Raw genomic sequence first — 57,671 nt, forward strand, 5'->3', positions numbered from 1 at the left:
CGAGCACGTCAGCCCGATCATCATGTCGGAGGTAAATGTAAAGGCCGTTGAGTTTGTCGACGATGCCAGCGGTATCCTCAAGAAAAAAGTGAAGCCGAATTTTAAGGCCCTCGGCCCTAAATTTGGCAAGCAGATGAAAGACGTGGCGGCAGCTATTACGGCCATGAGTGCGGAGGAATTGAAGGGGTTGGAACAAACCGGTGAGTTCATCATCCCGGCGCTCAACCAGTCCATCACCCCGGCCGATGTCGAGATCATCACCGAAGACATTCCGGGTTGGCTGGTTGCCAGCGAAAACGGCATTACGGTTGCGCTGGACGTCACCCTGAGCGACGAACTGCGGGGCGAAGGCATTGCCCGCGACTTTGTGAACCGGATTCAGAATCTGCGTAAAGACCGGGATTTCTCCGTGACCGATAAAATCAGGATCACGCTGGAAAACAACCACGATGTACTCGCGAAAGCTGTTGAAAGCAACAGCGACTATATCCGGCAGGAAGTTCAGGCTGTTTCGCTCGATCTGGTGAACGATCTGAACGGATCACCTGCCGTTGCCGAGATAGAAATGGACGAGTTTCAATTGCGCGTTCTTGTCGATAAGGCGTAACAAATAAAAGTAGTACCATAGGATAAAAAGTCACTCCATCACCGGGGTGACTTTTTTGTTTTCAGCCAAACAAAAGTGAATTATGTATATCGGTGTAAAGGGTTAATAACTTGGAATTTACAACGGCACGAATGTTGTATATACGATTTGGTTACTGGTCCTAAATCAATCACAGACAATCCGGTTCTGAAGGCAACACTCACCAAAACGCTTACTACTTTGATAGACTATTTACGCACGACATTACACACCTTCGTTAACAATTACCAGGCCGTTATGTGGCGGTTGCGAGAGTGTCCTTTAAATGATGAGCAGTTGGGCATTGCCGTCGGGTTGAGTGGCAATGCGATTCGCAACCGGCGTTCCAAACCCGATTTATGGAAATTATCGGATGTTGAACGGCTGGCTAACTATTTTACCTTACCGGTTACCGCCTGTGTTCAACTTAATCAGGTACTTCATGAATTACCTGTTGGCCTTAAAAGTCTTTCTCCTGAAGAACGGAGAAGTGCTGAACGAAAGTTACTATTTAAAATAAATCAACTGGAGTCCTACAACCAGAGCGATTGGCCCGTCCGTTATTTACTCCGCATGCATCAGTCGCTGCTAAATAATAACTAGTTAACCCACTGATTACCAAACCATAGCAGCCTGATAGGATATTCTTTCGGTTGTCCTTACTTTTGCGGTGTATTTATACCCACCGTATGAGATTGGTTTACTATTTACCCATAACTTTCCTTTTACTGGTTACAAGGATTTCGTTTGCTCAGGCGCCTAAACTTATTCGGGGGCCTTATCTGCAAGTTGTAACGCCTACCTCGGTTATTGTTCGCTGGCGGACAGACCAGCCAACCACGGGTCGGGTATGGTTTGGCCGGTCAACTAATCAACTCACCGAAAATGTCCGGGAAACCCAGCCCGCTCTGGAGCACAGCCTTACGCTGACGGGCCTTCAGGCGGCTACCCAGTATGCCTATTCTATTGGCTATGACGATACGCAGCTGGCCAGCGGGCCTGATTATTACGTCAGGACAGCCCCGGCTGCCGGCGAAGCGCGCTCGGCTCGCTTCTGGGTATTGGGTGATTTTGGCAGTGGAAGCGACAACCAGCGGAACGTATATCAAGCGTACCGGAATGCCACAGCCAACCGCCCGGCCGACCTCTGGCTCTGGTTGGGCGATAACGCCTACTCATTTGGCTTTGAAGACGAATACCAGCAGCTTGTCTTCCCGATCTACGCGCCAACCCTGCGCAACACCCCACTCTTCATAACGCCCGGCAACCACGATTATGCCGACAGCGAAACCAATTTTAATGTCGCTTATTACAAACTGTTCGCTTTCCCCGAAAAAGGTGAAGCGGGTGGGGTACCATCCAACTCAAAATCCTACTACTCCTCCAACTACGGCAATGTCCATCTCATTTCCCTCGACTCACAAGGCCGTTCGGACGGGCAATACCGCCTTTATGACACCACGTCGGTTCAGGTTCAGTGGCTAAAACGGGATCTGGCAGCGAACAAACTCCCCTGGACAATTGTCATTTTCCACCACCCACCCTATAGCAAAGGCGGTCACAACTCCGATACTGAGCTATCCATGAAGCTCCTTCGGGAGAACCTCACTCCCATTCTGGAACGGTATAGCGTAGATTTAGTCCTCAACGGACACAGCCACGGCTACGAGCGCACCTACCGACTCAAAGGGCTGCGGGGCCTGGCGAACACGTTTGATAAAAAAACGCATATTACCGAGACGACAACGGGGCGGTACGATGGGTCGCCGAACTCCTGTCCCATCCTGCCGAAAGGAGAAGGGACCATTTACATTGTCAATGGGTCGGGGGGCCAGTTGGGTGGTCGATCCATTGACTTTCCGCACCCGGCAACGGTGTACAACAATACCACGGTGGGTGGGTCAATGCTGCTGGATCTCAATGATAACCGGCTGGATGCGCAGTTTGTCATGGCTGATGGCTCCGTTCAGGACAAGTTCACCATTATGAAAGACGTGAACAAGACCGTTTCCCTGGCCGCCGAATATGGCGATACACTTCAGTTGAAAGCCTCCTGGACCGGTGACTATCGCTGGGCAGGCGGGCAAACCAGCCGGAGTATCCGCTACCTCGCTGACCAGTCCGGTACCATTCCGGTAACCGTAACGGATGGACGCCAATGTCTGACTGACCTGTTTACCGTATCGGTTCAGCAGCCCCCCAAACTGATAACCCGAATAGGCACTTCAACCGCGGTCTGCATTGGCGGCACCATAGCGGTTACGGCTACAGCTGAAAACACGACAAAAGCCGCTGGCTGGCAATACGATCTCCTGTTATCTGATGCCGCTGGTAATTTTGTAACGGAACAGATCGTGGGTTCTGGTTCACTGAACGCTCTGACAGCCAGCCTGCCAAAGACATTGGCTTCCGGAGCAGGGTATAAACTCCAGGTACGCCCCAGAGGTGTTCCTTACGCACAGCTTGTTTCGAGTGAGGCTTTTGCCGTAAAACCGCTTCCCACGGCCACCCTGTCTGGCTCCACAACGGTGTTACAAGGTCAGCCCGTTTCACTCACGCTGTCTTTTACAGGAGAAGGTCCCTGGCGAGGTAGTTTGTCGGATGGAACCCCTTTTGCAGGCACTGTCAACCCAACGGTTCTCACGCTTCAGCCAGCGAAATCCACGCTTTACACGGTATCGAGTGTCGAAAACAGTTGTGGTGTTGGCAGCACATCGGGGCAGGCTTCGATAACTGTACTGCTGCCAACTGCCGAAGAAGAGTTTGTTGGTGGACAGTTAAACGTTTACCCAAACCCGGCTCACGAACTCTTGTTTGTCGAGTTAACGACGACGCAAAAGAAAGACGTTAGTATACTGCTCCACGACGCACAGGGGCGTTCTGTATTCCAAAAGCAATTCGGCCCGGTTACATCTATTTCAGAATCCATTCGGATGCCAGCCGCTACGGGAACGTACTTACTAACGGTTCAAGCCGGGCAGACTAAAGTAACTCGGAAAGTAGTGAAGCAATAGAAAGAACGCTGGCGCAGGTCGGTCCGCGCCAGCGTGCCTACAGTCTACTTTTTACAATATCTGCCCTATCCCGAACAGGATTACGAACAGAAGGGTGGTGAGGGCCAGTTGCCCAAGCCGGGCGTTTAGCTCTACTGGGCGCTTGTGCGTCGCTACAGCGCGGCCATTCAGAAAAAATAACGGGAAGGACAATACGTAGAGATACCCCTGAGCAGGGGCTTCGATCAGAAACGAGTACGCCACCGCACAGGCCATACCGGCGATTAGTAACCCCCAGTGATACCGAATAGCCAGCGGCAGGCCAAGCCGGGCCGGAATCGAGCGTTTACCCGTCATGGTATCGGTTTCAATGTCCCGGATGTTGTTGATGTTTAGAACGCCCGTTGCAAACAGACCAACACTCGTAGCGGGGAGGAATAACAATGGCGAAAAAGACAGTGTGTACAGAAAATAAGTACCCAATACACCGACCCAGCCAAAGAAAATAAGCACGGCGATGTCGCCGAAACCAGCATAGCCATAGGGTCGTTTGCCGTTTGTGTAGCCAATGGCAGCGGCAATGCTGAGTAACCCCAACACAAAGAAAAACCAGAAGATTTTGGGTTCTACGGTATAAAAAGCCACCATCAGCAGCCCGATCCCGCAAACCAGCGAAAGCACCGCCATCAGGATAATCCCCTTCAGCATGGCCTCTTTGGTAATGTCGCCGGTCGCTACTGCCCGACGGGGGCCGACCCGAAGCTCCGTATCTTTCCCCGACACGGCATCGCCGTAGTCGTTGGCAAAGTTGGAAAGGATTTGCAGGAAAATGGTCGTAAGCGCGGCCAGCACGGCAATTTGCCAGTTAAAATGCTGATTGGCCAGCGCCAGAAAGCTACCCAGGATAATACTGGCCAGGGCCAGCGGCAACGTACGCGGCCGGGCAGCCGCAATCCAACTTTTCATCATTTTGAAAAGCAAAAGAGTGAAAGAGTGAAAGAATGAAAGAGCGAACGGCCAGATTTAGGCTTCACTCTTTCGCTCTTTCACTCTTTCACTCTTTCACTATTAAATTCCTACTGCTTTCTTAAACTCTTCATCCGTTGGCTTCACTTTCGAGGCAAAGAAATTCGTCAGTTCGCCTTTTTCGTTGATGACGTATTTGCAGAAGTTCCAGGTTGGCGCTTTGTCGTTCCAGCCGTTCATCGACTTGTCGGTCAGCCATTTGTACAGGGGAGCCTGATCGTCGCCCAAAACCGATACTTTCTCGAACATGGGGAAGGTTACACCGTAGTTCTTTTGGCAGAACGTAGCAATTTCATCGCTGCTGCCGGGCTCCTGGCTACCAAAGTTATTGGCGGGAAAGCCAAGTACAACGATTTTGCTGCCGTGCTCTTTGTAAAATTTCTCCCAGTCAGCATACTGGGGCGTAAAGCCACACTTGGAGGCTACGTTCAGGATAACAACTTTCTTGCCTTTAAAACCGCTCAGGGCTACTGGCTTACCATCCAGCGACTTAACGGTGAAATCGTACAAACTCTTTGTGGGAGCCGTTGCATTGGCCGGAGCGGCAATGGCTTCTTTCTTGTTGCTGAAGATGCCTTTAACGAGGGTAGAGAAGGACATAAAACTGGACAGGCTCGCCACCAGGGCTACGCCGATTAAGGTAAAAACTACATTCTTTTTCATGGTTAGTTTAACGTTTTGGTAGAATTTGGAAATAGCAATTTAAACGTACTGAATTTGAACGGACTAACTACATTTTCTCTGGTACTTCTATGCCCAATAAACCCATTGCCTTACGAATAGTTTCACCAACGGCTTTTGCCAAAATAAGTCGGGTATGCATCTTCACCGCATCGGCCTCTTTCAGGATCGACAGCTTGTCGTAAAACTGGTTAAATGTCTTCGCCAGCTCATAGGCATACTGGGCAATATACGAAGGCGCAAAGGCCGCCCCGGCCTCACCAATTCGCTGCGGGTACTGGCTTAGCAACAACACTAACTGCTGCTCAAGCTCATCTAACTGATTGGTAGCAACAGCACCCTCGGTCACGGCGTTCATCTCAGACGCTTTTCGCAGAATCGACTGGATTCGGGCGTGAACATACTGGATATAGGGACCGGTGTTTCCATGTAGATCGACCGACTCCTCCGGGTTGAACTGCATGCGCTTTTGCGGGTCAACTTTCAACAGATAATATTTTAACGCCCCCAGACCCAGCATCCGGAACAACGTTTTTTTCTCCTCGTCGCTAAACTCGTCAAGCTTTCCCTTGGCGGCTTCGTCGGCGGCTGTCGAGGCTGCATCGGTCGTTTCCTGAATCAGGTCATCAGCGTCGACAACGGTACCTTCCCGCGATTTCATCTTACCCGTTGGCAAATCGACCATGCCGTACGACAAGTGGTACAACTCGTTGGCATAACGTCGACCTAACCGGCGCAGAATGGCGAACAGTACATTAAAATGATAGTCCTGCTCATTGCCGACAACCCAGATCTGGCGGTCGCTGTTGAAGTCCTGCTCTTTCAGTTCGGTCGTGCCCAGGTCCTGGGTGATGTACACCGAGGTACCATCGGCCCGCAACACGAGTTTCTGATCCAGCCCTTCTTCCGTTAAATCAATCCAGACGGAGCCATCCTCTTTACGGTAAAAGACGCCCTTCTGGATTCCTTCTTCGACGATTTCTTTCCCGAGCAGATAGGTATTCGATTCGTAGTAGATCTTGTCGAAGCTAACGCCGATGGTTTTGTAGGTAACATCGAAACCGGCATATACCCAGTTATTCAGTTTCTGCCAGAGCGCAACCGTTTCGGTATCGCCCTGCTCCCACAGACGCAGCATCTGCTGCACCTCCTGCATGAGGGGGGCTGTTTTTTCAGCTTCTTCCTTCGGCGTTCCCTTCGCCACCATCTCCTCCACCTGCGCTTTGTAGGCTTTGTCGAAGAGGACGTAATATTTTCCGATCAGGTGATCGCCTTTCATGCCCGATGACTCCGGCGTTTCCCACTGACCCGATGCATCGGTACCGAACATGCGGTAAGCCAGCATGGACTTACAGATGTGTACACCCCGATCGTTGACAATACAGGTTTTGACAACGTCGTACCCACTGGCGGCTAAAATCCGGCTTACCGAATCGCCCAGAAAGTTATTTCGCAAATGCCCAAGGTGCAGGGGTTTGTTGGTGTTCGGCGAGGAAAACTCAACCATCACCGACTGCCCTTTCGACGGCAGGCTACCAAAGGATGAATCGGCCGCAATGTCATTTAACACCTCCACCCAGGCCGAATCGGCAATACTGATGTTCAGGAACCCCTGTACGACGTTGAAGTTGCTGACAATCGAACTGTTGTCCAGCAGCCAGCCGCCAATTGCCTGGCCAATCTGGGCCGGTGCCTGCCGGAGCGCTTTGGTCAGTGAAAACGTAACGAAGGTGTATTGTCCTTCGAATTCTTTTTTTGTCGGCGAAAGTTGCACATCGCCGGAATTGCCCGGATAGAGTTCGGCAATTGCCCGTGTAATGTCGGCTTGTAAGGTAGACTGAATATCCATTACCCACAAAAGTACGAAATGTAGCGCAAGTAGCGCGGGCAGTGCGCCGTTTCGATGGAAACCCGCGTAGCCGAAGGCAAAACCAGACCATGCCTGTTGGCTTCGGCTACGCAGCTTACCGTCCGGGCTCCATCAAGGCGTCAGTACGGTCGTCCCTTCCGCAACAGTCTTAATTTTTTCTTTCGTGAAGAAGACAGGAAAATAGCTGTTTTCGGCCCAGATCGGGAACAGATCGCCATAGTGCGGACTTTCGGGATCACCCGACTGGCCGGGCGTATTGATGCCCAGCGTTTTATCCCAGTCTTCGGTATCGACCAGAATTCGGAACGATGCCCCGTGCGTTTGATTCAGCTCGTTCGACGTAGCGTTGACAGTCTCGGCATAACCACCCCGCGCCACCGGCCCAAGGTTTATTTTCTGACGCATCGCTTTATCGACCATATTGCTGAGCGGGTGCGTCAGGGTGATGTGTTTGTTTTTTCGTTGCCCATACACCCAGTCGTCCATGTCGGAGCCGAGCCGGGTGGTGAGTTCAGCCACGGCTTTATCCAGGCAGGTTAAGAGCAGACTGTCGCGGCCGGGCGTTGGGATGAGCAAGGCGTCAAAAACACGTTTGGTCGGCAAACTTTTAAAATAGGGCCGGGCGACTTTTGGCACTTTTTCCAGATAAACCGCCTGCTTCAGCTGCCCTTCCCAGGCGACATAAATAGACGCGGCTACGGCATTGGGCGTCAATTTATAGTCCCACTTGCGGAGGTAACTCAGTGCCTGTTCGGTACGGTCTTTCGGGGAGGCCAGATTTTGCAGTAGCGGCACCAGCGTCCGGGCCGGAATGGACAGATAATCGGATTGAAGGGCCATGAAATCGACCAGCGTTTTTCGGGTGCCATCGTTCAGCACCTCTTCAATACGGTGCGCCCGCGACGGACTCGACCACGTCCAGCCAACGGCATTTCGATGCGGGTAATCCGTTGCCGTCAGGTTATTATTGGCGGTGGCTACATAGCCTTCGGGCGGGTTAAGTTTGTTCGGCAACTGGTCGATGGGCAGAAAGCCATTCCACTCAAACCGGCCATCGCCCGGTACGGGTACCAGGCCCGTAAAGTTTTTCCCCGAACTGGCTTGCCGAAGGGGTGCCAGCCCTACCGACTGCCACCCAATTGTGCCGGTCTTATCGGCCCAGATCATGTTCTCGCCTGGCACCCGGCTATACAGGCAAGCCTTCCGAAATTCGGCCCAGTTTCGCGCCTGATTCATTCGCAGGCTGGCCAGATAGGGTGCCGAACCGATCTCCAACCCGCCCGACCGAACCGCATAGGCTTTGTGATGCTGCGCATCTTCAAAAACCACCGGCCCATGACGGGTATATTTGAGCGTAGCCGTAACGGGCTGACCGCCCTTCACCGAAATGGTTTCGGTAGCGGTTTTCATGGTTTCCCAGCGGTAGGCGGATCCCTTGCCTCTGTATCGGTACTGGTTTGGATTGGCTGGGTTGGTTTCGTAAACGTACAGGTCTTCATTGTCCGTCTCAAAAATGGTCAACCCCCAGGCACCATAGTCGTTGTGTCCGATGGATACCCCCGGCAATGTGGGTTCGCCAGCGCCAACCACATTCCAATTCGGGGCATTCAGGTGAACCCAATACCGTAGCGACGGTGTCGACTGTGCCCGGTGCGGGTCGTTGGCCAGCATGGGATACCCGCTTGCCGATTTAGCACCCGAAATAACCCAGTTATTGGAGCCGACATATTTCTTGTCACCGTCGAAACCGGGCATAACATGCGCTTCATCCGCATCCTCATCGGCTCTAGCAGCCCGGTTATTAAATTTTAACGGCAGGCGAAAAGCCTCATACAGCTCCAGAATCGGCTGAAAAAGTTCGTCGCCGTTTACGTGAAGTGTCAGATCGGGTTGGGCGGTTTTGGTTGGCGAGGACTCCGGGAGAGGATGAAACCATTGCAGTTCCCGGAGTTTGTCGGCTCCAATCAGTTTCACCAACCGACCGTAATTGAGTTCCTCCCGAACGTTGTACATCAGTCCCTGATGACGGCTGATGACTACAGCGGGCGTCCACAAACCGGGTTTGGTATCGAGCGTTCGAAATTCGAACGGTAACTTTTCGGGGGTCTTCAGGATGTCGGTGATGTAAGCATTGATTCCCGCCACAAACGCGCGAACAATCTGCGGTCCGTGCGGATGATAATGCAGCAACTCCTTGTCCAACTCGGCCGGTGTCGCATTCGGCTTAAACCGAAATAGACGGGTGCCAATATCCCGTTTTACTTCCTGCGGCCCCAATAGTTCGGCAACGGTTCCGGTGGCCTGCCGTCGCCAGATTTCCAGCTGAAACAAACGGTCCTGCGCAGCGGAATACCCTTGCGCGAAGAAAAGATCATGCTCGTTTTTGGCATAAATATGATTGACACCCCAACGATCGCGGATGATTTCGACGGGCTGCTGCAAGCCAGCCATGCGTATGGTCTGGCTGGACTGCGAATGACAAAACGTAGTAAGAAAGCTAGTAAGCAGAAGAAGTAGTAAGCGCATGTGTTCGGATTTGAACCTGAACATACTAACTTTTTCCGGTCAATCTAACGTTAAGCCCGATTATGGTATAACGTACAATCCTCCTAGTGCGGTTCGGGGTGCTCCAGCAGTAACGGAACCGCTGCCAGACGCCCACCGCTCAGCTGACGGGCCGTTGTGTAAGCCCGAAACACAAACGGAACAATATCGACCCCGTTATCGCTGGGGAACAAACCCGTCTGCCGGTTCAGTGCATTCACGAACAGGGCTACAGTGATGTTGTTAGGCAGCTTCATCCAGATCGTTCGCAGCCCGACATAGGGAACCTGGCTGCTATAATACCACCAGCCGTCGTGATAGGCTATATCGCCCAGGTTCGTAGCGGCCCGGAAACACCCAAGATTATTCAACAGCAGGGTATCTTTATAAGCCGTTGGAAGGACCGACTGATCGGTCGATGACAGAACCGTAGCGTACAATTTACCGGCTTCGCGGGGCGTAAGATACCAGCCATAGGCGCCCAGTGTGTTCGTAAAATCGCCCGGATTCCAGCCCTTCTGGCCTGCGGTGTAGGTGTAGCTGTAGGAGTAGGTTGGCTCACCGGCCGGGTAGGTAGGAACAGCATTCGGGATGCCGGCTTTGTCCAGAACATTCGTCTGGACGTAGGCCTTATACAGTTGCTGCGTCTGCTGGTCATCAGTAGCTTCATTTCCGGTAAACACATAGCCGGTCATGGCAGGAATCAACACCCGCATCAAACCAATATTGGCATTTTGATAGCAGTACTGACCCCGATTGGCAGCTTTCACGCCGTTGGCAATCAGTTGTTTCAGACCAGTATAAATATTCTCATTGTATGATCCGTTCTGGCAGTTGTTGCCCAGTCCAATAATACCGCTGCGGTGGTTGAACAGGTCATAAAAGGTAAGCTGATCAATGTTCGGCCCTTTTGCCCAGGAAGGTGGCAGGTAAGGGCTGATCTTGTCCGTTGTTCGAATACCTTTTTGAGCGGCCAATTGTGTGAAGGCCATCGCTGCAATCGTTTTGCTCATGCTGGCAATGTGCATTTTCGTGTCGATGGTGTAGGGCTTCTCCCCTTCCGGGTCAATTGCCCTCGACTTCAAACCACCTGCCCCCGAAGCTTTCAGTTGGTTGTTTTCGTAAATGACAAAGCCGTAGCCAATATCACGATTTTGCAGCAGTCCGGTCAAAGTCCGGGCGAAGGCATCGGTCAACCTGAACTGAACCTGAAACGTGACCACTTCGCTGTATACGGTTCCGGCAGCTGTCGTCAGGTAGGCCCTGGCAAAATAGGTCGCTTTACTCTCCAGCCCCGTCAGCGAATCGCTGAACGTATAAGGTAGGGTCGCCAATGTCAGTAATCGGGCCGTTTTGCTGTCAGAAAGAGTAGGTAACGCATTTGTTTTCGACCACACAAATCCGGCGGTAGTTGCCCGACCCGTTGGTGCTGCGATGAGTGTTGCAGACAACATAGCGGAGGTACTACTTTGTATGGATATCCCAGGCGTTTGACCGAACGTTACGACGTCCGGAGTCGGCATGGTGGGGTCTGGCGTATGCTTGCAGCCTGACAGGAAGGCGACAATAAGCACGCACAGACTGATGAATAGAGACCTTCGCATTTCATTAATCCAGTAAACAGGCTTACTGTCATAAGCCCTGCCCAAAGAACGCATCATTTAATTAACATATCTCTTATTGATTTATTCATTGGTAAGCCATAAAGCTATTAAAACTTTAACTAGCGTTTAACTACCTGATATAAAGTATGTTGTTACTTTGTTTCACACCAAAAGCAACGAGAAAAAATGAGCCTTTCAACCTATAAATTTCTGACCATTGTCCTACTGGCCAGCCTTACGGGTTGCGTAACGATCCAATCAAACATCAAATCGGATGCTGTACCGACCTTTCAGCGGGTTCTGATCGTAACCAAGATGCGGAATGCGCCCGACAGCTACGTGCGGACCTATGCGAGTTCATTTCCTGCTGGCTATGAGGTTTGTACCCTGGCGATTAGTCCATTATCCTTTGACAACCCCGATGACGCCATTCGGAAGCAGACAGAAGCCTGTCATAGCGACGTTATATTAACCCTTGAGTTAGTTAAATCCGGGCATTACGTGTACAGAGGGGCGAGCCGTCCATACGAGTTCAATGCGGAAATGACATCGGTAGCTACTGGCCAGCCTTTCTGGAAAGCTATTATCGCATCGGATCAAAATTATGGGGAGCAGGTACCAGCCCGCAGTGTCATTAAACGCCTGCTGAGTGATCACATCATCGAAGGGAAACTACCGCAGGCCGTCAATTGAGGCCTCAACAGGCCTACACGAAAAAGGGTCAGGCTTCAGCGCCCGACCCTTCCCTCATTGACAAAAAGTCAACACCTGTTACTTCAAACTGCTCAGGTACGTCTTATTGCCGTTCTTGTTGATATAATACTTGCCACCACGAGGGCCGGTCATTACTTTCTCACCATTGGGGCCTTTCTGAGATGGATCAACCGGGGCTTTATAATCGGCGGGGGTCGCTTTTTCTTCTTTCGCCATTGTCCCTTTGCTCCCTTTACTCATTTTATCGTCTTTCAGGCCCGAGTTGTTAGCCAGTTTATCGGCTTTCCGGTCGGCCTTTTCCGTTGCTTTTGCAGCGTCGGCAGTACCCTCAGCAGCCGATTTTTTAGCGGCTTTGGCGGCTCTGGCAGCGGCCATCCGGTCGTTCATAGCCGCTTTTTTGTCAGCATCATCAGCCTTAGCCTCTTTTGCCCCTTCTTTGGCGGCATCCTTAGCGGCTTTTTTCTCAGCCTTGGCGGCTGCCTTAGCCGACGCATCGGCTTCGTTCATCTCTTTTTTAGCCTTGCCTTTCGATCCTTTGGCATCTTGAGCAGTGCCGTTGAAGGCGACAAGCATACACAGCGAGAGGCAGAGCGCCAGTAAGTTCTTTTTCATAGTGATTAGATTGGGGTTTTGGACAATTAAGCCGTTTAGTATTCTTGAGACGGAAAGATGAGGATAAATTCACTAATCTGTCATCGGAAACGACTTAAATTTTTCTTAAATTTGAAATAAAGACTCGAGGCTGGCCGTCCATCTTAACAGACGTTTTGTATAAATCATGCGGTCTATGGCTGGCTTACTTTCTGCTCATTAACTTATCGATGACCGTTTCAACGCCCAACACCCAGCAACCCGCCGATTACCTCAAACGCTATTATGGGTACGACCGATTCCGGCCCATGCAGGAGGCTATTATCCAGTCTATTCTGAGCGGGCGGGATACGGTTGTGCTGATGCCAACGGGTGGTGGCAAGTCCGTTTGCTTTCAGATTCCGGCGCTCATGCTGCCTGGTCTGACCGTCGTGGTTTCGCCCCTGATTGCCCTGATGAAAGATCAGGTAAACGCCCTGCACATGAATGGTATCCAGGCCGCTTACTACAACAGCACACAAACCGGCCGGGAGCAGCGCGAGATTGAAGATGACTGCATCAGCGGCAAACTCAAGCTTCTGTACGTTTCGCCGGAGAAATTGCTGACCGAATCGTTTTTTCAATTTTTGAGTTTAACCAACCTCTCCCTGTTTGCCATCGACGAAGCGCACTGCATCTCGTCATGGGGACACGATTTCCGCCCGGAATATACCCAGCTGCATGTGCTGAAAGAGCAGTTTCCGAAGGTGCCAACCATTGCCCTGACGGCTACCGCCGACAAGCTGACCCGGCACGATATTGCTACCCGGCTCGGTATGAACGACCCGGCCATCTTTGTCGATTCGTTTAACCGCAAAAACCTGAGCTTGCAGGTATTGCCGGGTCAGAATCGCATTCAGCAAATTATCCGGCTGCTGCAGCAGAAACCCGATACGTCGGGCATTATTTACTGCCTGAGCCGTAAGTCGACCGAATCGTTGGCGGCCAAGTTGCAGGAGAAAGGCTTCAATGCCGCATTTTACCACGCCAAGATGGACCCCGCCGACCGCTCGAAAACGCAGGAGGCTTTTCTGCGCGACGATGTCCGGATCATGTGTGCCACGATTGCCTTTGGCATGGGAATTGATAAGTCGAACGTTCGCTGGGTGATTCACTACAACATGCCCAAAAATATCGAGAGCTTTTACCAGGAAATTGGGCGGGCAGGCCGCGATGGCGCATCCGCTCAAACCGTCCTGTTCTACAGCTTCGCCGATGTGGCTACGTATAAAGAAATGCTGGCCGAGAATAATCCGGCCAACCTGGGTTTACAGTTAGCCAAGCTGGAGCGGATGCAGCAGTATGCCGATGCGCACACCTGCCGCCGGCAAATTCTCCTCTCTTACTTCTCGGAAGAGCTTCCCGAGCCCTGCGGCAACTGCGACGTTTGCCGCGACCCGCGTGTTACTTTCGACGGCACCATTCTGGCCCAGAAAGCACTGTCGGCCATCATTCGTACCGGCGAGCGGGTGCCCATGAACCTGCTCATCGACATATTACGAGGCTCCCGCAGCCAGCAGGTGCTGCAGGGCGGCTACGATCAGGTGAAAACCTACGGGGCAGGCCGCGACATTCGCTTTGAAGACTGGCGGAATTATATCCATCAGCTCATTAACATCGGGGTTATTGAAATCGCCTACGACCAGCACTACGCCTTACGGCGGGGCATCCTGGCCGATCAGGTATTGTATAATGGCCGAAAAATCGACCTTGTCCGGCCCGATGATGCACCGAAACCGGTGGTCGAAAAAACCAAAACCAAATCCGAGACCAATCGCGACGACCTGTTCGAGCGGTTACGCGTACTTCGCAAGCAACTCGCCGACGAGCAGAACGTGCCGGCCTATGTTATTTTCACAGACACCACCCTCGAAGATATGGCTCGTCAGCGGCCTGTAACACCCGATGCCCTGCGCAACGTGAGTGGTGTTGGCGAGCGCAAGCTGCAGCTGTTTGGCAAGCGTTTCCTGGACGAAATTGTCGGTTACGTTCGGGGACGGGTGCAGGCGGGCGAAAAGCCAAAGGGGTCGACCCAGTTGGTTACCCTGGACCTCTACAACAATGGTCTCTCCATTCAGGAAATTGCCGCCGAGCGTCAACTCACAACGGGCTCCGTCGCGAGCCATCTGGTCCAGTTGGCCAAATCGGGTTACGACATTGATCTGGTATCGCTGATCGACCCTATCGAACGTCGAGAAATTGAAAAAGCCATTGCTACCGTAGGTATGGAAGAAGGCCGTTTAAAGGCGGTTTTCGATCACCTGGACGGTCGCTATGATTATGGCAAACTCACACTCGTGGCCGGGCTTTTATGAAAATAAAATCCTGTTTTCAGGCGAACCGTTGGATAATTCTTAGAAGATAATTTGGTATGTAGCTGAATATCTGTTAAGTTCGTATTCTATAGTTAGACAGGCCCGTTACTTCGGTACGGGTTTTACTGTCTATATGTATCACAACAACTAATGCAATTTTGATAAAAGAAGTAAGTTTTTCACTGCTCATGGCCGCGATGAAACCAGGTATTGGTTCATCTATACCGGCCCTCGCACTGCCCCATTTCGGGGCTGATACGAGCCGATCGTTTTTGCCAGCGAACGGGCTGAACAACCCACAACTTTTAGTCATCGACTCAACGAACCGTCCCTTTCCAATTTATTTTTGTGGTGAAGAGGTCCCAGTAGACCAACCCCACGTCTCTCGTCGATGGCTACAAACGCTCCGGATATACGGTGCTCAACAGGAGTTTCTGCTCGATTTACGCTCGCGTGCTTCTACCTTTTTTCCGATCATTGATCCTATTCTTCGGAAATACAAGATCCCCCGCGATTTTCGCTTTATGCCGCTTGCCGAAAGTGCCCTCGATAACAGCAGTGTATCGTATAAAGGCGCATCAGGTTACTGGCAACTAATGCCTGCTACGGCGCGTGAACTCGGACTAAGAGTCGATGGTGAAGTGGATGAACGCTACAATCTGCAGAAAGCAACCGTTGCCGTATGCCGGCATCTTCACCAGTTGTACGGGCAGTTAGGCTCCTGGACATTGGTAGCGGCTGCCTATAATGGCGGCATCACGCACGTGCGGAACAAAATGGAGCAGCAAGGCCAATCGAACTATTACCGGCTTCGGCTTCACCGCGAAACAAGCCACTACCTGTTCCGCATTCTGGCCTTTAAGGAGTTACTCAGTAATCCGCGCCAATATGCGGTTATACTCCGCAGCTCAACCATGGCCGAGCTCATGAAACCACTACCCAGCTGGCATAAACCACTGGCCCTTCCCAAGAAGATCAAGGACTCCCCTACTATCGAACTGGTTGACGAAGATAACTCGCTTCTGGCCTGGGGACCCCGCCCGAATACGACACTGACCCGGACCTTATCGGAAGCCGAACAATTAATTGCCAGCGCGGCATCCGGCCCCCCTCTCTCTGATCTGGAAAAACAAGGTCAACATCTGCCTATCAAAAAATTGATGATGGGGCTAATGGTACTTCGGTTTCGCAGACCCCGTTTCCTTCAGTGGAAAAAAGGAGAAGGTATAAGACCACTACATTTTTGGGATTGGTTATAATTAACATTTTTAATATACTAAAAAAGAGCCACTTATACTAAGTGGCTCTTTTTGTTTACTATATTTTCATATAACTAATTAATAATATATTAATTCTCATTTAAACATATAAAATTAGCCATTGATACGGTTACATGGCATAGCTTTTGCGGCATAAAAGGTATTATCTGACAGTACCCACCATCTCAATATAGTTACCATTTTTTTTATAGTAGTCTACATTACGAGATAGCCTATATGCTAAAACCTGTACTTACCTGTTTGACAAACTTGTTGATTTCTTTTGTGTGGATAGCCGTGTTTATTATAGGAAGTGCTTTTTCCCTTAATGAAACCTCACACAAATTTACCGTACCCACGGCTTTTACAAAGTCAGCATCACTAGGCTTTGATCCGCGACTAACAACGGCTTTACCACCCGTTTACTTCTGTGGTGAGTCGGTACCTGTACACGAAGAGGTTGTTGCACGTCGCCTGGTATCGGCACTGGTACGTAACACCAACCAAAATGAGGCTGTACTGCGCATTCGGCAACGGGCAGCCGTCTTTTTCCCCATTATTGAACCCATTCTGGCTCACCATGGTATCCCTTTGGATTTCAAATATCTGCCTTTGGTAGAAAGTGCCCTTCAGGGGTTTGCCGTTTCGCCGAGAGGAGCTGCCGGCTACTGGCAGTTTATGCCGGCTACGGCTCGCGAATTAGGGCTGACGATTGGCAACGGCGTGGATGAACGACGCCATTTGACCAAATCGACAAATGCGGCCTGCCGCTATCTACGCTATTTATACAACCGGCTGGGGTCCTGGACACTGGCGGCAGCGGCCTACAACAACGGTATTGGTGCTATACTGAGCAACATTAGACGGCAGCAACAGCGCGACTACTATTATTTACGGCTGAATGCCGAAACGGGTAAATACCTATATCGAATTTTGGCCTTCAAAGAGTTATTCGCCAATTACCGGCTCTACAAAAATCTCATTCCGGAGCGAATGATGGCCAACCTGGTGGAACCCCTTGGCAACATGGGTGAAGCCGACTTGTCCAACGACGAGGTACTCATTCCAGAAATTGTCATGAATGATGCGACAAAAGAAGCGGTGGACACACCCATACTTGAAGGATTGCCTACGGTCAAGGGTCAAACAAATGACATTCCGCTACCAAACGCAGCAGCTGTATTTCGGGGCGGTATAAAGGCTAAACTGGTAGAGCCATCGGGCTTGCAACGCGGTCAGGTCTGGGTATTTCACCTAACTCGGGACGGCATAGCAGGTGGTCGTGAAGTAGAAGAGGGCGATATTTTATATGCCGTTGTTGAAGACATTGATGTAAAGATCAACAAAGTTTACCTGCGATCTGATAAGCTGTATTCACCTGCGGAAAAAGAAACGTATGGCCTTGCTCTATCAGCCGTGGATGCCTCCACCGGGCGAATCGGTATCAAGCTGTCAGAATTATCACGGCTGCAATCGGGCTGGATATTAACCTGGAAAGCACTTTAACGGTTGTGTGTAGCGAATGGGGCGGATAGTAATGGCCGTTCGCTACACATCCCCCCATTCCTTGTTGAACTAAACAACGAACGGCGATCGTTTATCAGGGGATACCATCGTCTGTTTGCTTTGACTCAACTCGCCCGACAGCTTACCATCCTGATTTTTATCGGCTTATGCGTCCCTTCAACCATTTTGGCGCAGCCCAGAAAGAAGGGTCTACCGAAACCTACTCCGGCTCGCGTTCATGTTCTTACGAAACAAACGGCGCTGAGCCCGGCCCGGTTGCACTTCAGCGGTGAGATTGTACCCACTGAGCAAGCCGACGTGTCGGCCAAGCTGGCGTTTGCGCTGGCGGGTAGTTCTGGCTATGTGAATCATTTAAATGCACTCAAGGCACGCTCTGCCCCTTTTTTCGCTACGATCGAACCCATTCTGGGAAAATATAACATTCCAAACGACTTTAAGTACCTGCCTCTGATTGAGAGTGCCTGGCAGTCGAATGCCGTTTCATCGGCCGGAGCGGTTGGCTACTGGCAGTTCATGGACGATACGGCGCAGGATATGGGGCTTTCCATTACGCCCGGAAACGATGAGCGTACCGATCTCGTCAAGTCAACAGTAGCGGCCTGTAAGTACCTGAAGTTTTTGTATGGCAAACTAGGTTCCTGGACATTGGTAGCGGCTGCCTACAACGGGGGCGTTGGCATGGTACAGCGAAAAATCACCAAAGTGGGCCACCGCAATTACTACTCCATGACCATGAATCCCGAAACGGGCTATTACCTGTACCGGATTCTGGCCATGAAAGAACTATTTACCAATCCATCTTACGGCATTGGTTCGGTGGGCCTTATGCTGGCATCGGCGGGTGGTGATGCCTACGAACAGGAACGGGCACAGGCCCGCCGGATGGGCTGGCTTCAGGATCAGGAACCGGAGCTGACGGGCGTGCCTGTTGAGACACAGTTCGATCCATTCGATCAGCAAAGTAAGTCTGCCACGGGGCGGAAAGAAGCCGTTGTCATGGATAGTTTATTGACCCAACTCCTTAAGACCCGATCAACCACACCCGCTGTTTTTATTGGCGATGTAACGGCTCGGTTGGTAAAGGCCGGTCAACCCAAAATAGGCCAGAGCTGGGCTTTCGCCCTGACTGACGATGTACAAATTGAGGAAAACGACCTCAAAACCGGCGACATGCTCTATGCGGTCATCGATGATATTGATACGCGCGGAAATCTGTTCTTTCGCGCCACCAAGGCTATCTCGGCCACGACAAACACAGCCATTCCCCTTACCCTGATAGCCATAAATCCGGCTACCGGCCTGGCTGGTCTTCCGCGCCCCAGGGTTATACCGCCTGGCTGGGTCGTGCAGTGGAAACTATGAGGAGCTTCTATCACCAGCCATCCGGCTCGATTAGCGGCACTGGCCCGTATGTATTTCGACAGTCGCCGGGGGGAATGATCTGGCTGCTGATAAAACTGACCAAAGCCGGGTAAAAAACAACTTGTGGGTATTCCTGCTGCCGAAGCCGCCGTCGGGCAACAGACGTAACGGCAAAATAGCCCCTCGCTAAATCGGTCGGTTCAGTGGCATTCACCAGATTGCCCGTTACAGGCGCTGGCAACGGATCGAAAATGCTGCCGGTGCGGGCGTTTTGCTGTTGGTAGAGTTTCCAGAACTGGTAATTGGCCTGCGTAAGTGCGTACTGCTGCACTTCCACCAATTGGGGTGCAACGGTATAAATAGGTACCTGGAGTACAAATTTTCCCCTCAACGGATTACCGTTAATGGCTTCATCACTAAATATATTCAGGACATTATTCGATACCGTTGTCCAGCACCGGTTGTTGCATAAGTTGGGACTACCCAAACTACAGGGCACCCCTACCGACAGCCGATTTGTGTAGCCATAGGCCGTCCAGCGGTAATAATTCTGCTCAGTACCCGGATCATTCGTATTAACACCATACGAAAAGGCATAAGGAACGGCCAGGTTGCCCGTTTTAACCAATGTCGCTGAAATGCTGTCAATAGAAGGCACGGCAGGCATTCGTTCTGGCTGGGTCACGTAGCGTCTGCCGTCGGTCAGTGTCACCGTCAGACTATAGGCGCGGCCCACCTGCCCCCGAAAGGTGGCATCCGTCGTTTGATACATGCCCAATCCTAAGGAGGCAAATTGGATGGAACGACCCTGATCATCGGCAAGTGTGAGCTGAGCGTCTTTTACATATTGATCATTCACATTCTGCCCATTTTCGCCACCATATTTACCCGTGTAGGTTAGTCGGACAGTATAGGGCGGTGCTTCGTTGGTAATCTGGCCTTCCACCACCAAACGGGGTGCTTCGGTCCGAATAGGCAGTTGAACCTGATCGATGCAGGCCGCCAATACCGTCAGTGTAAGAATAAAGAGGATAAACTGACGCATGGCTAAAAGAAGAAGTTGTAGGCAATGGAGGGAATCATTGTACCAAAGACCGACAGTCGGTACGATTCTGTCCGCTGGTTAAAGCGCGTAAAATAAATGGAGTACGGGTTTTTGTGGGCATACACGTTATAGATACCCAGCGTCCAGATGCCATAGCGTTTCTGCGCTTTGTTGAAACGGGTATCTTTAGAGAAAGCCACATCCAGCCGATGATAGTCGGGAATACGGTCGGCGTTCCGGCGCGAGTAGTCCAGTACCGGTTCATTGTTGTAGGTGTACAGCCCATCGGGATACGTAGCGGGCACTCCGGTATAATAAACGAAATTGCTCGAAAAAGACCAGTTGTGCGACATCGACAAGCGGGCCTGCACATTGAACGTGTGTGGGCGATCAATGTAGGAAGGGTAGTAATCCCCCCCATTGATGCGGAGTGCATCGAATCGGGTCTGTACGGCAATCAGCGAGCGGGCGTACGTATAATTCAGCTGGCCCGTCAGCCGTCCACTATTTTTGCTCAGGCCAACCTCAACCCCGTAGGCTTTCCCGGCGGCCGGTACTAAGGCCGTTTCGAGCTTCGGGTTTAGAATCAGGTTAGCCCCGTACCGGTATTCGATCTGGTTCTGAAGCCGTTTGTAATACCCTTCTACGCTGACCTCGATACCATTGTCGAGAAAATTCTGAAACAGTCCCAGCGATACCTGATCGGCTATCTGGGGAGGCAGGTACCGATCGCTCAGTTTCCAGAAATCGAGGGGCGTAATGGCCGTTGTGTTCGAGATCAGATTAAGGTATTGGCGGGTTCGGCCGGCACTGGCTTTGATAGCTGTATTTTTAGCCAGCTGCACACGTAAGGCCAACCGGGGCTCAAAACCACCATATGTCTGCGCGGCCTGACCAGACCGGTACCGTACCGAGTCGGTGACCGTTTCGGGAGAGCTTGGCACATTCTCCGCGTAACCATAAACGGTTTGCGGACCCAGCAAGGCAAAGGCCGAATACCGCAACCCAGCCATCAGGGTAACGCTTGGCATCAGCTCCCATTCGGTGTTGATATACGCGCCCAGTTCACGCCCCCGTTCGGGGTTTGTTTGTTTTGGATTGATGCTTGACTGGTCGCCGGTTGGTCGAATGGCACCGGTCTGAATACCGTACAGAATGGCGTTCAGACCGGCCTGTATTTTGTGTTTCTTCTGTATCGTATAAAAGACATCCGCTTTTCCCTCCCGCTGCTCAATGTATGAGGTGAAGCGAAAACCCAGATTGGGCGTTACCCCGTCGACATTCAGGTGGTAGCCGCTGTACAAAGCCGCCAGGTTGACCTGCACATTGGGCCGGACAAGATAGCTCCAGCGGCCGGTCAATACGGTCGAGTGCCAGCCGTAGAGCGTATCGCCCGGAAACTGAAAATTATCCTGACTCCGGTAGGCCGACAGCGAAATCGTATTTCGTTCGTCGGGTGTATACGTTAGTTTGAGGTTACTGTCGTAGAAGAAAGCCCGGCTGTTTTTAACACTGGCCGTCGGAAATAATTGCAGCAGGTAATTCGGAAAGGCAATGCGCCCCCCCGCCAGTAAGGTTAGCTTTTTCGAGATCGGTCCATCGACCACCGCCCGTACACTTACCGGACTTAGCCCGCCCGACACGCGCCAGCCATCCTTGTTCCCGTTTCGGGTACTCATCAGCAGCAACGACGATACGCGTCCGCCATATTGTGCCGAAAAAGCCCCTTTGTTCAGGCTCACATCCTGCACCATGTCGGGATTGATGTTCGTATAAAAACCCAGAAGGTGCGAGGTATTGAACAGCGGTGCCCCATCCACCAGCACCAGATTCTGATCAGCGCGCCCGCCCCGCACATTAAACCCGCCTGCTCCTTCACCCGCCGTTGTCACCCCCGCCTGAAGAGACAGCGCTTTGAGAATGTCGGGTTCTCCCAGTACGACCGGCATTCGTTTCAATTCAGGGATACTGAGTTGAATCTGGCCCATCTGCACATCCTTGATGTTTTTATCCTTACGAACCGCCCGAACATCCACTTCCTCCAGGTCGGTAGAACGGGGCTGGAGATAGTACTCGACGCGTTTGTTGAAGTCCAGCACAATGGTCTCGCGCCCCCGGAAGTAGCCTACAGCCGAGACATAAGCGGTAATAACGCCCGGTGGATGACTGATCGAGATAACACCCACACTATCGGCCTTTGCCCCGGCTTTGGTTTCGGCAATGAATAAGCTTGCCCCGGGAATCGGTTTTTTTGTGACGCCGTCCCGAACAACAATACTCAGCCGAAGCCGCTGCTGAGCCACGGCAGACGAGCAAAACCCAATAAGACATAAGACACATAACAGGAGTAGCCGTACCCTCATAAGGTTGAGTCGTGGAATAGTCTATAAAAAGAGCCGTAATCTACAAAAACATGGGCATACGGACATTAGCTGGCGTGGGTATTAATCCGGCAGGCGCGCTTGCTGGCGCGGGTATTTACCCGTGCCTTTTCATAAAGTCAGTATTCACTGATGCAAGCGAATGCTTGCTATATAAGAAGGCACGGGTAAATACCCGAGCCAGCAAACGCGCCTGCCCGCGCCAGCAAAGCCCTCTACTTCACTTTTGCCAGTGCTTTTCGATAGGTATCAATGGCACGTTGCCGGGCCATAACATGATCGACTATGGGTTTTGGATACGATGGTTTATCGACCTCGGGCACCCACTGCCGAATGTAAACGCTTTTCGGATCGAACCGCTGGGCCTGAGCGGTGGGGTTAAAGACCCGGAAATAAGGAGCCGCATCGGTCCCGGAACCGGCGGCCCACTGCCAGCCGCCGTTGTTGGCCGACAGGTCGTAATCGCGGAGTTTCTTACCGAAATAAGCTTCACCCCACCGCCAGTCGATGAGCAGGTGCTTGCACAGAAAACTGGCGGTGATCATTCGAACACGGTTGTGCATCCAGCCAATGGTATTCAGCTGACGCATCCCCGCATCGACAATCGGATAGCCCGTTTCGCCCCGGCACCATTTGTCAAACTCGTCTTCGTTGTTGCGCCACTCGATCTGATCATACTCCCGCCGAAAAGAGTATTTCTCGACATGCGGGAAATGATCGAGCACCTGAAAATAAAAATCCCGCCAGCAGAGTTCACTCAGAAACGTTTGGTCATCTGCTTCCTTTGCCTGCCGGACCAGTTCACGGATACTGATCGTACCAAAGCGTAAGTGAATACTCAGTTGGCTGGTACTATGCGGCAAAGCCGGGAAGTCACGGGTTTTGTTATACGTATCGAGAAGTTTATCGGATACTGTCTGGGCCGGAAAGGGCTCACCAACGGGCTGAAAGTTCATGTCGTTCAGTGTTGGGACGGGTAAAGGGTTCGTTTGCCAGAACTGCTTAGTATACGTCTCTATGGGATACGACTTCAGGTAAAAATCGGTTAGTGTATCCTTCCACTTTCGACTGTAGGGCGTAAAAACCGTATACGGCGTCTTCTTGCCACTGAGCACCTCATCGCGCTCAAAAATGGCCTGGTCTTTACTGGTGTGAAAGCCGATGCTGTTTTCTGCCAGCAACTCGCCAATGGCCTTGTCGCGTTCTTTGGCGTACACTTCGTAATCGTGATTGGCAAATACATCGCCAATGGTATACTCTTCAATCAGCGTCTTCCAGACGTCAACCGGTTTCCCGTAGCGCACAATGATCGTTAACCCTAGTTTGGCCAGTTCATCGCGCAGACGGTTTATTTCCTGAACCAAAAACTCGACCCGACGGTCGAGCCGATCTTCGAGAGCGTCGAGGATGACTCGGTCGAAAATGAAAACAGGAAGAACAGGACGGCCACTTTTGAGGGCATGATACAAAGCAGCGTTATCGTGCAGACGCAGATCGCGCCGAAGCCAGACCAGCGAGAGCGGTTCAGACATATCGTTTGGTGGGTTTGTTTATCGGCTAACCCTTCGTGAACCAAAAAAGTTAAAGCACAAAAAAAACCGGACGATATAACGTGTTTTGATACACGCTATGTCGTCCGGCCAAGGTATGCTGTCTTTTTTATTCTGGCTGGAAGCGAAGCCGAACGGTATGCAGTTCGCCCGTTTCGGTACCATACCCATTTATTTTCTTACCCGTCAGCTGACGAATCAATGTATTATTGAGTTGTTCGTTCTTGCTGAACACTTCCAATTGGCAAAGTTCATTGGCGGCATTCACCTTGAATTGAATCACGACAACACCCGCCTGTTGGGTTGGCTTGAGTGCATCGGGATATGTAACATATTTCGCCAGTTGGTTTTCCAGCGTTGCCTTGGCGGCCTTGGGTTTACTTGTGGTTATAGGCGCAGCGTAGGCTTGCGTTGCCAGGAAGCCTACCAGCATGAGAAGAGCAAAATTCTTTTTCATGACTTCTAAGTGATTAAATGATTGAATGATAGCGTACCTCGCAATAACCTGACAGGCAGCAGCCCCTTATGTTATCTTAATGTTACGTCAATGTTATGCAAATATTAACAAATTGATACTAAAAGCAATATTATCTTTTTAGGCGAGCTTCATATTATTTGGCCATATCAGCTGTTTGTATTGATTACGAAACATTAATACAAATAAAATTTTACTTGACACGGCAATTTTGCACAAATAACAAAATTATATATAAGTACCTTTTATTAACTCAATGTTAAGTTTTACAATTTATAGTATTAAATCTACTGTTATTTACCGCGAAGACCATCGTTTACGATAGAGTTACAGGCTATAAACGCTTAAAAACACAAATAGCCCGGATGGTACATCCGGGCTATTTGTGTTTTTAAGCGTATTATTTTCAGGCCGTTTCTAACTCACGGTTTGTCCGACGCAGGCGCTCTGTTGGACTGATACGCATCAGAATACGATTTTTAATGCGCATCCATCGTTCATATAGTTTCGACTCTTTCAGGAAATTCCACTTTTCGTCTTTCTGTTCTTTCTTATGCTCTTCGGGGTCGTACTGCATACCCGTACACAGGCAGTGTTTGCGATTGGTACGCGTCAGAATGTCGAAGTTCGTGCAGGTCTGGCACCCTTTCCAAAAGGCATCATCGGCGGGTAATTCGCTCAGAGTCACGGGCTGGTAGCCGAGATCGGAATTAATTTTCATCACCGCCAGACTCGTGGTAATGCCAATGATCTTAGCCGTTGGGAACATCTTCCGCGACAGTTCAAAAGCTTTGGCTTTGATGCGCGTGGCAATACCGCTTTTGCGGAAGTCCGGATGCACGATCAAACCGGAGTTAGCCACGAACTTACCGTGTTCCCAGGTTTCGATGTAGCAGAAGCCAACCCACTCGCCAGTTAATGTCATAGCGACAATGGCTTTGCCTTCCAGCATTTTTTCCATCACATAAATGGGCGAGCGCTTGGCAATACCGGTTCCCCGGGCTTTAGCACTCTCTTCCATTTCATGGCAGATGGTTTCGGCTAACCGCAAATGATTTTCATTCGCGACTTGAACGATATAAAGATCGTTGACTATTTCGGGTGTGATCATTGTCGTTTATTGGGCGGTGGTGAAGCCGCAAAACGGAGACAGCGTAATCCGTGCTGGTTTGTTAAGTGAATAAAACGGGAAAAACGGCGGAAATAGTTTACCACATAGGCAAACAAAATGATATAGTCCTTTCGGACCTAAACCGAAATGGCGTAGTATGGAAGAAAGTAGGTAGATAAACTAGCTTTGCCATTGGTCTTGCGCTGAAAACGCGGACAATGTTAGAGAGATTATCCGGGTCTTGCAATAAAATAACGGTTTTTTTACAGGATAGTTCGGGAATTAGAAAAACATATTTATTAATCGTTATGTACTACATGTCTGTATAATCCTAATTTAATCTATAAGACGATAGATTAACCCGAACTGTGATCAGTAGTAGCCTATCTCCTGCTTATTCGCCTACCCTTAGTCAGAGCCGATGGCTACGTTACAGCGTGTTCTTCTACCTGTATGTGATGCAGGGTATTCCGGCTGGTTTTTCCTTAACCGCCCTGGCCAATTACCTCACTGCCGAAGGAGTGAAGCCATCCAGCATCGGGTCTTTCGCGGCTATTGTCGGGCTGCCCTGGGCCTTTCAATTCATTTGGGGACCCCTCATCGACCGGTATCAGGGTTCCGCGATGGGTCGGCGCAAACCCTGGGTTGTCGGGGCTCAGTTTATGGCCTTTCTGGCGTCTTTAGGAATTTTACTGGTAAAGGATCCTGTAGCCCAGATATCAACGCTGGCGTGGTTTTTTTTCGGACATAGTATTTTTGCGGCTATTCAGGATGCCAGCGTCGATGCGATGGCGATTACGGTTATTGCCGACGATGAACGGGGGCGCGTCAACGCGTTTATGCGAGCGGGCTTTCTCATTGGTATCGGCGTTGGCGCGGCCGTTTTCGCTCACCTGCTCCGTACCTACGGCTTTTTTAATGCGGCCCTCACTCAGTCACTCTGCCTGTTAACCTTAACGATTCTAACCTTTTTTATCCGCGAAAAACCCGGCGACAAACTGCTTCCCACCTTCAAGCGTTCAACAACGGTTCTTCTAAAAACGGATAGATCTCAGGCACTGCCGGACTACACGTTCCGATGGTTATTTACCGAGTTATTCAGAGGGCTGTTTGCCAAACGAAGTCTCCTTTTATTCGGCTCGGTTGTGGCGGGTTATGTGAGCATCAGTTTGTTTTCCAGAGCCTATAATTATCAATTAATTCGGGTACTTGGCTGGACCGATACGTCCGTATCTGTGCTGACCGGCACCTACGGTATGCTGGTGGCCACGGGAGCTGCTTTGCTGGGCGGCTACATCGCCGATCGAATCAGCCCCCGACGACTACTCGTGATTGTACTGGCTGTCGTGGCCGTCTACCTCATCAGTTTCAATCTCCTGTCGGGTTACTGGACTCGGCGTGATCTGGCTCAGACGGGTCTGGTAGCGTTGTATTTTATGGATCCCAGCATTAGTGTAGCGGCCATGCCCATGCTGATGGCCATCTGCCGGAAAGGCGTTGAAGGGTCTCAGTTTACGACTTATATGGCCTTTGTCAATCTGTCGGATATTGCGGGTTCCTACCTGTCGGGCCATGCGCTGGATTATATCTCAGCCCCAACGATTGGCCTTTTAGCAGGCGTGCTGGCAACGGTTGCCCTGATTACTATTTTCCTCACCGTCAGACAGTACCGCGTTGAGGATACCGTTCAGGAACAGCCGATGTCCTAAAACAGACTTCGTGTTAATGGCCATACAAGTTCGTCGTTTGATTAGTAGCTTGCAGATCGACCGACCGTTCTTCGTATGTCACATCTCCGTAAATCCATATACCGCGTTCTGGAAACATCTGCGGGAAAGCGCCGGGGCATGAGCCTGGCGTTCAACTTGCTTTTAATCACCATTATTACGCTGAATGCGATTGCCATTGTTCTGCACACCGTACCCGAATACAATCGGAAGTTTGCCCGTTTCTTCACCGAATTTGAAGTATTCTCTGTCATCTTCTTCACCATCGAATACGTCATGCGTATCTGGGTCTGCGTTGAGAATGAGAAATATAGCCATTGGTTCCGGGGCCGTTTACGGTATATTTTCTCAGCCAGCGCCATCATTGACTTCCTGGCCATTTTCCCCTTCTATTTCACACTTTTCGCCACCGATCTGGCCATTGTTCGTATTCTGCGCCTGTTCCGAATTTTCCGGCTCTTTCGAATTTCGCGCTACTCCCACGCCTTTCGCCTGATTCAGAATGTCGTGACCGAAAAGAAAGAGGAGTTAATTTTGAGCACTATGCTGGTCGTTTTCATGCTCATCATCGTATCCAGCGTCATGTATTATGTCGAACATCCGGCCCAGCCCAATCAGTTTTCGAGCATACCGGCTACCATGTGGTGGGGGGTAACGGCCATGACGACGGTAGGGTATGGCGATATTCACCCTATCACGCCGTTGGGCAAACTACTGGGAGGTATTACGGCTATTGTGGGTATTGGCCTGTTTGCGTTACCAACCGGTATTCTGGTTTCGGGTTTTAACGAGCACATCCGCAACCGCAAAGCCCCCCAGCGCAAAGTCTGTCCGCATTGCGGGAAGGAGATTTGAGTTTGGTGAAGTGAGTGGAGTAGTTGATTGGTGGAGTAAGTAAAAGTGGTGAAGTGGGTGAAAGTGGTGAAGTGAGGGTTTCAGGTTGTCTTTTTGCGCTCTTTTAGGTAGGAAATGTAGCCATTAAGAAGCTTAATGACCTGATGGTAGTTAGCTCGTTGCTCCTGCAACTGGTCTGCGGTGATATATCCCTCATCGCAGGCACAGATAAGGTGATCCAGACATTCAGTTAACGACCCTCTGGCCTGACGGCAAAACTGAATGTTTTCCTGAAAGTGATACCGGCCATAGCCTTCAGCAATATTAGCCGAAATACTTCGGCTAGCTCTAATGAGCTGATCGACCAAACGATAGCGTTCATCCCCCGGAAACGATTGTACAAGTAACCGAATCGTCTGCCTAAATTTTCTGGCTTCCTGCCAAACAACCAGTTCTTCAAAACCACTTTTGTTTTCTCGTTCCATGTTAGTAGGACGCATGGAACAAATAAAGCCACATGTGCCTGCAAAAAGAATAATCAATACATAAAGAGTAGCTTTACGTATCAAACCAACTCCGCTTACTTCACTCACTCCACCAACTCCACAAATATCCCATTTGCCTTTCACCCCCGCCGTAGCTAACTTTGAGTATGGAAAATTTCGTGGTCTCGGCCCGCAAGTACCGTCCTGCAACATTCGACACGGTTGTAGGGCAAGAGCATATCACTACCACGCTTAAGAATGCGATTAAAACCAACCATTTAGCGTCGGCCTTTCTGTTTTGCGGGCCGCGTGGGGTTGGCAAAACGACCTGCGCCCGAATTCTGGCGAAAACGATCAATTGCCAAAACCTAACCCCTGAGGGGGAAGCCTGCGATGCCTGCGAGTCATGCGTGAGCTTCAATCAAAATGCATCCTTCAATATCCATGAGCTGGATGCCGCTTCCAATAACTCTGTTGAAGATATTCGTAACCTGATCGATCAGGTTCGCTACCCACCCCAATCGGGTAAATACAAGATTTATATTATTGACGAGGTGCACATGCTCTCGTCGGCGGCTTTCAATGCGTTTCTGAAAACGCTGGAAGAGCCCCCGGCATATGCCATTTTTATTCTGGCAACGACGGAGAAACACAAAATTCTGCCAACGATCTTATCGCGCTGCCAGATTTTCGATTTCAACCGGATTCAGCCGCAGCACATTGCCAATCACCTCGCCGGTATTGCCCAAAAAGAAGGCATTACCGCCGAAACGGAAGCCCTGGACCTGATCGCACAGAAAGCCGACGGTGGCCTGCGCGACGCGTTGTCGATGTTCGACCTAAACGTGACTTTTGCCGCCGACCGGATCATTCGGTATAAGGAAGTGCTGGACAACCTGCACATTCTCGACTATGATTATTATTTCAAACTGACGGATCTGCTACTGGCCGGAAACCTGCCGCAGAGTTTACTGACGGTTGATGAAATCCTGAGAAAAGGATTCGATGGACACCAGTTTGTGGTTGGCCTGTGCCGCCACTTCCGTGATTTGATGGTTTGTAAGGATGCCGCCACGGTGCAGTTGCTGCAAGTGACGGAAAACGTCCGGCGGCAGTATCTCGATCAGTCGGTTCGGGCGCCTATGTCGTTCCTCCTGTCGGCCCTTAGCCTGGGCGGGCAGTGCGACATGAATTACAAGCAGGCCAAAGACCAGCGCCTGCATACCGAGCTCTGGCTGATGAAACTGGCCAATCTGCGCAACCTGCTGAACTGGGAGGCTATGCCCGAGTTGGCGGCCCCGCAAAACGGCACTTTTACTGCTGAACGCTTTACTGCCGAACCGTCGGGAGACGAAAAAAAAAACGGCCAGCCAATCCCCGCTCCGTCGCAGCCCTCAACTAACGGCAACCAGCTAAGCGAAAGCCACTCCATCACGAGCGAACCTGTAAACGGGTACCAATCCACCAACGGAACGGCAACGAATGGGGCGGCTAATCAACACAGTCCCGCAACCAGGCCGGTCGATGTGGTCACGGCAAACGCCAGCCAGCCCCAGGCGGAGGCCCCTGCGGCAGTTATGCCAGCCCCTCAGCCAGCAGTAACCACAAAGCCGGAGGTGGAGGTGTTGACAAAGCCCAGAATAGCCCCACCGGCCCGTCCGGCCACGAGCCGCTTACGCCCAACGGTTTCGTTGACGGCCGGTCCGGTTACCCCGTCGACAGAAGCCGACGCAGAAGTAGTCTCCACCGGCCCAACCCGCCCCGACAAGGCGTTTACGTTTGACGAATTAATGGATGTCTGGCGGGCGTTCTCCAAAGTCAGGCTGCAGCAAATCGACTCAGCCACCGAGCAATTAGTGCTAAACCGAGACTTAATACTCGATGGCACGGTCATTAAAATTACGCTCGACAATACGTTGCAAGTCGGTTACCTAACCGACGTAAAACCTGATCTCTTAGGCTACCTGCGCACCGAACTTCAGAACAGCCAGATCCAGCTTGAACACCAGGTGGCGGTGCAGGAAGTAAAAAAAATGATTTACAGCTCGCAGGATAAATTCAATTATATGGCCGACAAAAACCCGGCCCTGCATGAGCTACGAAAGGTGCTGAATCTGGAGGTGGATTATTGATGTATGATGTATAGCTGTTGAAACCTATATCATACATCATACATCATTTAAACCCCTTTGCTTCGCGGATCACTGATTTGTACTGGGCCAGCGTGAGGGCTTTTTTGTAGTTGATCCGGGCGCGGTTCCGGTCGTTGGCGCGGGCGGCAATGCGCGCTAAGCCTGCGTAAGCAAAGGCGTGGTACTCTTTTGTATACGGATCGTTATAAGGTAAGCGGAGAGCCTGCTCGTAAGCTTCCGTGGCGTCACTATCATCCTTATCGGCCAGTTCGGCCAGCATACCCGTAAACGTGTAGAGCGCCATTGGCACCAGTTTATTCGGCATCTGTTTTAAGCGCTGAATATAGGGTCTTGCTTCGGCATAACGGCCTGTCAGCAGCAAGGCTTCGGCATTGGTCATGGCAAAGAGCGGATTTTTCGGGTATTTATCGGCCAGGTATTTTGCGTAGACCGTTGCCCGGCCAGGATTCATTTCGTGTTTCAAAAGAATGTGAGCCAGGTAATAATTGGCCACCGGACGCATAAACAGGCTCTTTTTCGTCGCGATATCCATTTGCTTCAAACCCAAAGCCATATCGCCATCTTCAAAAAAGAACATGAAGGGTTTCACGATGGAGTGGTCTAACGGGTACCGCTCAATGTAATAGTTATAGAGGCCCGTCGTGAAATAAAAATCGGGATTTTTATTCATCAGGACAAAGCCCTCCCGAAGGTAGTTGTACGCCTTCTTTGACTCACCAACGGCTTTTAGCGACTCATTTCTGTTATTGTACAAAGATGCCAGATAGCTGTGTGCCGTTAGGGCAAAAAACACCGCTTCGGGATCATCTTTATCCTTGTCAAGCATATTCTTCGCTAAGGCTAACCCCTGTTCAACGGCCTGTACAAACTGCGCCGTAGCCGCCTTGTTTTCGTGAAGCGGAATATATTGTAACTCCAGTTGGGTAGCCCGTAAAACTGGACCAATGGGGTGCTGTGGATATTGAGATTGCAGTTGTCGTATCAGACCATCCGACTCAGTGAAATCCAGATTGTAAATGTAGTCCAGTGTTTTCAGAACGGTCTGCTGAGTCGTTGGGTCCGTCAGTACCTGAGCCCGCCCGGTGAGGCAAAAGCCAAATAAACTGACAAAAAGAAGCCATTTTTTTACTAACAATGTGTTTGGTACTAAAAAGTTGTCGTTTGATTCTATACAGTCAGAACCTTACTTTTGTTCAGGGCGTATTATCGAACGATAGCGCTACGCAAAAAATTATTCATGATTCATTACGAACAGTTTGTCTTAGATAACGGCCTGCAGGTATTCGTCCACGAGGACGAATCGACCCCGATGGCTGCCGTTAATATTCTGTACAATGTCGGGTCGCGCGACGAAGATCCATCAAAAACGGGTTTCGCGCACCTGTTCGAGCATTTAATGTTTGGTGGGTCGCAGAACATTGCGAGCTACGACGAGCCGCTGCAAAAAGTCGGGGGCGAAAATAATGCGTTTACCAGCCCCGACATTACCAACTATTACATCACCCTTCCAGCAGCTAACTTGGAAACGGCTTTCTGGCTGGAATCAGACCGGATGCTGAGCCTTTCCTTCGACCCGCAGGTGCTGGATGTGCAGCAGAAAGTCGTCATTGAGGAATTCAAGCAGCGGTATCTGAACCAACCGTATGGCGATGTCTGGCTGAAACTTCGTCCGCTGGCCTACCAGCAGCACCCCTACCGCTGGGCAACCATTGGCAAAGACATCAGTCATATCGAAAACGCGACGCTGGACGATGTAAAATCGTTTTTCTTTAAATACTACCTGCCGAACAACGCCATTCTGGTGGTAGCAGGCAACGTGACCGTTGAGCAAGTGAAGCAGTTATGCGCCAAGTGGTTCGCCCCCATTCAAGCGGGTGCGCCATACGTACGTCAGCTGCCCACCGAACCGAAACAGACCGAAGCCCGGAAACTGGAAACCTCGGCGAAAGTACCGCTGAACGGGCTGTACAAAGCCTATCATATGCCGGGTCGGTTCGCGGCTAATTTCTATACCGCCGACTTGCTGGGCGACATCCTTGGCCGCAGTAAATCGTCCCGACTGTATCAGCAACTACTGCGTACGAACCCACTGTTTAGCAGTGTCAACGCGTACATTACGGCGTCGATGGACCCCGGTCTGCTGGTCATCCAGGGCAATTTAAACAAAGGCGTTTCGCTGGAAGAGGCCGATGCCGCCGTGGAATCGGTAGTGCAGGAGTTCATCGACCAAACTGTTCCGGACGAAGAGCTGGCCAAAGTAAAAAACCAGGCCGAAGCCACGCTGGCGTTCTCGGAAGTGGAGTTGCTAAACCGCGCCATGAACCTGGCCTATGCCGCCAACGCAGGCAACCCTGATCTGGTGAACCAGGAAGCCGCACAAATTCAATCGGTTAACCCCGACGGTCTTCAGACGATGGCCAGGGAGTTACTGCGCAAAGACAATTGTTCGACGCTGTATTACCGGCAGGCCGAAGCCTAGCCCAAAAGACCACCTATGGAGACGACCTATCAACCCAAAGCACTCTCGCCCGATCAGCTCCAGGCTTTATCGCAGGAAGTGAAACAGGCCCTTACCGAGTTATACGGTGACCGCCTTGCCCAGGTGGTTCTGTACGGGTCGTATGCCAGGGGTGATTACCATAAAGAGTCAGACGTAGACTATCTGGTTGTACTTCAGGATGAGTATGTAAGAGCGGGTAAAGAGGTTAGGATGATGGCTCCGTCAATTGGCCCTTTGTCATTAAAATATGACGTTGAGGTGTCGGTATTCCCTACCTCCGCCACTCATTACTCGTCAGGGCATACGCCTTTCTACCAAGCTGTACAACAGGAAGGTATTCGTACATGAAAGATCTAAATCGGACTAAAGCTTTTTTGCAAAAAGCTGAAGAAGATCTATCAGAAGCGCAAATTCTGTTAGAAGCCAACTACCCTGACGGAACCTGTAATCGGGCTTACTATTCGTTATTCCATAGCATCATTGCCCTTTTGTATGCGACGAATGACAGCATTCCTAAAACGCACACCGGTGCCCATACAGAGTTTCGGAAACAATTTATAAAGACAGGCATTTTCGCCGAGTCATCCAGCATGATTATTTCAGAGCTATTTAATTTACAGCAGGGGGGCGATTACGAGATTGATTTCGACATATCTATTGAGGATGCACAGGCTGCCGTGACTCATGCATCCGAATTTCTCCTTCAGGTCGAAGCTTACCTCCGTGAAAACGGATTTACCTCATGAAAATACGAGTAGGACAGGGATACGACGTTCACCGGCTGGAAGAAGGCCGCGCCTTCTGGCTTGGTGGTATCCAGATTCCCAGTACGTTTGGTCCCGTTGGGCATTCCGATGCCGACGTGGTGTGTCATGTGCTGTGCGATGCGCTGCTGGGTGCCGCCAATATGCGCAACATTGGCTATCACTTTTCCGACAAAGACCCGCGCTGGAAGGGCGTCGACAGCAAATTATTGCTGGCCGAAGTGTTGCGTATGGTACGCGAAGCGGGCTACGAAATCTCCAATGTCGATGTGACGGTGGTGTTGCAGGAGCCGAAGCTCAACCCACATATTCCCGCCATGAAAACCTGCCTGGCCGGGGTCATGGCCATTCCCGAAGACGATATTTCGATCAAAGCGACCACTTCCGAACATATCGGGTTCGTTGGGCGGGGCGAAGGTATTGCTGCTCATTGTGTGGCGCTTATCTTTAAGGATTAGTTTTTAACCGACAACCTGTCAACCATAACTTCTGTCTATGAAGTCACTGATTTACCTTCCTGCCCTCCTGCTGGCTGGCCTGATAGCCTGCGGCCAGTCGAAACCAGCCCAGCCCGACATGCCCCTGGGATTTGAAGAGTACGACCCCGTGTCGACCCTGAAAGTACCCGAGCATAAACTAACCCGCTCGAAGTTCCCATTTATCGATGTTCATAATCACCAGTGGGATATGGACAAGGCGAACCTGAAGCCGCTGCTGGCGCAGATGGACAGCCTGAACATGGGTATTATGATCAACCTGAGCGGTCGGGGTTGGGGAAGTGTGGCGCAGGGAACTCAGTTTTTTGACAATGCACTGGCCAATGCCGCCAAAGCGGCTCCCAAACGGCTGGCCCTGTTTACGAACCTCAACTTCGACGAGATTGGCCGGAAAGGTTGGACGGAAGAGTCGGTTGCCCTGCTGGAAGCCGATGTAAAAAAGGGAGCCCACGGACTCAAGATTTTCAAGAATCTGGGGCTTAATAACAAAGACGAATCAGGCCAGCGCGTGCGGGTCGATGACCCACGCCTTGACCCGATCTGGGCCAAGTGTGGCGAACTGGGTATTCCCGTTCTGATCCACACCGCCGACCCCAAGCCGTTCTGGGACCCAATGGACCGCTACAACGAACGCTGGCTCGAGCTCAAATTACACGGCGGTCGCAAACGGGCGGCCAATGACCCCGTTCCCTGGGATAAACTCATTGCCGAACAGCATAACGTGTTTCGCAAGCACCCAAAAACGATCTTTATTGCCGCTCACATGGGCTGGTTCCCTAATGACCTGAAAAAGCTCGACAGTCTGATGACGGTTTTCCCGAACATGAACGTCGAAATCGGGGCCGTTATCGCCGAACTGGGCCGCCAGCCACGCGCCAGCCGGAAGTTTTTCGAGAAATACCAGGACCGGATTCTATTTGGCAAAGACAGCTGGGTGCCGTCGGAATACGCTACCTATTTCCGCGTCCTTGAAACGGACGACGAGTACTTTCCCTACCATAAAAAGTACCACGCCTTCTGGCGCATGTACGGCATGGGCTTACCCGACGAAATCCTGAAAAAGGTCTATTACAAGAACGCGCTCCGGCTTGTTCCGGGTCTCGACAAGAGCCAGTTCCCTAATTGATTTTTTAAACGCAAAGGCGCAAAGGTTAACGCAAGGGTCGCAACGAACCCCTTTACCCTTTGCGTTCTTTGCGCTGTCCTTTGCGCCCCTTGCGTTTAAATACCAATGAAAATCACCCGAATTTCCCTCTACCAGTACGATATTCCGCTTAAGGCGCCCATCGCTATCTCGCTCGGCACCATTGAAAACGCCCGGAATATTCTGGTCGAAATAGAAACCGACGAGAGCATAACCGGCTGGGGCGAAGGGTCGCCTTTCTGGATGATCGTTGGCGAAACGCAGGCTTCGGCACTGGCGGCAGCCGACGATATGGCAAAGCTCCTGATCGGGCGCGACCCGCTCGATATTGAAGGCTGCCTAACCACGCTGATCCGGTACTTGCCCGGCCACCCAACTACTCGCTCGGCGTTCGACATGGCGCTGTATGACCTGGCTGCCAAAACCGCCCGGATGCCGCTGTACCAGTTTCTGGGCGGTACGAAAAAGACCCTCGTTACCGACGAAACGATCTATATCAACACGCCGGAGCGCATGGTCGAAGACGCGCTGCGCATTCAGGAAAAAGGCGCTGAAGCCATCAAGGTTAAACTCGGCACGAACCTCCACGACGATATTGCGCGCGTCAAAGCCATCCGTAAGGCGATTGGCGATACAACGCCCATCCGTACCGATGCCAACCAGGGTTGGGATGTGGTAACGGCCTTGGGTGTGCTGCGGGCCACTGGCGACTGGAATGTTCAGTACTGCGAGCAGCCCATTAAACGGCACGATATTGCCGGGCTACGCCAGATTCGACAGAAAACGAACGTGCCCATCATGGCCGATGAAAGCCTGTTCGATTCCATCGATGCCATCCGGCTGGTGCGGGAAGAAGCGGTCGATTACTTCAACATCAAACTCTCCAAAAGCGGGGGCATTTTTGACGCCCTTAAGATCAACGCCATTGGCGAAGCAGCCGGTATCCCCTGTATGATCGGCTGCATGTCGGAGTCGAGACTGGCACTAACGGCCAATGCCCACTTTGCAACGGCCCGACAAAATATTCGTTTTTACGACCTGGACGCCTGTTTCGAACATGCCGACGACCCCGTATACGGTGGAATCACCTACAATGGCTACCAGATTGAGTTACCGGACTCGCCGGGAATCGGTGCCGAAATAGACGCTGCCTTTCTGGCCAAATTACCGCGTAAAATCATTTCCTAACGCTTACATGCTCGCCATCACCACCGTTCAGTCAGCCGCCGACGTGCAGGGAATTCTCGACCTGCAACAGGCCAATCTTCGTAAAAACGTGCCGCTTGATGTGCAGCTCGATCAGGGATTTGTGACAGTTGAACACGACCCCGCCGTACTGACGCGTATGAATCAGGCAGCTCCCAGCATCATTGCTAAAGACGGCGATAAAGTTGTCGGCTATGCCCTAACCATGCTACCCGAGTTTGGTAACGACATTCCGGAACTACTCCCCCTTTTTGAACTCATCAATTCATTGATCTACCAGGGCAAGCCGTTAAGCGAATACCCCTACTATGTAATGGGGCAGGTTTGCGTGGCCGACGGTTACCGGGGCCAGCGCGTATTCGACCGAATGTACCAGCACCACCGCGACGTGTACAGTGACAGATTTCAGCTTTTGATAACCGATATTTCGGCCAACAACACCCGCTCACTCAAAGCCCACGCCCGGGTTGGTTTTGAGCGCATTCATGACTTTCACGACTCAATCATAGGCGAAACCTGGGCTGTCGTGCTCTGGAACTGGAAAAAGTAAAACCAATTGTACCCACGGGTTTCAACCCGTGTTTCTTTTTAATAAACATACACGGGTTAAAACCCGTGGGTACAGCCCGTATTCGAGTAAACGGCAGCGTTAACAGGCTTTTACCGGCAACCAACGTAAACCGAAAACGCTATGAATCCGCAAAAAACAGCCGTTGTCCTGATCGAGTATCAGAACGATTTCACGTCGCCGGGAGGTAGTTTGCACGAAGCCGTAAAAGGGGTGATGGAATCCTCGAACATGCTCGACAATACCCTCGATCTGGTTGCCAAAGCCCGCGAAGCCGGAGCCGTCATCATTCATTCGCCCATCAGTTTTCAGGAAGGTTATTTCGAGATTACGAAGCACCCGTATGGTATTCTGAAAGGCGTAGTCGACAGTCAATCGTTTCGTAAAGGCTCCTGGGGTGTTGACATCATCGATTCGCTGGCCCCGCAGTCCGGCGATATTGTGCTGGAAGGAAAGCGTGGTTTAGACGCATTCGCCAGCACGAACCTCGATTTTATCCTGCGAAGCAAAGGCATCGAAACGATTGCGCTGGGCGGTTTTTTGACCAACTGCTGCGTGGAGTCGACCATGCGTTCCGGCTACGAAAAAGGTTTTGAAGTCATCACCCTGACCGATTGCACGGCCACCCTCAGCGAAGAGGAGCAAGCGTTTGCCTGTGCCAAAAACTTTCCGATGTTCTCCAAACCCATGTCGCACCATCAGTTTCTGGAGGAGCTAACGGGCGAGGCCGTTCAGGAAGTTGAAACACGAGGTTATTCAGCATAAATGTATAGGTTACCATCAAAACCTATAAGGTCTCAGAAGACCTTATAGGTTTTTTTATATATAAGCCCCTGGCATAGCATCCGCTCACAATGGCCCCTTTTGTTCTATTTTTGCAGTGAATAATTCCAACCTATGGGTAAAAAAATTGCTCTTGTCTTTATAGGGGTCTTAACGGTTTTAGTTGTCTGGCAATGGGAATTAGTCAGTTATGGATGGATGCAGGCCAAAGGTCAGCTGCGTATTTTATGGAATACAAAACCCGTGTCCGAAGTCCTGACCAGCCCGGCCTATCCTGATTCTGTAAAGAAGAAAATAGAACTAGTCCAGGAAATCAAGCGTTTTGCTATGGACTCGCTCGGATTGGATAAATCAGGGAGTTACGAGTCATTTTACGATCAGGAAGGGAAACCCATTTTGTGGGTCGTTACGGCGGCAGAACCGTACCAACTTGTTGCCCGGCAGTGGCATTTCCCCATCATCGGTACGTTTTCGTACAAGGGTTTCTTTGAGAAAGATCGTGCCGATTCCACCAAAGCGGAACTGCAACGGGAAGGGCTTGACACCCGTATTGGTGAAGTATCGGCCTGGTCGACTTTAGGATTTTTAAATGATCCTATTCTGTCCAGTTTTTTAGACAGACCTGAAGGAAGCCTGGCCGAATTGATCATTCACGAACTGACGCACGGCACATTATTTGTGAAGAATAGCCTTGAGTACAATGAGAACTTAGCTGATTTTGTAGGTGAATATGGCGCTTTACGCTTTCTGGCTCAGAAGTACGGCAGAAATTCGGTACCGTATCGGGACTATTTAGCGACAAAATTGTTTTATGAACACTACGATGAGCATATACTGCGTGGTACCCGAATGCTCGATAGTTTATACCGAACATTTAAACCTATCACGCCAAGGGTAGTCAAAGATTCGCTGAAGTGGCAAACGATCCGACAAATTGTAGTATCGTCCGATACGATCAGCGACCAACGGAGTAAAAAAGGGGCACGCTCAATAAATAAGCGACCACCCGGAAAACTAAACCTACCGAATAATGCGTATTTCATTGGGTATCTTACCTATCGAAAACAGCAGAATCGGTTTCGACAGGAATTTGATAATCGGTTTGGGGGAGATTTCAAACGGTATTTGGCCTACCTCAAACAAACATATCCATCGTTTTAAACGAAGCCCGGCGGTCGGGCGGTTGTTCGTATGAAGAAGTTAGTAATAAGCATCGGTATTTTATCTGTTCTAAGCGCAGGCTTTGTCGGGATGAATGCCTATAGGCGTGTCGTCAACACTAGTTTCGGACCCGGCGAGCACCTGGAATATCGGGTGCACTATGGTTTTATTAATGCTGCCGAAGCCGTTGTGGATGTGAGCCCTTCGCTCTACAAAGTCAACGAACGCCCCTGCTATCGGGTCAACGTAGATGCCCGTACGCTGGGCGCTTTTGACCTCGTGACCCGGATTCGCGATACCTGGCGGTCGTACATCGATACGTCGGCTATTCTACCGCAGAAATTTTACACCAACCTTCAGGAAAACAGCTACCGGAAGGAGGAAAATATTACGTTTAACCACGAAGCCAACACGGTAAAAGCCGAGGAACGCACCGAAAAAGATGTGTTTAAAGTGCCTGACAACGTGCACGACCTCATCAGCGGTTATTATTTCCTGCGCACCATTGATTTCAGCAAGTTAAGCAGTGGCCAGGTCATTGAAGTCCCCGCTTTTTACGACGATACCATCTATAACATGAAGGTTCGCTACCGGGGCAAAGACGTTGTGAAAACCAAAAAGGGTAAGATCAACGTTATTAAACTCAACCCGGTTCTACCGCAGAATAAGCTCATCAAGGAAGAAGAGTCGATCCGGATTTTCGTTTCCGACGATGCGAATAAAGTCCCCGTAAAGGTAGAAGTCGACTTCTTCGTAGGCTCCATGGAGATGGACCTCAAACGGGATGGCGGCTTGAAACAACCGTTGAAATACTATTAGGTCAATCCGGTTTTCCAGCTATAAGGCGTGCCACGGTTTAAGATCGTGGCACGCCTTTTTACGTACAGGGAAGTCGGGCAGGTCGGGTTTACATGCCTGACGAACACGCCTGTGGCCGAAGGAAAGGGTAGCACACCCTGTTTTCAGTACATAAAGGCTCGTTTACGCTCAGACGGCGCGCCTTTCTACCAACAAACGAAGTACCATAAAATCATTTATCACCCCAAAGCACAGCACTATACCAACTGACTCAGCCTAACTGGCTACATTCGCCGTTTGATTTAAAACGTTATGAAAAAAGTATCTGTTTTATTCCTTTTTCTGGCCATAACAGGCAATGTTTTCGGGCAAGACTTTTTTAATTCGGGAAAGCGTACATCCGGCTACATCAACATCACTGAATTTGGCTATGCACCCAGCATCGACGGACGTGCCGGAGCGATAGCCATCTCCACCGTAAATGGCTATAAACCCAACGACCATTTTTCGGCCGGTGTTGGCGTTTCCTATACAAGATTCAGCAATGGCCCGACAAACATTGTTAATCTCCTGCCCATTTTTGCCGATTTAAGAGCCTATATCGGCGGGCGAACAGCCCTGATGCTGGTCGGCGATGTTGGGTACAGCCTGTTGCTCGACAAAAACCAAACGATCAATACGAGTAGTAAGGGAGACTTATACCTCAATCCGGCCATTGGGATTCGCACATATGTGGCCGAAAAATCCGCAATTGTCATCAGCGTTGGTTATTTATCGCAGTATATTCTCAATCAGGCTAACAACTACGGGAATCGGTACAACAGCTCTGAACACTCCGACAACGTGAGTATTAAACTCGGGTTTCTTTTTTAAGACAAAGCCATCAAATAATAAATACCCGGATTTGTCGATCTTCCTTCTGCTTCATCACAAATTCTATGATTCATCTATACTGCCGATCTGTTCTTCTTTGCCTGTTTGGCCTGCTGGCTCCCCATATCAACGCCCAGAATCAACCTTCTTCGCAGGTTATGCTTGTGGGCTTCGATCACCTTAGCCAATTGTACAATAAACAGCCCCAGTCAGATGTATACAGCCCTAAAAAACAGGCAGAGATCAATCAACTCAATACGTGTTTGCAAGCCTATGCTCCCGATATGATCATGGTTGAGGTCGACCCTGGTGAGCAGCCACAAATCGACAGTTTGTTTGCCCTCTATTCAGCAGGGAAGCTGACCTTAAACTCCCTTCCTTCCGGCCGTAGCGAAACGTATCAGATCGGGTTTGCGCTGGCTAAACGCTTGAAGCATCCGCGCGTTTATTGCGTTGATCATTACGAAGCCACATCACAATCGCTCTTGACCGAAGGGACCAATATTGATCTGTATCAGCAGGCCCTGCAACAGCTTCAGGGAATTGCCAGACCATTAAAGAAACAGGTTCAGCAGGATAGCCTATCGGTGTATCAGTACATACGCAGGCTCAACCAGCCAGACATGATCGCACGCACGCATCGCCTGTTTTACAACTTACCTGCCCTTGTTGTTAATGGTGATTTCTCCAGGACCGCAACGAACACCATGGATGTCAGCAAAGTTGATAAACGATACATTGGCGCCGAATTTATCAGCCTATTCTATAATCGAAATCTGAAGATTTATAGCAATGCACTAACCAATCAGCGTCAATATCAGGGCAAGAAACTGCTGTTGATGTTTGGACAGACTCATATTGGCGTACTGCAGGAACTCTTCAAAGCAAATCCGGAATTCAGTCTGGTCTCTCCGCTAACCTATTGTAAATAGGGACGACTACGATCTCAATAACCGCCGACCGACGCGCAACAGGTTTTCGGTCCGACTTAGCCGGTTCCAGCGCATGGTCCAGAAGGACTCCTCAACGGCACCAAAGCTTTGGTAAAACTGACGAATGGATGGTTTTTCAGGACTCTCGAAGTCAAAAATCAGTCTCTGACCGGCATGCTCCCGAATCATCTGGTCAATCAATACCGTTCGTGCATTTCCCCGTCGTCCGGCTTTGGATGCCGCATTGAACAGATAGATAAGCCGGTTGCCTTCTCGAACGAACAACGTACCCGCTTCAATTTTACCATCAAGACAGGCGTAACATAAGGTTATCAATTGATGCTCATGCAGAGCCGATACTAGATCCCTGAAGATCGTAAGCGCCCAATCGGCGACGCCCCCGTCAATCGTATGGGCGTGATTTTCCAAAAAAAGGGTGATCAGCGGCTCCGGGTCGACGGCCTCCTCAATCGTCCAGTTTGCTGATAAAGCCCGTTTCAGGTTCTGCTTACGGTCGTTGGAGTAGTGTTGATAGAGGGCGGGGTAACCAACCGACAAATCCAGCGTTTGGGTCGAGATCGTTTTCAGATCGTCAAACGTCAGAATTTCATTTGGACACTGGCCGGTGCTGAACGTCGAGCCATAGCGAAAACGCTGCTGCATAGCCCGAAAAAAAGGAGCCGGATCAACGCTGTCGTCGACACGAAATAGATCCAGTCTCTGGCAAAAAAACGGCTGGTGTACCACCCAGCTATAGGGGATGCCCGCTATACGTTTCCGGCGGAGGGGAATAGGCATCACTGCCCTGTACGTGCCATCGTCGTTGACCATTACCAACCCTATCCATTTCCAGTCCGGGCTGGGTAGAACGGCATCTAAATACCAGCTGTACCCATATAGAATTCGCTGCCGGGAATTGGCAACACAGGCGTCCCAGGCGTCGGCGTCGATTTGATGACGGAGAAGGGTTGTCAAGGGTTTTGTCATGCCGACAAAATCACTTGAACATGGCCTTCAATTTCTCAATGATATCCCGCGTTTCGGCGTGTTTGGCAACCAGATCGCTCACCGTTTGTACAGCGTGGATGACGGTGCTGTGGTCGCGTCCGCCAAAATGGTAGCCAATGGATTTGAGCGACAGGTCCGTTTTCTCCTTTGCCAGATACATAGCTACCTGCCGGGGATGGACCAGTTCGCGTTTCCGGCTTTTGGCTTTCAGGTCGGCAATGGTCACATTATAGAAACTGGCAACCGCTTCCTGCACCGTATCAATGGTCACTTCGCGCTCAGAGTCAACGACAATGTTGCGTAACGTCTGTTTGGCCAGTTCAAGGTCGATTTCCCGACGATTCAGCGATGCCTGCGCCATGAGCGACACAATGACACCCTCCAGCTCCCGAACGTTCGTATTCACGCTGTGGGCCAGATATTCGATGACGGTATCGTCAATGTAAATTCCTTCGGCTTGCAGCTTTTTCTGGATAATGGCAATACGTGTTTCCAGATCGGGCGTTTGCAGATCGGCGGAGAGCCCCCATTTAAAGCGCGATAACAATCGGTCTTCCAGGCCATCCAGCGCCCTCGGTGCCCGGTCAGACGTCATAATAATCTGCTTGCCGGACTGGTGAAGGTGGTTGAAGATATGGAAGAAAATTTCCTGTGTCTTCTCTTTCTTTTGCAGGAACTGCACATCGTCGATCACGAGCACATCCACCTGCATGTAGAATGCGGTAAAGTCGCGAATACCATCGGAGCGAACCGCATTCAGAAACTGGTTCGTAAACTTCTCTGAGGTCACATACAGGACGAACTTTCCCTGGTTATTATTCTTGATGAAGTTGCCGATGGCCTGCACCAGGTGTGTTTTACCCAGTCCTACGCCCCCGTAAATCATAAGCGGGTTAAACGAGGTCACACCGGGCCGCTCGGCAACGGCATAGCCCGCCGACCGCGCCAGTCGATTGCAGTCCCCTTCCACATAGTTGTCGAACGTGTAACTTGGGTTCAGGTACGAATCGAGCGTTAGTGAATCCAGGTCTTTTAGTTGAAACGGGCTCTTCAGAATGTCGGGGTTGACATTGTCCGGCTTGGACGTGTGTGTCGATTTGGTGGTAGGAACGTTAACCGTCAAGGGTCGATTCTGCTCGTTTCCTTTGTCAACAATAATCGAGTATTCCAGTTGTCCATTACGCCCAATAGCCGTATCGAGTGCCTTTCGCAGCGCATGAACGAAGTTTTCTTCCAGCCATTCGTAAAAGAATTCACTGGGTACCTGAATCGTCAGTACGTTTCCGTTGAGCCGTAACGGAACGATTGGCTCGAACCAGGTATTGAAGCTTTGTTCAGGTACAATCTCCCGGATAACATTCAGACAGCGATTCCACACCGTCGTTACTTCACGCTGCATGCCTGTCTGAGGAGTTATATTCACGAGTTAGATTAGTATATCGTTACGTTGGGCAATCAAAAAAGGGAGACAAATGTAGGCAAATATCTGACCGACCCGTACGGAACGAGTCACGTTTTTTTTCGGCACTTCCCGCCTTTTACGAATAACCAGCTAAAATTAAGCGATTCACCGGGAACGTCAAGGCCAACGCATAATCCCTTTGAATAATGCAATCCTCATGCTGATTAGTTAGTTATACCCTTACTTTTCCCATAAAAACAGAAAAAGCTTACTTTTACCCCAACTATTTTTCAATCGTATTAAATGGTATCTTTTTTTTTGCCGCTATTTCCAACTGCCGATAAGTCTGCCTGGCTGGCACAGGTTCAGAAAGAGTTAAAAGCTGCACAAAACGGCGAGGAAGGGTACGAAAGTCTTCGCTGGCATACCCACGAGGGCTTTACGCAGGAGCCTTACTATACGAGCAGCGACCTGAGCGAGGGACCACTTACCACGCGCGTACTCGATGCGATTCAGTCTGTTCAGCGATCCAGTCCGGGCTGGCTTAATGCACCCGAATGGATTGTCGATGAGGAAAAGTCAGAAAACAGTGCCCTACGTCAGTTGCTCACCCTTGGTGCCGACGCCCTTGTTCTTGATATCAGCAACAAAACCGATCGCTTTAGCGAACGGCTGTCCTGGCTGCTCAACGGCATAAAACTCAGCGAGACCCCTATTTTCTTCCGTCTCTCGTCCGATACGCTGCCAGATTTCGTTCAGGCATTGAAAACAGTGGCCCCTTACCAGCTCAAAGGAGGCCTGTTGCTGCCTTCGAACCGCTCGACTGCTGACGTTACCCGCCTGACGGCCGATTCGCCCCTGTTTCGCACGATATGCGTTAGCAGCCATGCCTTTCACAATGCCGGTGCAACGGCCACGCAGGAACTGGCCTTTACGCTGGCCTCTCTGGTTGACACCTACGACCAACTGACCAACGACGGCCTCACGCTGGAACAGATCGTTCCTAAAACGATGGTGTCAATATCGGTGGGAACGAGTTATTTTCTGGAAATTGCCAAGCTCCGGGCCTTTCGTGTACTGATGAGCCGATTGATAGCAGCCTATGACCCCTCCCCGATCCTTCAATCTGCTCCGCTCTTCATTCATGCCCAAACGTCCACCTTTTACGACGCCAAAGCCACGCCCAACACGAATCTGCTCCGCGCAACGACCGAAGCCATGGCAGCGGTTATTGGGGGCTGCGATGCACTGACCGTTCATCCGTATGATACGATTTTGGGTCAGACGGAGCCTACGCATAAAGATTTCGCAGCCAGAATCGCCCGAAATGTATCCGTCCTATTAAAAGAAGAAAGTTACCTGGACAAAGTTGCTGATCCAGCCGCAGGCGCCTACTACATTGAAAACCTGACGAATTCGCTGGTCGACGCGGCATGGACCTTGTTTCTGGACGTCGAAAAGCAGGGTGGTTTTGCCAGTGCGATGGACAGTGGCTTTATACCATCTGAAATTGACGGTGCTTATCAGAAAAAAGTCGACGCCATTCGAAATGGCAAGGTGCTGGTGGGTGTCACGAAGTTTCGGTTCGATGAGAAAAATGGAGCACCCTCCACCACCACAAGCCCCAAAGAGGGCAACTCTGCTAAAACGGCTTTACCCGATAGGCGGCTGGCAGAATCCTTTGAAACTGAATAGTATGATCTCTCATAAAAAAAGCAGCCTCTAACAGAGGCTGCTTTTTTTATACAAACTAAATCAAATCAAGGAATAAGGACTGGTCTATTCTTAAAAAGACGTAACAGCTTTAAAGGCGTTGACACGGCCATAGCCATAATACGGATCACGACCCGTTTTGCCCAGATCGTCGGCCGAGGCCCGCAGAGCCGCTTCCACTCGGGCCGGGTCCATTGGACCACCGTTTTTACCAACAATCAGAGCAGCCACACCAGCGGCATGCGGGCAAGCCATGCTCGTTCCGGCCGAGAAATAATAGTTACCCGTTGGGCTTGTACCATTACCCGTGCTCAGGACCAGATCAAATGCGTAGCAGTAGTTCACACGACCCGCCACGGAACACAAATCACTACCGGGGAACATAAAATCGCCACCCGGAGCGGCAAAGCTAACATCTGGTGTGCCATAGTTTGAATACGATGCAAAACGGTCGAGGTTTGTCGCCGGATTGGCCGCCCAGCCCAGTGGTGCCGTTGCCGAAATGGAAAGAACATTGGGCAGATTGGCCGGTAAGCTCAAGCCCGACCCATCTTTATTGCCATCAATACCATCATTACCGGCCGCAGCAATCAGCGTTACGCCCTGACGGTTGGCATAGTTCATGACTCGGGTCATGAGCGTAATCAGTTCCTGAGTTCCTTTGGCATCCTGTCCAATAAAATCGTCTGAAGGGTTATTAGGCGTTCCGTTATCGTCGAGGTATTTGCCATTGCGAAGCACATAGGCCCCAAGACTCATGCTCACGATATCCGCTTTTTGATTAACAGCGTCCAGAATACCCTGCAGCAGCCAGGAAAACGAACCTGAACCACTGTCACGCAGTACTTTTATCAACAGCAGGTTAGCTTTGGGGGCCACACCGACAACACCAATTTTGTTGTCCAGAGCCGCTACCGTTCCGGCCGTATGGGTGCCGTGACTGCCAACACCACTCAGAGCGTATTGAGCACTTTCGCCTGGAACAAAGCTTTTGCTATACACGATGTTGGCCGCCAGATCTGGATGATCGAGGTCAAAACCACCGTCGAGAACCGCTACGCGGGCACCAGCGCCCTGATAGCCAGCGGCCCAGGCCTGGGGCGAACTGATGGCCTTGTGCCCCCACTGCAACGCAAACAACGGATCGTCGCTGGGGTTGCTGCCAGCCGCTTCTGCCAGGGCCGACTCATCCGTGACCTCTTTGACAGGTTTGATAAACTGCGCTTCGTAATCCGGAATAACCGAGCGAACGCCCGCAATACGAGCGGCTTTCTGGGCAAAATCAGGGTCGGTAGACGTAGCGGTGGCGGCTCCTGCAACGCCCATCGTTTGCGTAAGCTGACCATTCGATTTCGCTACTTCCGATTCCAGATTAACAGGTAAGGATTCTGTGTTTGAGATGATAATGAATTTGCCTCGACGGAGCGTCAGGTTGGGAACATCGGCCTGCAACCGGGCATTTGCCGTAGTAGCCGGAGAGGTATCCAGGCCGCTTTCGTTTACGCAGGCGGCAAACAAAGCCGATAATGTACTAAATGTCACTAAGGTTTTAAGCGTAATTCTGTGCATTTGAGAGAAGTGTTAGGTAGTCAGATCCCAAGACGTTTGTCGTCTCAGATTAAATGCAAATTAATAAATAAGATCATATTACTATGCCTATATTTTAAATAGAGTAAAAATATATTTCGTCTTTGGGCTATAAACAGTATTTCCCGTTACCCTTATCCTATTCGCTTCAGAAGCCGTTCAGAATTCCATACAGTACCGGCGGACCAACCAGGTCTCAAACAAAATCATGAACGGCTTCATACCCAATTCAGCCAGAGTATGGTACTTTAGTGGTGCCGGACAATGTTTTTATTATGCGCCCTAGTTTTTCACATATACCAGCCGAAAAGTCAGCAGCTGATAGCCAGCCTTCTAGTTCTGGCCCTGGGCCCCTCCGGCCCTCTCCTTATCAAACGGCCGAAGGCATTAAATTGAAACCGCGCTTTACGGTTGCCGACCTCAACGGTATTGAGCATTTGGACTATGCCGCCGGTATACCTCCTTTTTTGCGTGGACCATATGCCAGCATGTACGTGCGCCAGCCGTGGACCATTCGGCAGTACGCTGGTTTTTCGACGGCCGAGGAGTCGAACGCGTTCTACCGACGCAATCTGGCTGCCGGTCAGAAAGGGTTATCCGTAGCCTTCGATTTAGCCACCCATCGGGGCTACGATTCTGATCACCCGCGCGTAGTGGGCGATGTGGGGAAAGCTGGTGTAGCGATCGATTCGGTCGAAGACATGAAAATACTGTTCGATCAGATTCCCCTCGACCAGATGTCGGTCTCGATGACCATGAACGGGGCTGTTTTGCCCATTATGGCGTTTTTTATTGTAGCAGCCGAAGAACAGGGCGTACCGCCGGAAAAATTATCGGGTACGATCCAGAATGATATTCTGAAAGAGTTCATGGTGCGGAATACCTACATCTATCCGCCGGAACCCTCCATGCGCATTGTGGGCGATATTTTTGCCTACACCGCGCAGCACATGCCGAAGTTCAACTCCATCAGCATCAGTGGCTACCACATGCACGAAGCGGGGGCTCCCGCCCACCTGGAACTGGCCTACACGCTGGCCGATGGCCTCGAATACATTCGAACAGGATTGCGGGCAGGTATGGGCATCGACGCCTTTGCACCCCGTCTTTCGTTTTTCTGGGGCATTGGCATGAACCACTTCATGGAAATTGCCAAACTCCGGGCGGGGCGGCTGCTCTGGGCAAAAATCGTCAAGCAGTTTGATCCGAAAAACGCAAAGTCACTGGCGCTGCGAACCCACTGCCAAACCTCCGGCTACAGCCTCACCGAACAGGACCCGTTCAACAACGTAGCCCGGACAACGATCGAAGCTCTGGCTGCGGTGCTGGGCGGCACCCAGAGTTTGCATACCAACTCGCTGGACGAAGCCATTGCCTTGCCAACAGACTTTTCGGCCCGAATTGCCCGAAATACACAGCTCTATCTACAGCACGAAACCGACATTACCCGCGCCGTCGATCCCTGGGGCGGCTCGTATTATGTCGAGTATCTGACGAACGAACTGGTTGATAAAGCGTGGGCCTTGATCGATGAGGTCGAACAACTGGGGGGCATGACCAAGGCTATCGAAACCGGCTTGCCCAAACTCCGCATTGAGGAGGCCGCTGCCCGAAAACAGGCGCGTATTGATTCAGGGAAAGATGTCATTGTGGGCGTTAACCGCTACAAACCTTCTTCGGAAACGGAAATCGAACTGCTCGACATTGACAACAAAGCGGTACGCGAAAGCCAGCTAAACCGCCTGAAAGACGTTCGGGACAAACGGGACAACGAAAAAGTTGAACAGGCTCTGGCCGCCATTACCGAAGCGGCCATGCACTCCCATGCCCTGCCCCCGGAACCTCCTGCTCCAACCCCTTTGCCCAACGCCCAAAACCTTCTTGCACTGGCGGTGGAAGCGGCCCGGCACCGGGCTACACTTGGTGAAATTTCTGATGCTATGGAAAAAGCATTTGGCCGCCATAAGGCCACCATACGGGCCATATCCGGTATTTACTCGGCGGAAGTATCGGATGATGAAAACTTCCGACTGGCCCGCGAGATGAGTGATCAGTTCGCCGAACTCGACGGACGTCGCCCCCGTATTCTGGTGGCTAAAATGGGACAGGACGGCCACGACCGGGGAGCAAAAGTGATTGCGACCAGTTTTGCTGATTTGGGCTTCGATGTCGACATGGGACCATTGTTCCAGACACCGGAGGAAGTAGCCCGGCAGGCGGCCGAAAACGACGTCCATATTGTTGGCGTGTCGAGCCTGGCAGCGGGCCATAAAACACTGGTCCCTCAACTCATCGACGAGCTAAAAAAGATTGGCCGCGCCGATATTATGGTCATTGCCGGAGGGGTCATTCCGGCGGGAGATTACCAGTACCTGTACGACGCAGGTGTTAAAGGCATCTTTGGCCCCGGCACGGTGATCGCCGTAGCGGCTCAGAAGATTTTAGCGGAGTTGATGGCTGAATAAACGTTAAACTACCTACTGCATGGATAAGCTAACGCCAGACATTGGCCTTTTAGTTTGGCAGTTAATTGTTACCGCCTTAACGCTGTTTGTTCTGGGTGCGCTCATTCACTGGAGTATTCGTCAGTTCAGGCGGTAGACGTAACCATACGAATAAGAGACGAATCGTTTTCACGCTTCACAAATACCTCTATGCCCATACTTTCCTGGCAATCAATCATCTGTTTACCTCTACTGGTTTACCAGCTTTGGGGTACGCCCCCGAAAGCCCGAACCGTTCAGGAACCCAACGTAGTCAGGGTGCCGGTTGGGGGAAACAGCTGGGTGACAAATGGAGTGAACAAAGCAGATATTTCTGAAGACGGCTTGATAAACTGGTCAAACCCAGCCAGCGCAGTCGACACCTATGTGCGGTTTGCCCGAGCAGGCACCGTAACCCTGTCCATCAGCCTACGTGTCCCGAACGGAAAAAGCCGCCTGCGTCTGACAGTGCTGGGCAAATCCAGAGAAATTGAGGTCAAGGGCACTAACTTCACCGATTATCCGCTGGGCCAGTGGGTCGTTCCCAAAGCGGGCTATGTGAAACTGACGTTACAGGGGATTAGCAAAACCGGTGCGACTTTTGCCGATGTCGTCGATTTTGGTATCAGTGGTCAGGCGGTAGATGCCCAAATGGCTTTTGTCCGCAACAACGAAGGCAACTTTTTCTATTGGGGCCGGCGTGGCCCCTCGGTTCACTTGCGCTACCCGATTCCCGATGGTATTGATGCCGAATGGTTTTACAACGAAGTGACGGTTCCGAAAGGCAATGACGTTATCGGGTCTTATTACATGGCAAATGGTTTTAGCGAGGGGTATTTCGGCATGCAGGTCAACTCGCCCACCGAACGTCGAATTCTTTTTTCGGTCTGGAGCCCATTCCAGACGGATAACCCCAGCCAGATTCCGGCCGATCAGAAAATTCTGTTGAACCGCAAAGGCGCTAACGTGATCACCAACGAGTTCGGTAATGAAGGATCCGGTGGGCAAAGCTACCTGACATACAACTGGGTGGCGGGTCAGACCTACAAATTTCTGGTACACGGCCATCCTGATACGGGAGGATATACTACGTACACGGCCTACTTTATGCCGCCCGATGGTTCCGGATGGAAACTGATCGCCAGCTTTAAACGGCCCAAAACAGCTACGTACCTCAAGTCCCTTTATTCCTTCCTGGAAAACTTTACCCCCGAAACGGGAAACATATCGCGTGAAGTGGAATTCTCGAATCAGTGGATCAGGAGCAAAGAAGGAAACTGGCAGGAGCTTACGCAGGCGCAGTTTACGGGCGACAATACAGCCAAGAAATCGTATCGAATGGACTTTGCCGGTGGCCTCCACACGAACCAGCGTTTTTTTCTCCGAAACTGCGGGTTCTTTGATCCCTACACGCCCCTTAAAAGCGATTTTATAAGACCTGCCAAACATCAGGCACCAACGATTAGTCTGGAGCGGCTTCCCTGAATAGTTACTATTAAGTAACTCATCTAACTCTCAACGAATAGGCCTCACCCATCACGTAATAACTAGAAAGCCCATTTCTGCTTCAGAAATGGGCTTTCTTACTAAACTTACACGATCTGGAAGATCGTATAGGTTTGGTCTGGATCAATACTTATTGATAATCGAGTCAGGAAGAAACTTCACATCCAGACCGGTTGCTTTCATCAGGCTGGCGCGGTTGTTCTGACCATCAACATAGGCCGGATTCACTACCATCGAACGGTTGTAATAATAGGAAGCCAACTCCAGTTTCTGACGGTTGTTCTGCGTGAACCCTTCCCCCTGATAAATAACGCCAAGGTTGTTATAAGCGGGAGCGTATGCGTTGGCCGCCCGGATAGTCTGCTTGTAGTAGTACTTGGCCGAATCGACGTTTGGCGTGATTTTCTGAAACACATAGGCCATCGAGAAATACGCTTCACCGAAGTTCGGATAAATCCGGGTCGACTCCTGCAGGTGATCCAGCGCCCAGCGGCCATGCTTGTTGGCATGAGCGATATTGGTATCGATCAGCACCTGGGCTTTTTTGATCTGTTCGGGCGTTGGCTTCGGCTTGATCGCATTGGTGGCCGTGGCAATGGAATCAGCTTTAAGGCGATCTTTCAATCCTTTCTCAATCCATTCGTTCGCTACATGCCGTTGTACCTGGCAGCTGTTGGGGGCATAAGGCAACGCCGAGTTGAACAACACAAAGTTATTTTCCCAGTCGCGGTTCCGCTCTACAGTTTTAAAGGAGTAGAGCCCGGCCACGACCGCCATCAGCCCAAGTAAAGGTGCATAACGCACCAAGGCAGGCCTGGCCGACTGTTCAACGGCCGCATCGCCAGCCTCAGCCTTGTCGCGAACCAGAAGCTTTTGCAGCCCCCAGATCAGGATGAAGCCAAAGCCCATGACGGCGGCATATGAGAAACGTTCGGCAAAAATACCACCCCGAATCCAGATGAAGCCCAGACCGGGTGCCATCGTCACAAAGAACCAGAATATGCCGAAGCCCCACAGTGTCCGTTTCATAAAGCCTTTCCAACCCAGCCAGATCATGCCAAGCAGCGTGAAGAAGCCCGCCCAGGTCAGCAAATCTCCTTTACCACCCGATGGAATCACGTTGTACGAATAATCATAGACCAACGGATGTGGTAAAATCATGAGCCTGATGTAGTATTCCAGAAACTTGAACATGGTCGATTTCTGCGTTTTCTCGATGGCGTACGGATAGTTGGCCCAGTCGACAGGCGGGGTTCCGCTGAGCGTACCGATCATTTTCTGCTTCTGGTAGAAGAACAGAGCGGCTACGATCAGGAAAGGCCACAAGCTAATCATCGACTGCCACACGTTTCGGCGGGCGAACCAGTACTGCATGGCGGGAATCAGACCCAGGCTTACAATGGAGGACTCTTTCGACAGAAACGCCAGATAGAGCGATACGCAGGCCCCAACAATCCAACCCCACTGCATCGTTTCCAGATAGCGCCAGTACGACAACAGCATCAGCGAGATAAAGAGAAAGCTTAATATCTCGTCACGCCCTTTAATGTTGGCTACGATTTCGGTATGTAATGGGTGTGCGATAAAGACCAGTCCAATCAGGAAAGCCATAATGGTTTGATTCGTCAGCCATTTCTGAAGCAGTACGCCAATTACCAGACCCGTCAGGCCATACAAACCCGCGTTGATCATGTGGCTGATGTTCGGATTATCTTTAAAATACTCCTGCTCCAGTGCAAACGTGATCAGCGACAATGGCCGGTAGTAACCCAGCGAGATATTGCTGAAGTGCCAGAATTCGGTTCGGAGGAGATCGGGAATACCCGCAATGCCTTTTTTAACGAAAAGATTTTGTCCAACAGCGGCAATATCGTCCAGCGCATACTGATGACCGAAGGTGTTGATGTACAGCGCTACGCCAAGCAGCGCCAGCACAAGCGGGGGCCACCATGCTACGGGGCGCTTATCGATGGGTAAATCAGCAGCTTTGGACTCGGTCGGTTTGGGGGCGGTAGCGCGTACCGCCGGGCGCTGGACCGGCTCAGCCGTGCGGGGTCGGCTGTAGCCGTTCGTAGTTGCAGCGACTGGTTTGGGAACGCCCGTTTTCTCCTGAGCCGTTCGAGGATTCTCGTAGCCCTGTGATTGCTTCTTTTTAGCCATAACAGCAGGTATTCGTCTAATTGGGTAGTTGAATTCTTTACCTTGTTATCCCTAATGGACTAAGTAGAGAATCACTACATTTATGGATTATTTGTAAAGTTCCGTAAGAATGTCAGTAAAATCAATGAAAGGTTTCAATCCTCTTAAAACATTAACATTGACGTTGAGTCTGGGCATTTTGCTCAATGGTTGCCTCACGGTTCGTCCGTCGTTGCCAACCTCAAACACGTCAAGCCCCCTTAGCCGAACAGATAACCTTGCCCTGGGCAACCCGAGCAAAGCATCGGTTAGTGAACCAGACAATTACCTCATCACCCGACCCCAGTACACACTGTCCTACAGCCGCAGCCGGGGTATTGCCAACTGGGTAAGCTGGCGCCTGAGCCCCATCTGGAAAGGCGATAGCAAACGAACCAACGATTTCCGTCCCGATCCCTCCCTGCCAACGGGCTGGTATGCGGCCCGTCCATCCGATTACACCAATACCGGTTTCGACCGGGGGCACCTCTGCCCATCCGACGATCGGGACGCAACACCCGAAGATAACGCGGCAACATTTCTCCTTACCAACATCGTGCCACAATCGCCGAGACATAACCGGGAGGTGTGGAAAAGTTTGGAGGATTACGAGCGACAGCTCATGAACAATGGCAATGATGTCTACATTTTAGCCGGTGTGAGCGGAACAGGAGGCACTGGACAGAACGGATATGCCACGTCACTGGCCAACGGAAAACTAACCGTTCCGGCTACCCTCTGGAAAATACTGGTTGTTGTACCTACTGGCAGCGACAACACCTTTCAAGTTACAGAAAATACACGAATCATTGCGGTAAATATCCCCAACAACCAATCGGCGGCCGATAAGCCCTGGCGTGCTTACATCACGAGTGTCGACGAGCTCGAAAACCTTACCGGCTACGACTTTCTATCAAACGTATCAATTGATATTCAGCGTATCATTGAAAAGCGGATTGATGGCGGCAATAGTTAAAATAAGCGCTAAAAATTTCAGACAGTCACGATATCAATGGCTTGACGCTCGTAACTGTCTGAAAGGAATGGTTTGTCGTTTATCTTTTCCGGCAAAACCGGTTCTATTTTTATCCCTGAAAACGGGCCCGGTCTATGACAACCGGGCTTGGGCGAAGAGCGGCTTCTTTATCCCCGACCCCGGCAAACTAAGACAGCGGTAAAGTACGCTGGTCGATGATAAGAGTACGGTCGAATTGAATCCACGCCATGCGGAAGCGTATTGATCGGCGTGGTGTTGTTCGCTATGATGCAGACAACAAAGCAACAGCCTGTTTTGACCTGAGCCGGGCTGGCAAACTCGACTAACCCACCGACCTGACAACTATTCGTTGAACCCCGATGGCGAGCAGGATACCGATACCTACGCCCAGGCTGTCGGCAGCCAGGTCGACCCAGTCACCGCTGCGATTGATGGGCAGAACGTATTGTAGAAGTTCAATTAGCCCGCCGAAAAGAACGCCGATCAATCCTACCTGTAGCGGCCTGATGCCATCCAACCTCCAGAGCACCGCAAAGAGCGCGAATATGCCTATGTGCTGTCCTTTGTCATTCCAGGCCACCAGTTCATCAGGCAGTTCCGAATGGGGCGTCAGGCAGCCAATCAGCATGATAACTGTCCAGCCGATGGCCCCCCAGCGAATCAACGTGTGAGAAATTTTCATCTGGTTAATTTAAGCCCGTTGGCAGTAAGGATAAGGAACAGACCAATCAGGCTGACTAAATAAATTACGTTGCGGGAGTCGATAATACCCCGGCCCAAGGCCCGGTACTGCTCATCCAGCGCAAGCAGCGATACATAATAAGACAAGCTCCCCAATATGGACAGCCCTGCCAGAGCGCTGAGGCAAATATAGAGCAGAAAGCAGAAAAAGACGCCCAGCACAAAGGCAACAACCTGATTATCATTGAGCGAAGAGGCCCATAAGCCAATGGCTACGAATACACCACCCAGCAGGACAAGGCCGATATAGGAGCCAAACACACCCGCCGAATCTATATTTCCAATTGGAGAACCCAGTTGATAAAGGGTAATGTAATAGAGTAGTGTTGGCAATAAGGTCAGGATAACCAATAACCAGCTTGCCAGAAATTTCCCCCCCACAATGCCCCAGCGGCTAACGGGTTTGGTCAATAACCATTCGAGCGTACCGGAGCGAACCTCGTCGGCAATCGAGCGCATGGTAATGGCCGGTACCAGAAACAGCATGACATAGGGCGTGAGGTTGAAAAACGTGCCCAGGTCAGCATAGCCATTTTCCAGCAGACTTGTATCCGGAAAAACCCAAAGCAATAACCCCACTGCCGTCAGAAATACCACCATGATGATGTAGGCGATAGGGGACGAAAAAAACTGGTTAATCTCTTTGCGAAAAATGGCGAACACAGGGGAAGACGGTTTACGATGTATAGATTTCGGTGGCTGATCAGGTAAGGTCTGTTCGCTGTCAATAGCTGGCAGAGGCAAGCGCATACGCCAGACTGACTACCACTTCTTTTTTACCATTTGCCGAAACACTATTTATTCAAACGGATTCGCTTTGTTCCGGCGTATGAAAGCCGCTACAATTAATGACAGCAGAAAGCCCATGATCAGCGTTCCGAAAATTCCCGCAATAAACGTAAACCCCGGTGACTGAAACTTTGCCGACATCTCCATGGCCTGGTCGATCTGCTCATCGGACATCACCCCCTGCTCTTCCATTTTTTCGCGCGCTTTCTCCAGAGCCCGCTGCTGAACAGTGGGGTCAATGATCACATTGTAAAAGGTAATAAAAGCCGACGACAGCAAACCTGCCACGCCTGAGAGCAGCGCACCCACACCCAGACCTTCGCCATAGGCCATATACCCGCCATTTTGCGAGCGGTAATCCCGCATCGCTAAAACAAGGAAGGCCACCATAGCCCCCAGAGTCAGGCCCGTAAAGATCGGGTTGGTCGTCTGATCGGTCAGATACATGACCAGTGTAACCGCCATCAGGACAAGACCAAGAATAGCGCCCCATTTCAGGGCAATGCGAGCAGTAGAAGGTTGTTCATTCATCATCTAGTCATTTATTGCATGATACTATAATCCTGCTTTCGGAAAATAAGTGAAATAACCAACACCGGCAGCACGGCCAAAGCGGTCTTTTTTGTTAGCTCATCGGGCAACAAAACCCCCGGTTCCATATTGACAACTTTAGCCCATTGCTGGGCAAAGGTCTCAGGACCAAACTGATCGGTAATCTGTTTTTTTCCTTCCAGCAGGAGTTTTTTCGAATTCACCACATATTCTGTAAAGACGCCGGGGTCTACCTGCGTAACAAAGAAATAAACAAGCCAGCCCGTTATCAACGCAGCCACCGTATTTAATACATACCCGATGGTTAGCCCTTCCCACAAATGTAGTTGCCCGTGGCCTACGTATTTGCGGTAATACCAGACGGTAGCCACCATCATGATGATGTGAATGCCGAAATCTAGTACCCGCACATTCCCCAGCGCCGGTACGCCCAGCGCATACAGACCCAGAAAGTAAAGGAAGCAGAGGATGCCCGTAGCGAGTCCGGCAAGGAGCGGAATTTTCAACAACGGATGCCCGAAGTAACCGAGTATGCTTTTCATAAAGTAGAATTGAATTGGCCATGGTGGACCGTGCCA

50 protein-coding genes (2 of these 50 running past the window's edge) are annotated in these 57,671 nt (G+C 50.9%); 28 read left to right on the forward strand and 22 right to left on the reverse strand.

What is annotated here, in order from left to right:
• The 3 genes from ileS to ACYVK4_RS01355 form a co-directional block, all read left to right on the forward strand.
• On the forward strand, nucleotides 1-607 hold the final stretch of the coding sequence (gene ileS, locus ACYVK4_RS01345) for an isoleucine--tRNA ligase (protein ID WP_461125687.1). It extends 2,846 nt beyond the left edge of the window; 607 of the gene's 3,453 nt are visible here — the last part of the coding sequence; its start codon lies beyond the left edge, outside the window; the stop codon is at nucleotides 605-607.
• Nucleotides 608-826: 219 nt separating this feature from the next.
• Nucleotides 827-1,228, forward strand: a complete 402-nt coding sequence (locus tag ACYVK4_RS01350) for a hypothetical protein (protein ID WP_461125688.1) — start codon at nucleotides 827-829, stop codon at nucleotides 1,226-1,228.
• Between the two features lie 86 nt (nucleotides 1,229-1,314).
• Nucleotides 1,315-3,639, forward strand: a complete 2,325-nt coding sequence (locus tag ACYVK4_RS01355; RefSeq protein ID WP_461125689.1) for a metallophosphoesterase — start codon at nucleotides 1,315-1,317, stop codon at nucleotides 3,637-3,639.
• Between the two features lie 51 nt (nucleotides 3,640-3,690).
• Here ACYVK4_RS01355 and ACYVK4_RS01360 read toward each other — a convergent pair whose 3' ends face one another.
• The 5 genes from ACYVK4_RS01360 to ACYVK4_RS01380 all read right to left on the reverse strand — a co-directional run bounded on the left by ACYVK4_RS01360 (nucleotide 3,691) and on the right by ACYVK4_RS01380 (nucleotide 11,343).
• Nucleotides 3,691-4,584 carry a 1,4-dihydroxy-2-naphthoate polyprenyltransferase gene (locus ACYVK4_RS01360; RefSeq protein ID WP_461125779.1) on the reverse strand — a complete coding sequence of 298 codons (894 nt, stop codon included), beginning with the start codon at nucleotides 4,582-4,584 and terminating at the stop codon, nucleotides 3,691-3,693.
• Between the two features lie 102 nt (nucleotides 4,585-4,686).
• Nucleotides 4,687-5,307: a glutathione peroxidase gene (locus ACYVK4_RS01365; RefSeq protein ID WP_461125690.1), complete on the reverse strand. Its 621-nt coding sequence runs from the start codon at nucleotides 5,305-5,307 to the stop codon at nucleotides 4,687-4,689.
• A 67-nt stretch (nucleotides 5,308-5,374) separates the two neighbouring features.
• Entirely contained in the window at nucleotides 5,375-7,174 is a 1,800-nt protein-coding gene (gene argS / locus ACYVK4_RS01370; RefSeq protein WP_461125691.1) for an arginine--tRNA ligase, read from the reverse strand.
• 132 nt (nucleotides 7,175-7,306) lie between these two features.
• A complete protein-coding gene (locus tag ACYVK4_RS01375) occupies nucleotides 7,307-9,721 on the reverse strand; it encodes a penicillin acylase family protein (protein WP_461125692.1) in 2,415 nt (804 codons plus the stop codon).
• A gap of 83 nt (nucleotides 9,722-9,804) precedes the next feature.
• Nucleotides 9,805-11,343, reverse strand: coding sequence for a serine hydrolase domain-containing protein (locus tag ACYVK4_RS01380; protein WP_461125693.1), 1,539 nt, complete (start codon nucleotides 11,341-11,343; stop codon nucleotides 9,805-9,807).
• A gap of 186 nt (nucleotides 11,344-11,529) precedes the next feature.
• On the opposite strand from ACYVK4_RS01380, the gene ACYVK4_RS01385 reads away from it, so the two are divergent.
• Nucleotides 11,530-12,036: a hypothetical protein gene (locus tag ACYVK4_RS01385; RefSeq protein WP_461125694.1), complete on the forward strand. Its 507-nt coding sequence runs from the start codon at nucleotides 11,530-11,532 to the stop codon at nucleotides 12,034-12,036.
• A gap of 78 nt (nucleotides 12,037-12,114) precedes the next feature.
• On the opposite strand, the gene ACYVK4_RS01390 is transcribed toward ACYVK4_RS01385, so the two are convergent.
• Nucleotides 12,115-12,669: a hypothetical protein gene (locus ACYVK4_RS01390; protein ID WP_461125695.1), complete on the reverse strand. Its 555-nt coding sequence runs from the start codon at nucleotides 12,667-12,669 to the stop codon at nucleotides 12,115-12,117.
• A gap of 209 nt (nucleotides 12,670-12,878) precedes the next feature.
• Here ACYVK4_RS01390 and recQ point away from each other — a divergent pair, with 209 nt between their 5' ends.
• The 4 genes from recQ to ACYVK4_RS01410 all read left to right on the forward strand — a co-directional run bounded on the left by recQ (nucleotide 12,879) and on the right by ACYVK4_RS01410 (nucleotide 19,150).
• On the forward strand, nucleotides 12,879-15,002 hold the full coding sequence (gene recQ / locus ACYVK4_RS01395; RefSeq protein WP_461125696.1) for a DNA helicase RecQ: 2,124 nt from the start codon (nucleotides 12,879-12,881) through the stop codon (nucleotides 15,000-15,002).
• A 188-nt stretch (nucleotides 15,003-15,190) separates the two neighbouring features.
• A complete protein-coding gene (locus ACYVK4_RS01400; RefSeq protein ID WP_461125780.1) occupies nucleotides 15,191-16,261 on the forward strand; it encodes a lytic transglycosylase domain-containing protein in 1,071 nt (356 codons plus the stop codon).
• A 261-nt stretch (nucleotides 16,262-16,522) separates the two neighbouring features.
• Nucleotides 16,523-17,767: a lytic transglycosylase domain-containing protein gene (locus tag ACYVK4_RS01405; protein ID WP_461125697.1), complete on the forward strand. Its 1,245-nt coding sequence runs from the start codon at nucleotides 16,523-16,525 to the stop codon at nucleotides 17,765-17,767.
• Between the two features lie 120 nt (nucleotides 17,768-17,887).
• Nucleotides 17,888-19,150 carry a lytic transglycosylase domain-containing protein gene (locus ACYVK4_RS01410; RefSeq protein ID WP_461125698.1) on the forward strand — a complete coding sequence of 421 codons (1,263 nt, stop codon included), beginning with the start codon at nucleotides 17,888-17,890 and terminating at the stop codon, nucleotides 19,148-19,150.
• 10 nt (nucleotides 19,151-19,160) lie between these two features.
• Here the strand turns inward: ACYVK4_RS01410 and ACYVK4_RS01415 are convergent, their stop codons facing one another.
• From ACYVK4_RS01415 to ACYVK4_RS01435, 5 genes are all read right to left on the reverse strand, one after another.
• Nucleotides 19,161-20,195 carry a DUF4249 domain-containing protein gene (locus ACYVK4_RS01415; protein ID WP_461125699.1) on the reverse strand — a complete coding sequence of 345 codons (1,035 nt, stop codon included), beginning with the start codon at nucleotides 20,193-20,195 and terminating at the stop codon, nucleotides 19,161-19,163.
• Nucleotides 20,196-20,197: 2 nt separating this feature from the next.
• Nucleotides 20,198-22,558, reverse strand: coding sequence for a TonB-dependent receptor (locus ACYVK4_RS01420; RefSeq protein WP_461125700.1), 2,361 nt, complete (start codon nucleotides 22,556-22,558; stop codon nucleotides 20,198-20,200).
• Nucleotides 22,559-22,791: 233 nt separating this feature from the next.
• Nucleotides 22,792-24,108: a cryptochrome/photolyase family protein gene (locus ACYVK4_RS01425; RefSeq protein WP_461125701.1), complete on the reverse strand. Its 1,317-nt coding sequence runs from the start codon at nucleotides 24,106-24,108 to the stop codon at nucleotides 22,792-22,794.
• Between the two features lie 127 nt (nucleotides 24,109-24,235).
• A complete protein-coding gene (locus ACYVK4_RS01430) occupies nucleotides 24,236-24,583 on the reverse strand; it encodes a hypothetical protein (protein WP_461125702.1) in 348 nt (115 codons plus the stop codon).
• Between the two features lie 424 nt (nucleotides 24,584-25,007).
• Entirely contained in the window at nucleotides 25,008-25,712 is a 705-nt protein-coding gene (locus ACYVK4_RS01435) for a GNAT family N-acetyltransferase (protein WP_461125703.1), read from the reverse strand.
• Nucleotides 25,713-26,080: 368 nt separating this feature from the next.
• Here ACYVK4_RS01435 and ACYVK4_RS01440 point away from each other — a divergent pair, with 368 nt between their 5' ends.
• Entirely contained in the window at nucleotides 26,081-27,421 is a 1,341-nt protein-coding gene (locus ACYVK4_RS01440) for an MFS transporter (protein WP_461125704.1), read from the forward strand.
• A 75-nt stretch (nucleotides 27,422-27,496) separates the two neighbouring features.
• Complete coding sequence (locus ACYVK4_RS01445) at nucleotides 27,497-28,294, forward strand: ion transporter (RefSeq protein WP_461125705.1); 798 nt, start codon at nucleotides 27,497-27,499, stop codon at nucleotides 28,292-28,294.
• A gap of 80 nt (nucleotides 28,295-28,374) precedes the next feature.
• Here ACYVK4_RS01445 and ACYVK4_RS01450 read toward each other — a convergent pair whose 3' ends face one another.
• On the reverse strand, nucleotides 28,375-28,758 hold the full coding sequence (locus tag ACYVK4_RS01450) for a four helix bundle protein (protein ID WP_461125706.1): 384 nt from the start codon (nucleotides 28,756-28,758) through the stop codon (nucleotides 28,375-28,377).
• A gap of 167 nt (nucleotides 28,759-28,925) precedes the next feature.
• On the opposite strand from ACYVK4_RS01450, the gene ACYVK4_RS01455 reads away from it, so the two are divergent.
• On the forward strand, nucleotides 28,926-30,890 hold the full coding sequence (locus ACYVK4_RS01455) for a DNA polymerase III subunit gamma/tau (RefSeq protein ID WP_461125707.1): 1,965 nt from the start codon (nucleotides 28,926-28,928) through the stop codon (nucleotides 30,888-30,890).
• Between the two features lie 43 nt (nucleotides 30,891-30,933).
• Here the strand turns inward: ACYVK4_RS01455 and ACYVK4_RS01460 are convergent, their stop codons facing one another.
• On the reverse strand, nucleotides 30,934-32,046 hold the full coding sequence (locus ACYVK4_RS01460) for a tetratricopeptide repeat protein (protein WP_461125708.1): 1,113 nt from the start codon (nucleotides 32,044-32,046) through the stop codon (nucleotides 30,934-30,936).
• A gap of 102 nt (nucleotides 32,047-32,148) precedes the next feature.
• On the opposite strand from ACYVK4_RS01460, the gene ACYVK4_RS01465 reads away from it, so the two are divergent.
• From ACYVK4_RS01465 to ACYVK4_RS01525, 13 genes are all read left to right on the forward strand, one after another.
• Complete coding sequence (locus ACYVK4_RS01465; RefSeq protein ID WP_461125709.1) at nucleotides 32,149-33,390, forward strand: M16 family metallopeptidase; 1,242 nt, start codon at nucleotides 32,149-32,151, stop codon at nucleotides 33,388-33,390.
• Nucleotides 33,391-33,405: 15 nt separating this feature from the next.
• Nucleotides 33,406-33,759, forward strand: coding sequence for a nucleotidyltransferase domain-containing protein (locus ACYVK4_RS01470; protein ID WP_461125710.1), 354 nt, complete (start codon nucleotides 33,406-33,408; stop codon nucleotides 33,757-33,759).
• On the forward strand, nucleotides 33,756-34,157 hold the full coding sequence (locus tag ACYVK4_RS01475) for a HEPN domain-containing protein (protein WP_461125711.1): 402 nt from the start codon (nucleotides 33,756-33,758) through the stop codon (nucleotides 34,155-34,157). The genes ACYVK4_RS01470 and ACYVK4_RS01475 overlap by 4 nt, the downstream gene beginning before the upstream one ends.
• On the forward strand, nucleotides 34,154-34,633 hold the full coding sequence (gene ispF, locus ACYVK4_RS01480; protein WP_012924641.1) for a 2-C-methyl-D-erythritol 2,4-cyclodiphosphate synthase: 480 nt from the start codon (nucleotides 34,154-34,156) through the stop codon (nucleotides 34,631-34,633). Before ACYVK4_RS01475 ends, ispF begins: the two co-directional genes overlap by 4 nt.
• Before the next feature lie 37 nt (nucleotides 34,634-34,670).
• Nucleotides 34,671-35,798, forward strand: coding sequence for an amidohydrolase family protein (locus tag ACYVK4_RS01485; protein ID WP_461125712.1), 1,128 nt, complete (start codon nucleotides 34,671-34,673; stop codon nucleotides 35,796-35,798).
• Between the two features lie 105 nt (nucleotides 35,799-35,903).
• The gene (locus tag ACYVK4_RS01490; protein ID WP_461125713.1) at nucleotides 35,904-37,004 is read left to right on the forward strand and encodes a mandelate racemase/muconate lactonizing enzyme family protein; all 1,101 of its coding nucleotides are present in this window, start codon (nucleotides 35,904-35,906) and stop codon (nucleotides 37,002-37,004) included.
• Nucleotides 37,005-37,011: 7 nt separating this feature from the next.
• Complete coding sequence (locus ACYVK4_RS01495) at nucleotides 37,012-37,572, forward strand: GNAT family N-acetyltransferase (RefSeq protein WP_461125714.1); 561 nt, start codon at nucleotides 37,012-37,014, stop codon at nucleotides 37,570-37,572.
• Nucleotides 37,573-37,713: 141 nt separating this feature from the next.
• Nucleotides 37,714-38,355 carry a cysteine hydrolase family protein gene (locus ACYVK4_RS01500; RefSeq protein ID WP_461125715.1) on the forward strand — a complete coding sequence of 214 codons (642 nt, stop codon included), beginning with the start codon at nucleotides 37,714-37,716 and terminating at the stop codon, nucleotides 38,353-38,355.
• Nucleotides 38,356-38,487: 132 nt separating this feature from the next.
• Complete coding sequence (locus ACYVK4_RS01505; RefSeq protein ID WP_461125716.1) at nucleotides 38,488-39,534, forward strand: aminopeptidase; 1,047 nt, start codon at nucleotides 38,488-38,490, stop codon at nucleotides 39,532-39,534.
• A 30-nt stretch (nucleotides 39,535-39,564) separates the two neighbouring features.
• Complete coding sequence (locus ACYVK4_RS01510; RefSeq protein WP_461125717.1) at nucleotides 39,565-40,353, forward strand: DUF3108 domain-containing protein; 789 nt, start codon at nucleotides 39,565-39,567, stop codon at nucleotides 40,351-40,353.
• A gap of 45 nt (nucleotides 40,354-40,398) precedes the next feature.
• A complete protein-coding gene (locus tag ACYVK4_RS01515; RefSeq protein ID WP_461125718.1) occupies nucleotides 40,399-40,602 on the forward strand; it encodes a hypothetical protein in 204 nt (67 codons plus the stop codon).
• Nucleotides 40,603-40,644: 42 nt separating this feature from the next.
• A complete protein-coding gene (locus ACYVK4_RS01520; protein WP_461125719.1) occupies nucleotides 40,645-41,205 on the forward strand; it encodes a hypothetical protein in 561 nt (186 codons plus the stop codon).
• 65 nt (nucleotides 41,206-41,270) lie between these two features.
• Nucleotides 41,271-42,137 (forward strand): DUF5694 domain-containing protein, encoded by an 867-nt coding sequence (locus ACYVK4_RS01525; RefSeq protein ID WP_461125720.1) that lies wholly within the window; start codon nucleotides 41,271-41,273, stop codon nucleotides 42,135-42,137.
• A 6-nt stretch (nucleotides 42,138-42,143) separates the two neighbouring features.
• Here ACYVK4_RS01525 and ACYVK4_RS01530 read toward each other — a convergent pair whose 3' ends face one another.
• Entirely contained in the window at nucleotides 42,144-43,124 is a 981-nt protein-coding gene (locus ACYVK4_RS01530) for a GNAT family N-acetyltransferase (RefSeq protein WP_461125721.1), read from the reverse strand.
• 10 nt (nucleotides 43,125-43,134) lie between these two features.
• Nucleotides 43,135-44,544 carry a chromosomal replication initiator protein DnaA gene (gene dnaA / locus ACYVK4_RS01535; RefSeq protein WP_461125722.1) on the reverse strand — a complete coding sequence of 470 codons (1,410 nt, stop codon included), beginning with the start codon at nucleotides 44,542-44,544 and terminating at the stop codon, nucleotides 43,135-43,137.
• 306 nt (nucleotides 44,545-44,850) lie between these two features.
• Here dnaA and ACYVK4_RS01540 point away from each other — a divergent pair, with 306 nt between their 5' ends.
• Nucleotides 44,851-46,242 (forward strand): methylmalonyl-CoA mutase family protein, encoded by a 1,392-nt coding sequence (locus ACYVK4_RS01540; protein WP_461125723.1) that lies wholly within the window; start codon nucleotides 44,851-44,853, stop codon nucleotides 46,240-46,242.
• A 90-nt stretch (nucleotides 46,243-46,332) separates the two neighbouring features.
• Here the strand turns inward: ACYVK4_RS01540 and ACYVK4_RS01545 are convergent, their stop codons facing one another.
• Complete coding sequence (locus ACYVK4_RS01545) at nucleotides 46,333-47,829, reverse strand: S8 family peptidase (protein ID WP_461125724.1); 1,497 nt, start codon at nucleotides 47,827-47,829, stop codon at nucleotides 46,333-46,335.
• 293 nt (nucleotides 47,830-48,122) lie between these two features.
• Here ACYVK4_RS01545 and scpA point away from each other — a divergent pair, with 293 nt between their 5' ends.
• Both scpA and ACYVK4_RS01555 read left to right on the forward strand, forming a co-directional pair.
• On the forward strand, nucleotides 48,123-50,312 hold the full coding sequence (gene scpA, locus ACYVK4_RS01550; protein WP_461125725.1) for a methylmalonyl-CoA mutase: 2,190 nt from the start codon (nucleotides 48,123-48,125) through the stop codon (nucleotides 50,310-50,312).
• A gap of 189 nt (nucleotides 50,313-50,501) precedes the next feature.
• Nucleotides 50,502-51,815: a DUF3472 domain-containing protein gene (locus ACYVK4_RS01555; protein WP_461125726.1), complete on the forward strand. Its 1,314-nt coding sequence runs from the start codon at nucleotides 50,502-50,504 to the stop codon at nucleotides 51,813-51,815.
• Nucleotides 51,816-51,959: 144 nt separating this feature from the next.
• Here the strand turns inward: ACYVK4_RS01555 and ACYVK4_RS01560 are convergent, their stop codons facing one another.
• A complete protein-coding gene (locus tag ACYVK4_RS01560; protein WP_461125727.1) occupies nucleotides 51,960-53,996 on the reverse strand; it encodes a tetratricopeptide repeat protein in 2,037 nt (678 codons plus the stop codon).
• Between the two features lie 124 nt (nucleotides 53,997-54,120).
• Here ACYVK4_RS01560 and ACYVK4_RS01565 point away from each other — a divergent pair, with 124 nt between their 5' ends.
• Nucleotides 54,121-54,990: a DNA/RNA non-specific endonuclease gene (locus ACYVK4_RS01565; protein ID WP_461125728.1), complete on the forward strand. Its 870-nt coding sequence runs from the start codon at nucleotides 54,121-54,123 to the stop codon at nucleotides 54,988-54,990.
• Nucleotides 54,991-55,333: 343 nt separating this feature from the next.
• Here ACYVK4_RS01565 and ACYVK4_RS01570 read toward each other — a convergent pair whose 3' ends face one another.
• The 5 genes from ACYVK4_RS01570 to ACYVK4_RS01590 all read right to left on the reverse strand — a co-directional run.
• A complete protein-coding gene (locus ACYVK4_RS01570) occupies nucleotides 55,334-55,693 on the reverse strand; it encodes a VanZ family protein (RefSeq protein WP_461125729.1) in 360 nt (119 codons plus the stop codon).
• Complete coding sequence (gene gldF / locus ACYVK4_RS01575) at nucleotides 55,690-56,415, reverse strand: gliding motility-associated ABC transporter permease subunit GldF (protein WP_461125730.1); 726 nt, start codon at nucleotides 56,413-56,415, stop codon at nucleotides 55,690-55,692. The genes ACYVK4_RS01570 and gldF overlap by 4 nt, the downstream gene beginning before the upstream one ends.
• A 135-nt stretch (nucleotides 56,416-56,550) precedes the next feature.
• The gene (locus tag ACYVK4_RS01580; RefSeq protein ID WP_461125731.1) at nucleotides 56,551-57,075 is read right to left on the reverse strand and encodes a DUF4199 domain-containing protein; all 525 of its coding nucleotides are present in this window, start codon (nucleotides 57,073-57,075) and stop codon (nucleotides 56,551-56,553) included.
• A gap of 8 nt (nucleotides 57,076-57,083) precedes the next feature.
• Nucleotides 57,084-57,635 (reverse strand): DUF4199 domain-containing protein, encoded by a 552-nt coding sequence (locus tag ACYVK4_RS01585; RefSeq protein ID WP_461125732.1) that lies wholly within the window; start codon nucleotides 57,633-57,635, stop codon nucleotides 57,084-57,086.
• Nucleotides 57,632-57,671, reverse strand: the final stretch of a protein-coding gene (locus ACYVK4_RS01590) for a dihydroorotase (RefSeq protein WP_461125733.1). The gene runs 1,262 nt beyond the window's last position; the window shows 40 of its 1,302 coding nt (coding positions 1,263-1,302); its start codon lies beyond the right edge, outside the window; it ends in the stop codon at nucleotides 57,632-57,634. Before ACYVK4_RS01590 ends, ACYVK4_RS01585 begins: the two co-directional genes overlap by 4 nt.

The sequence above is a fragment of the Spirosoma aerophilum genome (assembly GCF_054782495.1).

What these genes read in the sequence shown, in the direction of transcription:
- ACYVK4_RS01355 (WP_461125689.1), top strand. Translation starts at nt 1,315, where the DNA reads ATGAGATTGGTTTACTATTTACCCATAACTTTCCTTTTACTGGTTACA.
- ACYVK4_RS01360 (WP_461125779.1), bottom strand. Translation starts at nt 4,584, where the DNA reads ATGAAAAGTTGGATTGCGGCTGCCCGGCCGCGTACGTTGCCGCTGGCC.
- ACYVK4_RS01365 (WP_461125690.1), bottom strand. Translation starts at nt 5,307, where the DNA reads ATGAAAAAGAATGTAGTTTTTACCTTAATCGGCGTAGCCCTGGTGGCG.
- argS (WP_461125691.1), bottom strand. Translation starts at nt 7,174, where the DNA reads ATGGATATTCAGTCTACCTTACAAGCCGACATTACACGGGCAATTGCC.
- ACYVK4_RS01375 (WP_461125692.1), bottom strand. Translation starts at nt 9,721, where the DNA reads ATGCGCTTACTACTTCTTCTGCTTACTAGCTTTCTTACTACGTTTTGT.
- ACYVK4_RS01380 (WP_461125693.1), bottom strand. Translation starts at nt 11,343, where the DNA reads ATGCGAAGGTCTCTATTCATCAGTCTGTGCGTGCTTATTGTCGCCTTC.
- ACYVK4_RS01385 (WP_461125694.1), top strand. Translation starts at nt 11,530, where the DNA reads ATGAGCCTTTCAACCTATAAATTTCTGACCATTGTCCTACTGGCCAGC.
- ACYVK4_RS01390 (WP_461125695.1), bottom strand. Translation starts at nt 12,669, where the DNA reads ATGAAAAAGAACTTACTGGCGCTCTGCCTCTCGCTGTGTATGCTTGTC.
- recQ (WP_461125696.1), top strand. Translation starts at nt 12,879, where the DNA reads ATGACCGTTTCAACGCCCAACACCCAGCAACCCGCCGATTACCTCAAA.
- ACYVK4_RS01400 (WP_461125780.1), top strand. Translation starts at nt 15,191, where the DNA reads ATGGCCGCGATGAAACCAGGTATTGGTTCATCTATACCGGCCCTCGCA.
- ACYVK4_RS01415 (WP_461125699.1), bottom strand. Translation starts at nt 20,195, where the DNA reads ATGCGTCAGTTTATCCTCTTTATTCTTACACTGACGGTATTGGCGGCC.
- ACYVK4_RS01420 (WP_461125700.1), bottom strand. Translation starts at nt 22,558, where the DNA reads ATGAGGGTACGGCTACTCCTGTTATGTGTCTTATGTCTTATTGGGTTT.
- ACYVK4_RS01425 (WP_461125701.1), bottom strand. Translation starts at nt 24,108, where the DNA reads ATGTCTGAACCGCTCTCGCTGGTCTGGCTTCGGCGCGATCTGCGTCTG.
- ACYVK4_RS01430 (WP_461125702.1), bottom strand. Translation starts at nt 24,583, where the DNA reads ATGAAAAAGAATTTTGCTCTTCTCATGCTGGTAGGCTTCCTGGCAACG.
- ACYVK4_RS01435 (WP_461125703.1), bottom strand. Translation starts at nt 25,712, where the DNA reads ATGATCACACCCGAAATAGTCAACGATCTTTATATCGTTCAAGTCGCG.
- ACYVK4_RS01445 (WP_461125705.1), top strand. Translation starts at nt 27,497, where the DNA reads ATGTCACATCTCCGTAAATCCATATACCGCGTTCTGGAAACATCTGCG.
- ACYVK4_RS01450 (WP_461125706.1), bottom strand. Translation starts at nt 28,758, where the DNA reads ATGGAACGAGAAAACAAAAGTGGTTTTGAAGAACTGGTTGTTTGGCAG.
- ACYVK4_RS01455 (WP_461125707.1), top strand. Translation starts at nt 28,926, where the DNA reads ATGGAAAATTTCGTGGTCTCGGCCCGCAAGTACCGTCCTGCAACATTC.
- ACYVK4_RS01465 (WP_461125709.1), top strand. Translation starts at nt 32,149, where the DNA reads ATGATTCATTACGAACAGTTTGTCTTAGATAACGGCCTGCAGGTATTC.
- ACYVK4_RS01470 (WP_461125710.1), top strand. Translation starts at nt 33,406, where the DNA reads ATGGAGACGACCTATCAACCCAAAGCACTCTCGCCCGATCAGCTCCAG.
- ACYVK4_RS01475 (WP_461125711.1), top strand. Translation starts at nt 33,756, where the DNA reads ATGAAAGATCTAAATCGGACTAAAGCTTTTTTGCAAAAAGCTGAAGAA.
- ispF (WP_012924641.1), top strand. Translation starts at nt 34,154, where the DNA reads ATGAAAATACGAGTAGGACAGGGATACGACGTTCACCGGCTGGAAGAA.
- ACYVK4_RS01485 (WP_461125712.1), top strand. Translation starts at nt 34,671, where the DNA reads ATGAAGTCACTGATTTACCTTCCTGCCCTCCTGCTGGCTGGCCTGATA.
- ACYVK4_RS01490 (WP_461125713.1), top strand. Translation starts at nt 35,904, where the DNA reads ATGAAAATCACCCGAATTTCCCTCTACCAGTACGATATTCCGCTTAAG.
- ACYVK4_RS01495 (WP_461125714.1), top strand. Translation starts at nt 37,012, where the DNA reads ATGCTCGCCATCACCACCGTTCAGTCAGCCGCCGACGTGCAGGGAATT.
- ACYVK4_RS01500 (WP_461125715.1), top strand. Translation starts at nt 37,714, where the DNA reads ATGAATCCGCAAAAAACAGCCGTTGTCCTGATCGAGTATCAGAACGAT.
- ACYVK4_RS01505 (WP_461125716.1), top strand. Translation starts at nt 38,488, where the DNA reads ATGGGTAAAAAAATTGCTCTTGTCTTTATAGGGGTCTTAACGGTTTTA.
- ACYVK4_RS01510 (WP_461125717.1), top strand. Translation starts at nt 39,565, where the DNA reads ATGAAGAAGTTAGTAATAAGCATCGGTATTTTATCTGTTCTAAGCGCA.
- ACYVK4_RS01520 (WP_461125719.1), top strand. Translation starts at nt 40,645, where the DNA reads ATGAAAAAAGTATCTGTTTTATTCCTTTTTCTGGCCATAACAGGCAAT.
- ACYVK4_RS01525 (WP_461125720.1), top strand. Translation starts at nt 41,271, where the DNA reads ATGATTCATCTATACTGCCGATCTGTTCTTCTTTGCCTGTTTGGCCTG.
- ACYVK4_RS01530 (WP_461125721.1), bottom strand. Translation starts at nt 43,124, where the DNA reads ATGACAAAACCCTTGACAACCCTTCTCCGTCATCAAATCGACGCCGAC.
- dnaA (WP_461125722.1), bottom strand. Translation starts at nt 44,544, where the DNA reads ATGCAGCGTGAAGTAACGACGGTGTGGAATCGCTGTCTGAATGTTATC.
- ACYVK4_RS01540 (WP_461125723.1), top strand. Translation starts at nt 44,851, where the DNA reads ATGGTATCTTTTTTTTTGCCGCTATTTCCAACTGCCGATAAGTCTGCC.
- ACYVK4_RS01545 (WP_461125724.1), bottom strand. Translation starts at nt 47,829, where the DNA reads ATGCACAGAATTACGCTTAAAACCTTAGTGACATTTAGTACATTATCG.
- scpA (WP_461125725.1), top strand. Translation starts at nt 48,123, where the DNA reads ATGCGCCCTAGTTTTTCACATATACCAGCCGAAAAGTCAGCAGCTGAT.
- ACYVK4_RS01555 (WP_461125726.1), top strand. Translation starts at nt 50,502, where the DNA reads ATGCCCATACTTTCCTGGCAATCAATCATCTGTTTACCTCTACTGGTT.
- ACYVK4_RS01560 (WP_461125727.1), bottom strand. Translation starts at nt 53,996, where the DNA reads ATGGCTAAAAAGAAGCAATCACAGGGCTACGAGAATCCTCGAACGGCT.
- ACYVK4_RS01565 (WP_461125728.1), top strand. Translation starts at nt 54,121, where the DNA reads ATGAAAGGTTTCAATCCTCTTAAAACATTAACATTGACGTTGAGTCTG.
- ACYVK4_RS01570 (WP_461125729.1), bottom strand. Translation starts at nt 55,693, where the DNA reads ATGAAAATTTCTCACACGTTGATTCGCTGGGGGGCCATCGGCTGGACA.
- ACYVK4_RS01580 (WP_461125731.1), bottom strand. Translation starts at nt 57,075, where the DNA reads ATGATGAATGAACAACCTTCTACTGCTCGCATTGCCCTGAAATGGGGC.
- ACYVK4_RS01585 (WP_461125732.1), bottom strand. Translation starts at nt 57,635, where the DNA reads ATGAAAAGCATACTCGGTTACTTCGGGCATCCGTTGTTGAAAATTCCG.